54 protein-coding genes and 1 riboswitch (1 of these 55 running past the window's edge) are annotated in these 57,671 nt (G+C 41.0%); of the genes, 49 read left to right on the forward strand and 5 right to left on the reverse strand.

What is annotated here, in order from left to right; genetic code table 11:
* From LI149_RS07440 to LI149_RS07555, 24 genes are all read left to right on the forward strand, one after another.
* Window positions 1–371: RNA-guided endonuclease TnpB family protein (locus LI149_RS07440; protein ID WP_201836459.1), on the forward strand; the 371-nt coding region annotated here is incomplete at its 5' end.
* 176 nt (window positions 372–547) lie between these two features.
* Window positions 548–1,225, forward strand: a complete 678-nt coding sequence (locus LI149_RS07445) for a response regulator transcription factor (RefSeq protein WP_005337005.1) — start codon at window positions 548–550, stop codon at window positions 1,223–1,225.
* 1 nt (window position 1,226) lies between these two features.
* Entirely contained in the window at window positions 1,227–2,720 is a 1,494-nt protein-coding gene (locus LI149_RS07450; protein WP_173789755.1) for a cell wall metabolism sensor histidine kinase WalK, read from the forward strand.
* A gap of 72 nt (window positions 2,721–2,792) precedes the next feature.
* On the forward strand, window positions 2,793–3,398 hold the full coding sequence (hisH, locus tag LI149_RS07455; RefSeq protein WP_040015690.1) for an imidazole glycerol phosphate synthase subunit HisH: 606 nt from the start codon (window positions 2,793–2,795) through the stop codon (window positions 3,396–3,398).
* Between the two features lie 16 nt (window positions 3,399–3,414).
* Window positions 3,415–4,176, forward strand: coding sequence for an imidazole glycerol phosphate synthase subunit HisF (gene hisF, locus LI149_RS07460; protein WP_227143160.1), 762 nt, complete (start codon window positions 3,415–3,417; stop codon window positions 4,174–4,176).
* Between the two features lie 81 nt (window positions 4,177–4,257).
* Complete coding sequence (locus LI149_RS07465) at window positions 4,258–4,926, forward strand: uracil-DNA glycosylase (RefSeq protein WP_005334523.1); 669 nt, start codon at window positions 4,258–4,260, stop codon at window positions 4,924–4,926.
* A gap of 119 nt (window positions 4,927–5,045) precedes the next feature.
* Window positions 5,046–7,409 (forward strand): heavy metal translocating P-type ATPase, encoded by a 2,364-nt coding sequence (locus LI149_RS07470; protein WP_227143161.1) that lies wholly within the window; start codon window positions 5,046–5,048, stop codon window positions 7,407–7,409.
* A gap of 195 nt (window positions 7,410–7,604) precedes the next feature.
* The gene (locus LI149_RS07475; RefSeq protein WP_005337017.1) at window positions 7,605–7,964 is read left to right on the forward strand and encodes a metalloregulator ArsR/SmtB family transcription factor; all 360 of its coding nucleotides are present in this window, start codon (window positions 7,605–7,607) and stop codon (window positions 7,962–7,964) included.
* A 98-nt stretch (window positions 7,965–8,062) separates the two neighbouring features.
* On the forward strand, window positions 8,063–9,925 hold the full coding sequence (locus tag LI149_RS07480) for a heavy metal translocating P-type ATPase (protein WP_173789756.1): 1,863 nt from the start codon (window positions 8,063–8,065) through the stop codon (window positions 9,923–9,925).
* A gap of 24 nt (window positions 9,926–9,949) precedes the next feature.
* Entirely contained in the window at window positions 9,950–10,474 is a 525-nt protein-coding gene (locus tag LI149_RS07485; RefSeq protein ID WP_005334517.1) for a tetratricopeptide repeat protein, read from the forward strand.
* Window positions 10,475–10,485: 11 nt separating this feature from the next.
* Window positions 10,486–11,733, forward strand: a complete 1,248-nt coding sequence (gene hflX, locus LI149_RS07490) for a GTPase HflX (RefSeq protein WP_168933340.1) — start codon at window positions 10,486–10,488, stop codon at window positions 11,731–11,733.
* A gap of 140 nt (window positions 11,734–11,873) precedes the next feature.
* Window positions 11,874–12,731, forward strand: coding sequence for a diaminopimelate epimerase (gene dapF, locus LI149_RS07495; protein WP_005334513.1), 858 nt, complete (start codon window positions 11,874–11,876; stop codon window positions 12,729–12,731).
* A gap of 11 nt (window positions 12,732–12,742) precedes the next feature.
* The gene (addB, locus tag LI149_RS07500) at window positions 12,743–16,147 is read left to right on the forward strand and encodes a helicase-exonuclease AddAB subunit AddB (protein WP_227143162.1); all 3,405 of its coding nucleotides are present in this window, start codon (window positions 12,743–12,745) and stop codon (window positions 16,145–16,147) included.
* Complete coding sequence (gene addA / locus LI149_RS07505) at window positions 16,138–19,719, forward strand: helicase-exonuclease AddAB subunit AddA (protein ID WP_227143163.1); 3,582 nt, start codon at window positions 16,138–16,140, stop codon at window positions 19,717–19,719. Before addB ends, addA begins: the two co-directional genes overlap by 10 nt.
* A 387-nt stretch (window positions 19,720–20,106) precedes the next feature.
* Window positions 20,107–20,427 (forward strand): PadR family transcriptional regulator, encoded by a 321-nt coding sequence (locus LI149_RS07510; RefSeq protein WP_117495082.1) that lies wholly within the window; start codon window positions 20,107–20,109, stop codon window positions 20,425–20,427.
* The gene (locus LI149_RS07515) at window positions 20,427–21,128 is read left to right on the forward strand and encodes a DUF1700 domain-containing protein (protein WP_117682704.1); all 702 of its coding nucleotides are present in this window, start codon (window positions 20,427–20,429) and stop codon (window positions 21,126–21,128) included. The genes LI149_RS07510 and LI149_RS07515 overlap by 1 nt, the downstream gene beginning before the upstream one ends.
* Before the next feature lie 2 nt (window positions 21,129–21,130).
* The gene (locus tag LI149_RS07520; RefSeq protein ID WP_227143164.1) at window positions 21,131–21,937 is read left to right on the forward strand and encodes a DUF4097 family beta strand repeat-containing protein; all 807 of its coding nucleotides are present in this window, start codon (window positions 21,131–21,133) and stop codon (window positions 21,935–21,937) included.
* Window positions 21,938–22,055: 118 nt separating this feature from the next.
* The gene (locus LI149_RS07525) at window positions 22,056–22,250 is read left to right on the forward strand and encodes a small, acid-soluble spore protein, alpha/beta type (protein WP_005337026.1); all 195 of its coding nucleotides are present in this window, start codon (window positions 22,056–22,058) and stop codon (window positions 22,248–22,250) included.
* 126 nt (window positions 22,251–22,376) lie between these two features.
* On the forward strand, window positions 22,377–23,054 hold the full coding sequence (locus tag LI149_RS07530) for a WecB/TagA/CpsF family glycosyltransferase (RefSeq protein ID WP_173786511.1): 678 nt from the start codon (window positions 22,377–22,379) through the stop codon (window positions 23,052–23,054).
* Window positions 23,055–23,188: 134 nt separating this feature from the next.
* Window positions 23,189–24,277: a CdaR family transcriptional regulator gene (locus LI149_RS07535; protein WP_005337030.1), complete on the forward strand. Its 1,089-nt coding sequence runs from the start codon at window positions 23,189–23,191 to the stop codon at window positions 24,275–24,277.
* A 17-nt stretch (window positions 24,278–24,294) separates the two neighbouring features.
* Window positions 24,295–24,981 (forward strand): cell division ATP-binding protein FtsE, encoded by a 687-nt coding sequence (gene ftsE / locus LI149_RS07540; protein WP_005337032.1) that lies wholly within the window; start codon window positions 24,295–24,297, stop codon window positions 24,979–24,981.
* Window positions 24,971–25,879, forward strand: a complete 909-nt coding sequence (gene ftsX / locus LI149_RS07545; RefSeq protein ID WP_173786512.1) for a permease-like cell division protein FtsX — start codon at window positions 24,971–24,973, stop codon at window positions 25,877–25,879. The genes ftsE and ftsX overlap by 11 nt, the downstream gene beginning before the upstream one ends.
* Window positions 25,880–25,912: 33 nt before the next feature.
* Window positions 25,913–27,046, forward strand: a complete 1,134-nt coding sequence (locus tag LI149_RS07550) for a murein hydrolase activator EnvC (protein WP_173786513.1) — start codon at window positions 25,913–25,915, stop codon at window positions 27,044–27,046.
* Window positions 27,047–27,120: 74 nt separating this feature from the next.
* Window positions 27,121–28,317: a S41 family peptidase gene (locus tag LI149_RS07555; RefSeq protein ID WP_227143165.1), complete on the forward strand. Its 1,197-nt coding sequence runs from the start codon at window positions 27,121–27,123 to the stop codon at window positions 28,315–28,317.
* A gap of 75 nt (window positions 28,318–28,392) precedes the next feature.
* Here the strand turns inward: LI149_RS07555 and LI149_RS07560 are convergent, their stop codons facing one another.
* The 3 genes from LI149_RS07560 to LI149_RS07570 form a co-directional block, all read right to left on the reverse strand.
* Entirely contained in the window at window positions 28,393–28,893 is a 501-nt protein-coding gene (locus LI149_RS07560) for a hypothetical protein (RefSeq protein WP_005334477.1), read from the reverse strand.
* On the reverse strand, window positions 28,886–29,812 hold the full coding sequence (locus LI149_RS07565) for a CdaR family transcriptional regulator (RefSeq protein ID WP_173786356.1): 927 nt from the start codon (window positions 29,810–29,812) through the stop codon (window positions 28,886–28,888). Before LI149_RS07565 ends, LI149_RS07560 begins: the two co-directional genes overlap by 8 nt.
* Before the next feature lie 103 nt (window positions 29,813–29,915).
* Window positions 29,916–31,025 carry an ABC transporter ATP-binding protein gene (locus LI149_RS07570; RefSeq protein WP_168933331.1) on the reverse strand — a complete coding sequence of 370 codons (1,110 nt, stop codon included), beginning with the start codon at window positions 31,023–31,025 and terminating at the stop codon, window positions 29,916–29,918.
* Window positions 31,026–31,332: 307 nt separating this feature from the next.
* On the opposite strand from LI149_RS07570, the gene pyrF reads away from it, so the two are divergent.
* From pyrF to LI149_RS07585, 3 genes are read left to right on the forward strand one after another with little or no spacing between them, the layout of a single operon-like run.
* Window positions 31,333–32,259, forward strand: coding sequence for an orotidine-5'-phosphate decarboxylase (gene pyrF, locus LI149_RS07575; protein WP_005334472.1), 927 nt, complete (start codon window positions 31,333–31,335; stop codon window positions 32,257–32,259).
* A gap of 1 nt (window position 32,260) precedes the next feature.
* On the forward strand, window positions 32,261–33,046 hold the full coding sequence (locus LI149_RS07580) for a dihydroorotate dehydrogenase electron transfer subunit (protein ID WP_168933330.1): 786 nt from the start codon (window positions 32,261–32,263) through the stop codon (window positions 33,044–33,046).
* A complete protein-coding gene (locus LI149_RS07585) occupies window positions 33,046–33,948 on the forward strand; it encodes a dihydroorotate dehydrogenase (RefSeq protein WP_168933329.1) in 903 nt (300 codons plus the stop codon). Before LI149_RS07580 ends, LI149_RS07585 begins: the two co-directional genes overlap by 1 nt.
* Before the next feature lie 238 nt (window positions 33,949–34,186).
* Here LI149_RS07585 and LI149_RS07590 read toward each other — a convergent pair whose 3' ends face one another.
* The gene (locus LI149_RS07590; protein ID WP_168933328.1) at window positions 34,187–35,410 is read right to left on the reverse strand and encodes a chloride channel protein; all 1,224 of its coding nucleotides are present in this window, start codon (window positions 35,408–35,410) and stop codon (window positions 34,187–34,189) included.
* A 173-nt stretch (window positions 35,411–35,583) separates the two neighbouring features.
* A riboswitch (Fluoride riboswitch) is annotated at window positions 35,584–35,656 on the reverse strand.
* A gap of 714 nt (window positions 35,657–36,370) precedes the next feature.
* Between LI149_RS07590 and pyrE the strand changes: the two genes are divergently transcribed.
* From pyrE to LI149_RS07640, 10 genes are all read left to right on the forward strand, one after another.
* On the forward strand, window positions 36,371–37,051 hold the full coding sequence (pyrE, locus tag LI149_RS07595; RefSeq protein WP_005337048.1) for an orotate phosphoribosyltransferase: 681 nt from the start codon (window positions 36,371–36,373) through the stop codon (window positions 37,049–37,051).
* A 217-nt stretch (window positions 37,052–37,268) separates the two neighbouring features.
* Window positions 37,269–37,421, forward strand: a complete 153-nt coding sequence (locus LI149_RS07600) for a hypothetical protein (protein ID WP_005334464.1) — start codon at window positions 37,269–37,271, stop codon at window positions 37,419–37,421.
* 56 nt (window positions 37,422–37,477) lie between these two features.
* Window positions 37,478–37,942, forward strand: coding sequence for a VanZ family protein (locus LI149_RS07605; RefSeq protein WP_227143166.1), 465 nt, complete (start codon window positions 37,478–37,480; stop codon window positions 37,940–37,942).
* Window positions 37,926–38,273, forward strand: a complete 348-nt coding sequence (locus tag LI149_RS07610) for a DUF6142 family protein (RefSeq protein ID WP_117495092.1) — start codon at window positions 37,926–37,928, stop codon at window positions 38,271–38,273. The genes LI149_RS07605 and LI149_RS07610 overlap by 17 nt, the downstream gene beginning before the upstream one ends.
* Window positions 38,274–40,322, forward strand: coding sequence for an aminopeptidase (locus LI149_RS07615; RefSeq protein WP_227143167.1), 2,049 nt, complete (start codon window positions 38,274–38,276; stop codon window positions 40,320–40,322). It abuts the gene before it with no gap.
* 42 nt (window positions 40,323–40,364) lie between these two features.
* Window positions 40,365–40,877: a 5-(carboxyamino)imidazole ribonucleotide mutase gene (gene purE / locus LI149_RS07620; RefSeq protein ID WP_005334457.1), complete on the forward strand. Its 513-nt coding sequence runs from the start codon at window positions 40,365–40,367 to the stop codon at window positions 40,875–40,877.
* Between the two features lie 48 nt (window positions 40,878–40,925).
* Window positions 40,926–41,951 (forward strand): phosphoribosylformylglycinamidine cyclo-ligase, encoded by a 1,026-nt coding sequence (purM, locus tag LI149_RS07625; protein WP_005334455.1) that lies wholly within the window; start codon window positions 40,926–40,928, stop codon window positions 41,949–41,951.
* Window positions 41,945–42,568 carry a phosphoribosylglycinamide formyltransferase gene (gene purN / locus LI149_RS07630; RefSeq protein WP_022279138.1) on the forward strand — a complete coding sequence of 208 codons (624 nt, stop codon included), beginning with the start codon at window positions 41,945–41,947 and terminating at the stop codon, window positions 42,566–42,568. Before purM ends, purN begins: the two co-directional genes overlap by 7 nt.
* An 82-nt stretch (window positions 42,569–42,650) precedes the next feature.
* Window positions 42,651–43,925, forward strand: a complete 1,275-nt coding sequence (purD, locus tag LI149_RS07635; RefSeq protein WP_227143168.1) for a phosphoribosylamine--glycine ligase — start codon at window positions 42,651–42,653, stop codon at window positions 43,923–43,925.
* A gap of 156 nt (window positions 43,926–44,081) precedes the next feature.
* A complete protein-coding gene (locus LI149_RS07640; RefSeq protein ID WP_227143169.1) occupies window positions 44,082–45,329 on the forward strand; it encodes a glutamate-5-semialdehyde dehydrogenase in 1,248 nt (415 codons plus the stop codon).
* Window positions 45,330–45,345: 16 nt separating this feature from the next.
* Here LI149_RS07640 and LI149_RS15450 read toward each other — a convergent pair whose 3' ends face one another.
* The gene (locus tag LI149_RS15450; protein WP_255647465.1) at window positions 45,346–45,468 is read right to left on the reverse strand and encodes a hypothetical protein; all 123 of its coding nucleotides are present in this window, start codon (window positions 45,466–45,468) and stop codon (window positions 45,346–45,348) included.
* 256 nt (window positions 45,469–45,724) lie between these two features.
* On the opposite strand from LI149_RS15450, the gene argC reads away from it, so the two are divergent.
* The 12 genes from argC to holA form a co-directional block, all read left to right on the forward strand.
* Entirely contained in the window at window positions 45,725–46,765 is a 1,041-nt protein-coding gene (argC, locus tag LI149_RS07645; protein ID WP_005334447.1) for an N-acetyl-gamma-glutamyl-phosphate reductase, read from the forward strand.
* Window positions 46,766–46,789: 24 nt separating this feature from the next.
* Window positions 46,790–47,233, forward strand: coding sequence for a GNAT family N-acetyltransferase (locus tag LI149_RS07650; protein WP_005337066.1), 444 nt, complete (start codon window positions 46,790–46,792; stop codon window positions 47,231–47,233).
* 130 nt (window positions 47,234–47,363) lie between these two features.
* Window positions 47,364–48,587: a bifunctional glutamate N-acetyltransferase/amino-acid acetyltransferase ArgJ gene (gene argJ, locus LI149_RS07655; RefSeq protein ID WP_117495097.1), complete on the forward strand. Its 1,224-nt coding sequence runs from the start codon at window positions 47,364–47,366 to the stop codon at window positions 48,585–48,587.
* Window positions 48,588–48,643: 56 nt separating this feature from the next.
* Complete coding sequence (argB, locus tag LI149_RS07660; protein WP_022279143.1) at window positions 48,644–49,543, forward strand: acetylglutamate kinase; 900 nt, start codon at window positions 48,644–48,646, stop codon at window positions 49,541–49,543.
* Window positions 49,533–50,723, forward strand: a complete 1,191-nt coding sequence (locus LI149_RS07665) for an aspartate aminotransferase family protein (protein WP_117605687.1) — start codon at window positions 49,533–49,535, stop codon at window positions 50,721–50,723. The genes argB and LI149_RS07665 overlap by 11 nt, the downstream gene beginning before the upstream one ends.
* 125 nt (window positions 50,724–50,848) lie before the next feature.
* Window positions 50,849–51,280, forward strand: coding sequence for a DMT family transporter (locus LI149_RS07670; protein ID WP_005334438.1), 432 nt, complete (start codon window positions 50,849–50,851; stop codon window positions 51,278–51,280).
* 125 nt (window positions 51,281–51,405) lie between these two features.
* Complete coding sequence (locus LI149_RS07675) at window positions 51,406–52,134, forward strand: helix-hairpin-helix domain-containing protein (RefSeq protein ID WP_227143170.1); 729 nt, start codon at window positions 51,406–51,408, stop codon at window positions 52,132–52,134.
* 15 nt (window positions 52,135–52,149) lie between these two features.
* On the forward strand, window positions 52,150–52,839 hold the full coding sequence (locus LI149_RS07680; RefSeq protein ID WP_005337074.1) for a response regulator transcription factor: 690 nt from the start codon (window positions 52,150–52,152) through the stop codon (window positions 52,837–52,839).
* Window positions 52,796–54,262, forward strand: a complete 1,467-nt coding sequence (locus tag LI149_RS07685) for a cell wall metabolism sensor histidine kinase WalK (protein WP_227143171.1) — start codon at window positions 52,796–52,798, stop codon at window positions 54,260–54,262. Before LI149_RS07680 ends, LI149_RS07685 begins: the two co-directional genes overlap by 44 nt.
* 14 nt (window positions 54,263–54,276) lie before the next feature.
* Window positions 54,277–55,194 (forward strand): GerMN domain-containing protein, encoded by a 918-nt coding sequence (locus LI149_RS07690; RefSeq protein ID WP_117682695.1) that lies wholly within the window; start codon window positions 54,277–54,279, stop codon window positions 55,192–55,194.
* Between the two features lie 4 nt (window positions 55,195–55,198).
* Window positions 55,199–57,604 (forward strand): ComEC/Rec2 family competence protein, encoded by a 2,406-nt coding sequence (locus LI149_RS07695; protein ID WP_227143172.1) that lies wholly within the window; start codon window positions 55,199–55,201, stop codon window positions 57,602–57,604.
* Window positions 57,588–57,671, forward strand: the start of a protein-coding gene (gene holA / locus LI149_RS07700) for a DNA polymerase III subunit delta (protein ID WP_005334432.1). 903 nt of this gene lie beyond the right edge of the window; only the first 84 of its 987 coding nucleotides appear in the window; its start codon is at window positions 57,588–57,590; the stop codon falls past the right edge of the window. Before LI149_RS07695 ends, holA begins: the two co-directional genes overlap by 17 nt.

A 57,671-nucleotide genomic window follows, 5' to 3' on the forward strand; every position in this document is an offset into this window, starting at 1 on the left:
CAAACATCCGTAAAAACTATTTGAATCAGACCATATCTGAGATCGTAAATCGAAAGCCAAGATTTATTTGTATTGAAGATCTGAATGTCAGTGGAATGATGAAAAATAGACATTTATCCAAAGCAGTCCAGGAACAAGGATTTTTTGGGTTTAGAAAACAGCTTGAATACAAATGCAATGATAAAGGGATCCTGTTTATTGTGGCTGATCGGTTTTATCCATCATCAAAGCTTTGCAGCTGCTGTGGAAACATCAAAAAAGATTTGAAGTTATCTGACAGGGTTTATAGATGTGAATGTGGGAATATGATTGACAGAGATTTCCAGGCATCTATAAATCTCAAGGCCTATGGAGAACGATTTGCAAGCTAACACTGAAACGTTAATGCAAATATGTACGGATACGTTAGTCCGGAATTTACGCCTATGGAGAGTACAAGAACTTGTGAGTAGATAGATATTTATATCATCAAAAGCATACTCGTTGAAGTAGGAATGAAACATAGAAGTTTGTAACTTTTTATAAGTTTTCAGTAACGGTTTATGATATGGAAAAGATCAAGATATTAGTTGTAGATGATGAGAGCAGAATGCGTAAGCTTGTGAAGGATTTCCTTGGAAGAGAAGGATATCAGGTGCTGGAGGCAGGAGACGGTCTTGAGGCTATGGAGGCGTTTTACGCAGAGAAAGATATTGCGCTGATCATATTAGATGTCATGATGCCGAAGATGGACGGCTGGCAGACTTGCCGTGAGATCCGTCAGTCTTCTAAAGTACCGATTATTATGCTGACGGCACGCGGCGATGAGCGGGATGAACTTCAGGGATTTAATCTTGGCGTGGATGAATACATTTCTAAGCCATTTAGTCCGAAGATTCTTGTTGCGAGAGTGAATGCACTTCTGAGACGTTCGAATGTGTTGGATGCGGATGAGCATGTGGAAGCAGGTGGTATCGTTGTAGATAAGGCAGCTCATCAGGTGCAGGTAGACGGAAAAGATGTGGAACTTAGTTATAAAGAATTTGAATTATTGTCTTATTTCCTTGAGAATCAGGGAATTGCACTTTCCAGGGAGAAGATATTGAATAATGTATGGAATTATGATTATTTTGGAGATGCAAGAACTATCGATACTCATGTTAAGAAGCTTCGCAGCAAGCTTGGAGAAAAGGGTGAATACATTAAGACAATCTGGGGAATGGGCTACAAATTCGAGGTAAATTAAGATGAAGCATTTTAAACAAAAAGAAAAAAGAAAGCATTCTATTAAGAGGCAGATGATTGCAGTTTTTGCAGGCATGGTCATCTGTCTGATTGCTATTTTGCTTGTTGTTAATGTAAAGTTCTTAGAGCCGTATTATATCAGAGACAAGGAAATGCAGTTCATTCATGTATATGAAGAACTACAGAATGCTGTGAAAAAGGGGACGATCAGTAATGATGAAGTACAAGATGAATTACATGTCCTGTGTGAGAAGAGCAACATTTCCTATATTGTATTGGATATGGATAATGAAAAACTGATTACAAATGTGCACGATACGAATATGCTCAAGCAGCAGCTAGCGGGATATCTTCTGAACCAGGCACAAAAAGGTGGGAAGGTGCTGGATAGCACAGACAATTACCAGTTGATGAGAAGTCAGGATCCATGGAATCAGAGCGAATATATTGAGATGTGGGGACAACTTGACGATAATGTGAATTTCCTCATTCGAAGTCCTGTAGAAAGTATCCGTGAAAGTGTTGCATTATCCAATCGTTTCCTAATATATGTAGGTATGGGAACACTGATCATCTGCATGGGACTTGTATGGTATTTCTCCAGAAGGATTACAAAGCCGATCCAGGAACTGGCAGAGCTGTCTGACCGTATGGCAAATCTGGATTTTGAGGCGAAGTATACAAGCGGTGGTAAAAATGAGATTGGTGAACTGGGTGATAACTTTAATCGTATGTCGCAGAAGCTGGAAAAGGCAATTTCTGAATTGAAGCAGGCAAATAACAGTCTGCAGCAGGATATTGAGCAGAAAGAGAAGATGGAGCAGATGCGTACGGAGTTTATGGGAAATGTATCTCACGAGTTGAAAACTCCGATTGCTCTGATCCAGGGATATGCAGAAGGACTGAAAGAAGGAGTTAATGATGACCCGGAGAGCCGCGACTTCTATTGTGATGTTATTATGGACGAAGCAGGTAAGATGAATCGGATGGTCAAGAATCTGATGACACTGAATCAGTTGGAGTTCGGGAATGATAAAGTAGAATTTGAGCGTTTTAATCTGACAGAGCTGATTGGCGGAGTACTTCAGAGTATGGACATTTTGTCACAGCAAAAGGATGTTAAACTTATTTTCAGGGAAGAAAATCCAGTTTACGTCTGGGGGGATGAGTTTAAGATTGAACAGGTCGTGCGTAATTATGTAAGTAATGCCTATAATCATGTCAATGAAGAAAAGATTATTGAAGTGAAGATTTTGCGGGAAGACGGACTTGCAAAAGTGACTGTATTTAATACCGGAAAGCCAATACCGGAGGAAGATGTTCCGCGTATCTGGGATAAATTTTTCAAAGTGGACAAGGCTCATACACGCGAGTATGGAGGCAATGGAATCGGACTTTCTATCGTAAAAGCCATTATGGAATCCATGCATCAGCAATACGGTGTGAAAAATTATGATAATGGTGTTGAATTCTGGTTCACACTTGATGTACGATAGAAGAAACCACAACAAAAGAGAAAGATGTGCGTTAACAGGCATAAAGGAATGAGAAGAAAGGGACACGAGCACATGATAGCAATTATTGATTACGATGCAGGGAATATAAAGAGCGTGGAAAAGGCTATGCACCTTTTAGGACAGGAAGTTGTTGTAACAAGAGATAGAGAGTCGATTTTAAAGGCAGACAAAGTAATTCTTCCGGGAGTCGGAGCATTTGGAGATGCTATGAGCAAGATCAGACAATATAATCTGGAAGAAGTGATTCATGAAGTCGTGGAAAAAGGGACTCCATTTCTTGGAATTTGTCTGGGACTTCAGCTTTTATTTGAACGAAGTGACGAGACACCGGGAGTAGAAGGACTTGGTATTTTAAAAGGAGAGATTCTTCGGATTCCGGATCAGCCGGGACTTAAGATTCCTCATATGGGCTGGAATTCTCTGAAGTATCCGAATGAAGGCAGATTATTCCGTGGAATACCGGAAGATTCTTATGTATATTTTGTACATTCTTATTATCTGAAGGCAGAAGATGAGAGTATTGTAACAGCCACAACAGAATACAGCACATTGATCCATGCATCTGTAGAAAGTGGAAATGTATTTGCATGCCAGTTCCATCCGGAAAAGAGCAGTGATGTTGGAATACAGATTTTGAAGAATTTTGTTGAGTTATAGATAGGAGGAACGGTATATGCATACAAAGAGAATCATCCCATGCCTGGATGTAAATAACGGACGAGTTGTAAAAGGTGTGAACTTTGTAGATTTGAAGGATGCTGGAGATCCGGTAGAAATTGCTAAGGCTTATGATAAAGCAGGAGCGGATGAACTTGTTTTTTTGGATATTACAGCTTCATCCGATCGAAGAAACACAGTTGTAGATATGGTCAGAAAAGTAGCTGAGACAGTATTTATTCCATTTACTGTTGGTGGAGGAATCCGTACGGTAGACGATTTTCGGGCACTGTTGCGAGAAGGAGCAGACAAGATCTCGATTAATTCATCAGCCATTGATACTCCGAATCTGATTTCGGATGCGGCAGACAAGTTTGGAAGCCAATGTGTGGTTGTAGCAATCGATGCAAAGAAACGTGCAGATGGCAGTGGTTGGAACATTTACAAACATGGTGGAAGAATTGATGTAGGAATTGATGCACTGGAGTGGGCTCATAGGGTGGAAAAACTGGGAGCAGGAGAGATACTCTTGACCAGTATGGATTGTGACGGAACAAAGGCAGGGTATGATCTGGAACTGACTCGTGCAGTTGCAGAAGCAGTTAATATTCCGGTCATAGCCTCCGGCGGTGCAGGCAATCTGGAACATTTTTACGATGCGCTGACAGACGGAAAGGCAGATGCAGCATTGGCAGCATCTCTGTTCCATTATAAAGAATTAGAGATTAAGGAAGTAAAAGAATATCTTCGTGGCAGAGGTGTTTCTGTGCGATTATAACTGATAAAAGGTATGGGTAATTGTAACTTAAAGTTGCAATTACCTATATCTCTATCTAGAAAGTAAAAAGGAGAAAAGAAAATGGCAGCAATTAATAATGACTGGCTTGAGGCTTTGCAGGGGGAATTTAAAAAGCCGTATTATAAAAAACTATTTGAGACAGTAAATGAAGAATATCGAACAAGACAGATATTTCCACCGGCGGATGACATTTTCAATGCCTTTCATTTGACACCATTACATAAAGTAAAGGTTGTGATTCTTGGACAGGATCCATATCATAATGTAGGACAGGCTCATGGACTCTGTTTTTCTGTAAAGAAAGGTGTGGATATTCCACCATCACTGGTAAATATCTATAAAGAACTTCACGATGATCTGGGCTGTACCATCCCGAATCATGGCTGTCTGACAAAATGGGCAGAGCAAGGTGTTCTGATGCTCAACACAGTATTGACTGTACGGGCACATCAGGCGAATTCACACAGAGGCATTGGCTGGGAGGAGTTCACGGATGCAGCAATTATGGCACTTAATAGCCAGAATCGTCCGATTGTATTTATTCTTTGGGGAGCTCCGGCACAGAGAAAAGCCAGCATGTTGAATAATCCGAACCATCTGATTCTGAAAGCACCACATCCAAGTCCGCTTTCCGCTTACCGTGGTTTCTTTGGAAGTAAACCATTTAGCAAGACGAATAAATTCCTGGAAGCAGGCGGTGTGGAACCAATCGACTGGCAGATTGATTAGTAATAATTAAGAGAAAATAAAGGAAGACTATTGACAAACAGACATATCAGGAATATATTTAAAACAAACATATGAACAAATGCTCAATTGTTAATGCGACGTGCAGGAGGATAAAATATATGAAAGATATGGAGAAAGAATTACACGAGCACCATCACCATGAGGAAGAGTGTGAATGTGGTTGCGGTTGTGGACATCATCACCACCAAGACGAAGAGCATGAACACCATCATGACCATAAGCAGGAGCACGAGCACCATCACCATGATGAGGAGTGTGAATGCGGCTGTGGCTGTGGACATCATCACCACCAAGACGAAGAGCATGAACATCATCATGAAGCAGTGGAGCATGAGCCTTGTGTTATGCCGGCAGGTGTAGCGCAGAAGACATACATTTTGGAGAATCTTGGATGTGCGAACTGTGCAGCTAAGATGGAGAGAAAGATTCAGGCGTTACCGGAAGTTGAAGGTGCAACATTGACTTATGCAACAAAAAAACTAGTTGTCGCATCAGATCATCAGGAGCATCTCCTTTCCAAGATTCAGGAAATCTGTTCCGCTATCGAGTCAGAAGTACAGGTTGTTGCAATGCCGGATGATCAGCCAATCAAAAGAGAGAAGAAGAACCCGTTTGAAGAGAATAAAAAGGATATAGTACTTGTCGGAGCTGGAGCGATTCTTTTTGCCGTAGGTATTATTGCAGAAAAAACACTTCCGAATTCGATGATCAGTGCATGTATTTTCATTATTGCGTACTTACTTCTTGGACTTGAAATTGTAATGAAAGCGCTGAAGAATATGGCGGGAGGACATTTGTTTGATGAAAACTTTCTGATGGCAGTTGCGACAATTGCAGCGTTTGTGATTGGTGATTTTGCAGAGGCAGTCGGAGTTATGCTGTTCTACCGTATCGGAGAGTTGTTCGAAGATATTGCCGTGGAAAAGAGCCGTGGACAGATTATGGATGCCGTAGATATGCGTCCGGAAGTTGTTAATCTTGTCGTTGGTTCAGAAGTAAAAGAAATTCCATCACAGGATGCAAGGGTAAAAGATATTATTATGATCCGTCCTGGTGACAGAATTCCGCTGGATGCAAAGGTTATCGAGGGTGAGAGCCGGGTAGATACTTCACCGGTCACAGGAGAGCCGGTACCGGTAAGAGTTGTTCCGGGAGACGAACTGATTTCCGGTTGTATCAATGAACAAGGTGTATTAAAGGCTGAGGTTACAAAACCACTGAGCGAATCCATGGTCACAAAGATTCTTGATTCGGTGGAAAATGCAGCGGCAAGTAAGCCGAAGATCGATCGTTTTATCACAAGATTTGCGAGAGTTTATACGCCAGTTGTTGTTGTGGCAGCAGTTCTTACTGCAATTATCCCTTCCATTGTAACGGGAGACTGGAACCACTGGATTTACACAGCGATTACATTTCTTGTAATCAGTTGTCCGTGTGCACTTGTATTGAGTGTACCATTGGCTTTCTTCTCGGGAATTGGAGCAGGATCTAAGAGAGGAATCCTCTTTAAAGGCGGTTTGGCTATTGAGGCATTGAAAGATGTTAAAGCAGTCATTATGGATAAGACAGGAACCATCACAAAGGGGAATTTTGCTGTACAGAAAGTCACGGCAACAAGAAAACTGACAGAAAAACAGGTGCTGACTATGGCGGCGGACTGTGAGCTTGGTTCAACACACCCAATTGCGATCAGCATTGTTCAGGAAGCAAGAAGACAGAATCTGACGCTTACAAGACCGAAAGAAGTGGAAGAGATTTCCGGTAAAGGTATCCGTGCAACATTCCCGGAAGGAACCGTTCTCCTTGGAAATTATACACTGATGGAAATGTATCAGGTAGATACGACAGGATACGAAAAAGGCGGTTATGGCTCAGAAGTCTTACTGGCAGTTGATGGTGTGTTAGAAGGATTTGTAATTGTAGCAGATGAAATTAAGACTGATGCGGCTGCTTCTGTAAGTAAGATGAAAGCTCTTGGAATTGCAACAGTTATGTTAACTGGTGATGAGAAGAACAGCGCGCAGGCAGTTGCAAAAGAGACAGGAATTGATGAAGTTTATGCACAGCTTCTTCCACAGGAAAAACTGGAGCATCTAAAGAACGTTCGTAAGAATCACGGTGCTGTCATGTTCGTTGGAGACGGAATTAATGATGCACCGGTACTGGCTGGTGCAGATGTGGGAGCAGCAATGGGAAGCGGAGCAGATGCCGCAATAGAGGCGGCTGATGTGGTATTTATGAATTCTTCAGTAGAAGCAATCCCACAGTCTATCGCGATTGCGAAGAAGACAGGAAGTATTGCAATTCAGAATGTAGTATTTGCGCTGGTGATCAAAGCAATTGTTATGATTCTTGGTTTTCTTGGATTTGCGAATATGTGGCTTGCAGTATTTGCTGATACAGGTGTAGCAATGCTATGTGTATTGAATTCCATCCGCGCAATGCATGTGAAAACAAAATAACGATAACATTACATTACAAAAGTGTTAAATTATGCCAAATGGTTGAAATAGTTTTCTCCATTTGGCATAATTAATATAAACAGGCATTTGTACAGGCATAGTCTTGCTATGAAAATTGTAATTTTTAAGATTTAAGCCTTACAAAAAACATGACAGTCGGGTCATGATAGTCTGTAGTTTGAAAGGATGAAATATATGGGAAAGACAGAAGTTGAATGCTGCGATGTGACATGTATTCATAATGAGAACGTAAAACTGGCTTTGGAGCAGATGCCGGATGAAGAACTGCTTAATAGTCTGGCTGATTTTTATAAAGCATTTGCAGATGGAACAAGAGTGAAAATTCTGTATGTATTGCAAAAATCAGAGATGTGTGTGTGTGATCTGGCGGAGATACTGGGAGTTACACAGTCAGCAGTCTCCCATCAGCTTCGTATGTTAAAGCAGATGAAACTTGTGAAGAACCGAAGAGACGGGAAGACGGTTTATTATTCGCTTGCAGATGGACATATCCAGTCTATTATCAGTCAGGGTATGGAGCATATTACAGAATAAAAAGATATGTTAAGATGACTGACCAAAGCGTTTTCCTGCATCTGGGCGAAGCAAAGATGCAAGTCTCAAAATAAGAAAGAGAATGTGGGAATAGAGTTATGAAAAAGCAGTTAAAGAGAAAATGTATAGTCTATGGATTGGGGATAATAGTATATGCAGGTGCTGTCTGGGGGGCAGCCCGATTTATGCTGTCCGATCAAGAAAAATTCGCAATATTTCTGGGAACCTATTTACTGACAGGATATGGGGCATTTCAGAAACTGAGTGAAGAGATTATGGAAAAGAGATTCCCGGTAGAATATATATTAGTTATCTTTGCAACAATCGGAGCATTTGGCATAGGGAAATATATGGAAGCTGTGATTGTTATGCTTATGTTTGAACTTGGAATGCTTGCGGAACAGATTGCGACAGACCGGACAAAGAGATCTATTGCAAAGATGATCGATCTGAGACCGACATATGCTATTCGTAAAGTAAAAGGGCAGGAAGTACAGGTAGATCCTTCGGAATTAAAGATGAGTCATATTATTGTGATCAAACCAGGAGAACGAATTCCAGTCGATGCGGTTGTTCTGGCTGGAAGCTCGACTATAGATACAAAGGCAATTACAGGAGAGGCAATGCCGGTGGAAGTGTATAAAGGAGATAAGATTTACAGTGGCTGCATTAATCTGAGCGGTGTGCTGGAAGCGCGAGTGACAAGAATTTACAAGGATTCAATCGTCTCAAGAATTATGGAAACTGTGGAGGAGGCGCAGAACCGTAAATCCCAAAAAGAAGCATTTGTGACGAAATTTTCCAAAGTATATGCACCGATCATGGTATTGCTGTCTGTGTTGATCATGGTTATTCCGCCGTCTACATTTTCTTATGGAAACTGGGAGACATGGATATATAAAGGACTTATTTTTATAATCGTGGCATGTCCATGTGCGCTTGCAGTGGCAGCACCACTTGCATTTTTAGGTGGAATTGCTTCAGCAGCCAGACAGGGAATCGTGGTCAAAGGTGGTAATTTTCTGGAAAGTCTGGTGAAAGCAGATACATTTATCTTTGATAAAACAGGAACTTTGACACAAGGAGAGTTCCGGGTGGCAAGAATAAAAGCAGTGGGTATGACAGAAGAAGAACTTTTAAAGCTGGTCGCTCATGTGGAGAGTTATTCCAATCACCCGCTGGCAAAATCACTGGCAGATGCATATGGAAAAGAGCTGGATACTGACAGTGTCAGAAGCGTAAAAGAAAAGCCTGGATTTGGAATCAGTGCGACCTATGAAGGTCAGAGAGTGCATGTTGGAAGCCGTCGTATGATGGATGCAAAAAAGCTGCTGGTAGATGAAATTAATGAACCGGGAACAGTCGTCTACGTATGTGTGGGCAGAGAGTATGCAGGATATGTACTCGTTCAGGATCAGGTGAAAGAAGAGGCGAAAGCGACGCTTACATGGCTGAAGGAAAAGTATCGGGCAATTTTGGTGATGCTGACGGGAGACACAGAAAAGACGGGACGGGCGGTTGGACGCGAACTTCATATGGACTATGTTTATACGGACTTACTTCCGCAGGATAAACTGGAACAGTTAGAAGATTTCATGTCTATTCAGGGAGAGGCAGAGAAGCTGGTCTGTGTCGGTGATGGAATTAACGATGCTCCGATGCTGGCGAGAGCAGATATAGGAATTGCCATGGGAAATCTCGGGTCAGAAGCGGCAATTGAGGCAGCAGATGTGATTCTTGTAAAAGATGACCTTCATGGAATAGTAGCTTTGATGAAAATTGCAAAAGAGACCCTGCGCAGTGTTTCACAGAATATTACATTTGCAGTATTTATAAAGATACTTGTGTTGTTTATGGCAGTTATTGGATACTTTGGTATGTGGGAAGCAATTTTAGTAGAGATGGTCGTGGTGATACTGGCAGTGATTAATTCAGCAGGAGTTGCAGGATATACTGCTTAGACAGGAGGAAAAAAGACAACAATTATGAAATGCTATAAAAGAATTATACCACTGATACTGGCGTGCATGATGCTTGCCGGATGTGGTCAGAATGTGTATAAAAAGGGTGTGGAAAGTCTGGAAAATAAAGATTATGCAGCAGCACAGGAGAATTTCCAGAAAGCAGTAGAGGATAAGAAAAATGTGGCCGATTCCTATCGTGGACTGGGAATTGCATATTATGAACAGGAAAAATACAAAGATGCGCTTGCTGCATTTGAAAATGCAGTTTCAGCCGGAACGAAGGAGACAGGAACAATCTGTAATATGATGGCAGTGTGTAAGATGCAGACAGAAAACTATGAAGATGCTATTTCTTATTATGAAAAAGCATTGGATCATTCAGATTGTTCTGACGATATGAAGCAGGAAATTCAGTTTAATGTAATAGTCTGCTATGAAAAACTGGAAGACTGGGACAATGCAAAAGCAAAACTGGAAGATTATGTGACTGCATATCCAGATGACGAGAAAGCTGCTAAAGAAGCAGAATTTTTAAAAACCAGATAAGGGAAGTTTAAATGATAGAATTAAAGAAAGAGACAGAACGTGTTATATTGGTAGGGGTATGTCTTCCGGGGCAGGAGGATATTGATGCTTCACTGGAAGAACTAAGTGAGCTTGCGAAGACAGCCGGTGCTGTTACAGTAGGAAAAGTTGTGCAGAGCCGGGATCAGGTACACCCGGGAACTTATGTCGGAAAGGGAAAGATTGATGAGATCAAAAGCCTTTTGTGGGAGTTGGATGCAACAGGAATTATCTGTGATGATGAATTGTCGCCGGCACAGATGAAGAATCTCCAGGATGAACTAGATGCAAAGGTTATGGATCGGACGCTGGTTATTTTGGATATATTTGCTGCAAGAGCATCTACCAGTGAAGGAAAGATTCAGGTTGAGCTGGCGCAGCTTAAGTACCGACAGACGAGACTTGCCGGATTTGGAACTGCCATGTCAAGGCTTGGCGGTGGTATCGGTACGAGAGGTCCGGGAGAAAAGAAGCTGGAGATGGACAGACGTCTTATTAAAAATCGGATCGCACTTCTGAATCGGGAGCTAAAGAGTGTAAAGCAACACCGTGAAGTGACAAGAGAAAAAAGAGCAAAGAGCCGGATTCCGGTCGCAGCAATCGTGGGATATACGAATGCCGGAAAGTCAACACTTCTCAACGCTTTGACTGGTGCAGATATTCTGGCGGAAGATAAGTTGTTTGCAACACTGGACCCGACGACAAGAAGTCTGAAGCTTCCAAGCGGTCAGGAGATACTTCTGACAGATACCGTAGGTTTTATCCGGAAGCTGCCACATCATCTGATCGATGCATTCAAAAGTACACTGGAGGAAGCAAAGTATGCAGATATGATTCTGCATGTGGTTGATGTCTCGAATCCTCAGGCGGATGAGCAGATGTTTACTGTTTATGAGACACTTCAGGGATTAAAAGTCCAAGATAAACCGATTATTACCGTATTTAATAAACAGGACCGACTGGAAGGAATACCAGTTATTCGAGATTTTAAGGCAGACTATACGGTTTCAATATCTGCAAAGACTAAAGCAGGACTCGGGGATATGCTGGAGACGATTGAAGCGCTTCTTCGCCAGCAGAAGGTTTATATAGAGGAAGTATATCCGTACAGTGAAGCCGGGAAGATCCAGCTTATTCGAAAATATGGAGAATTACTGGAAGAGAATTATACAGAAGAAGGTATCCAGGTTACAGCATATGTACCTGCTGATATTTATCCGCAAATTGTTGTCAACAGGTAATTCTTATTATGTTTTATAGTGTATCATTTTTTCATACATTTAAACGACAGAAAAATCATTATATACATTGAAAAAGAAATTGATGCCTGTTATGATAAGAATAGTGAAAATTGTCTGAAGATTTAAAACGGAGGTATGTTATGAAAGTGGTATTAGAGCGTTATCATGGATTAAGCAACGATTATGTAGTATTTGATCCAAATAAAAATGAACTGGAACTGACACCGGGAAATGTTAAGATGATTTGTGACCGTAATGCAGGGCTTGGAGCAGATGGAGTCCTGGAAGGTCCGGTTATAAAAGAAGACGGCATGCATGTCAAAGTATGGAATCCGGATGGAAGTGAATCTGAAACAAGTGGAAATGGTGTCCGTATTTTTGCAAAATATTTAAAAGATGCAGGCTATATCCAAAAGAAGAATTTCAAATTATATACCAGATATGGGGAGGCAGCAGTTACATTTTTAAATGAAGACGGAAGCAGACTCCGCGTTTCTATGGGAAAGATTTCTTTCTGGAGTGATGAAATTCCGGTGACAGGAGAGAAGAGAGAAGTTATCAATGAAGATATGGTATTCGGAAGGACATTGTATCCGGTTACTTGTGTAAGTGTCGGTAATCCGCATTGCGTGATTCCGATGAGAGAAATCTCTAAGAATATTGTATGCAAGATTGGTGATTATTCCGAGTGTGCGAAGTATTTTCCGCACAGAATCAATACACAGATTATGAAAGTCATCGACAAAGAGAATATCGCTATTGAGATTTATGAACGTGGTGCAGGCTATACTCTGGCATCTGGAACAGGTGCATGTGCAGCCGCAGCCGTGGCACATAAGCTTGGTATGACGAATAACAAAGTAATCGTACATATGCCGGGAGGAGATCTTCAGGTGGAAGTAGAAGATGACGGAACGGTCTTTATGACAGGAGATGTATTCTACGTGGCAAAGATTACGCTCAGCAGTGAATTTACGGAGAATTTAAGAAGCCTGTAAGAAGGAGAGATATGTCTTTAAAATTCGTATTTGGGCCGTCTGGCTCAGGAAAATCTTATCAATTATATGATTATGTGATCCGGGAATCTGTAAAGTTCCCGGATCGTCAGTATATTGTCCTTGTACCGGAGCAGTTTACGATGCAGACGCAGAAGGATCTTGTCATGCAACATCCGAATCATGGAATTATGAATATCGACGTACTTAGTTTTGTAAGGCTTGCTTACCGCATCTTTGAGGAGACCGGTGGGCAGGCCCTTCCGGTGTTGGATGATGAGGGAAAGAATCTGATTCTGCGAAAGATTGCCGGTGATTATGAAAAGGATTTAAAAGTTTTAAAGGGAAATATGAAAAAGCTTGGCTATATCAGCGAAGTCAAATCAGTGCTTTCAGAATTTGATCAGTACGATATTGGGGAAGAGGAACTGAGGCAGATGAAAGCAGCAGCAGGGGAGAATTCAAGGCTTTATTATAAACTTCAGGATCTGGAAGTTCTGTATATTGGTTTTAAGAAATATCTGGAAGATAGATTTATTACGAAAGAAGAACTCCTGGATGCACTTTGCCGTGTAGTGAAAGGTTCGGATATTTTAAAAGAAAGTACGATTGTTCTGGACGGATTCACAGGATTTACACCAGTACAGAACCGGCTGCTTGGAGAACTTCTTGAAGTATGCCGGGAAGTGATCGTAACTGTAACGATGGATGATCGGGAAAACCCGTACGTTTATAAGCACCCATATCAGTTATTTGCACTCGGCAAGCATACCGTGACATCGTTAATACAGATTGCGGCAGAGAGAAAAGTGAGTGTGGAAGACCCATTGTGTCTGTACGAACGTCCACTCTATCGATTCTGTGACAATTCGGCTATGGAGTTTCTGGAGAGAAATATATTCCGCTATAGCAAAGAATGTTATAAGGAAAAACAGGGAGCAGTCCGGGTACATGTGGCCAGGAATCCAAGAGAAGAAGCGATGAAAGCTGCAGGAAGAGTTCGGAACCTGGTTCGGACAAAAGGATATCGTTACCGGGATATCGGAGTTATTGTAAGCAATATGGAGGTGTATGGTGATGACCTGGGACAGGCATTTGACCTCTACGAAATTCCGGTGTTTATGGATCATAAGCGGAGTATTCTTTTGAATTCTTTTGTAGAATATATCCGGAGTCTTCTGAATATGGTGAAAGATAATTTCAGTTATGAGAGTGTATTTCGTTTCTTAAGAACAAATCTTAGTGGTTTTACTTATGGTGAAGTCGATGAACTGGAAAATTACGTAATTGCACTTGGAATCCGTGGATATAAGAAATGGCAGGAGAGCTGGATCCGCCGCCCGAAATATATGGAAGAAGAAAATCTGGAAATTCTGAATCATAACCGGGTTCGTCTTGTGGAAAAGGTGGACACGCTTGTGTATGTATTAAGACAAAGGAGCAAGACAGTCAAAGATGTGACGATGGCGCTTTATGAGTTTATGGTGAGAGAAGAACTTCAGTTAAAATTGCAGCGTCAGTCTGAAGCATTTCAAGAGGCAGGAGAACTTGCGCTTGCCAAGGAATACAGTCAGGTTTATCGTATTTTGATTGAACTATTTGATAAATTCGTAGAACTTCTTGGTGATGAGAAGGTGACCATGGATGAATATCTGAAGCTTTTAGACGCGGGTCTTGAAGAAGCAAGAGTCGGAGTCATTCCACCTGGAATTGATCAGGTTGTTGTTGGAGACATGCAACGTACAAGATTAAAAGATATGAAAGCACTTATTTTTGTCGGGGCAAATGATACATTTCTTCCGGGAGCATTAATAAGGAGTGGTCTTCTTACAGAGCGCGACAGGGATAAGTTTGCAACAGGAAAGATCCATCTGTCACCGGGAGGTAAAGAGAAAGCGTACGAGCAGAAATTTTATCTTTACATGAATCTGACAAAACCTTCTGAGACATTGGATATTTATTACAGCAAGGTTTCCGCGGACGGAAAAAGTATCCGCCCATCATATCTGATCCAGGAGATGCAGAGATTATTTTCGGGTCTGGAAATAGAAGACGAAGAAAAACAGGCATTTTCTGCCCAGGAGTGGACCCCCAAGCTTGGTATGCAAAAAGTTATCAGAGGATTTCAGGACGGGAACGCTATGGATCAGGAATGGCAGGAATTATATTCCTGGTACAAGAGACAGCCACAGTGGCAGTATCGTGTAGAAGAACTTATGAAATCAGGATTTTATACCCGGCCGGCAGATGGACTGACAAAAGAGGTGGCTAAGCAGCTTTATGGAGAACATTTTCAGGACAGTATCACGAGAATTGAACGGTTTTCAGCCTGCGCATTTGCTCATTTTCTCACTTATGGATTGCGCCTTCGGGAGCGGCAGATATACGAATTTCAACCAATTGATCTGGGAAATGTGTGTCACAGTGCCCTGGAGTATTATTCCAGAAAGCTAAAAGAAGAGAATTTGTCCTGGACAGAGATCGAGGAAGAAAAAAGACAAGAATACATTGATGATAGTGTGGAACATGCCATTTCCGACTATGGGAATTCGGTGCTTTACAGTTCGGCGCGCAACGAGTATATGATTGAGCGCATGAAGCGTCTTTTGACGAGAACTATATGGGCGCTTACAAAGCAGCTGGAAGCAGGAGATTTTGTGCCGGTGGCTTATGAAATGCGTTTTGAGAATGGTAAGATTGACCGTGTGGATCTGTGCAAAGACAAAGACAAGGTCTATGTCAAGGTTCTGGATTATAAGACCGGGAGCAAGGCCTTTGATGTGGTGGCTTTATATCACGGGCTCCAGCTTCAGCTTATGGTCTATATGGACGCAGCAGTAAAAATGACTCAAAAACATTACCCGGACAGTGAGGTGATTCCGGCAGGTGTCTTTTATTACCGTTTAAATGATCCTCTTGTGGAGAAGAAAGTGGTTGGAGAGGAAGAAGAAATCTGGCAGAAAGTACTAAAAGAGCTGAAAGTGGATGGCGTGATGAATTTGAAAGATGAGACACTGGAGCATTTGGATCATTGTCAGGCTGGAGAATCTGCTGTCATTCCTGTGAAATATAATAAAAATGGTAGTCTGTCAAAAAATTCAAAAGTTGCATCGGAGCAGGAATTTGAAGTGATGATGCGCCATGCCCTGGGGAAAGTTTTTAAGGTACATCGAAAAATATTAAGTGGAGAAGTTGCAGCATTTCCATACCGGAGGAAACAGGAGAGTGGATGTGATTATTGTGCATACCGGCATATCTGTGGTTTTGACCAGAAAATACCGGGATACAAATATCGGGATATTTTTGAGATGACACAGTCAGAGGTGATAGCAGCCATGGAAGCAGATGCAGTCAAAGAGAACATGAATCGGGACGATCATGAAAAGGAGCAGGAGAAAGGAACGGGCTCATGGGAGTAAAGTGGACAAAACAGCAGCAACAGGTCATTGATCTTCGGGACCGCAATATTCTTGTGTCTGCAGCAGCAGGTTCGGGAAAGACAGCAGTGTTGGTAGAGCGTATTATTACAATGCTGACTGATGAGGAACACCCGGTCAATGTGGACGAACTTCTGATTGTAACATTTACAGAAGCAGCGGCAGGTGAGATGAAAGAACGAATCCGGGGTGCCATTGAAAAGGCATTAGAAGAGAATCCGGAAAATGAACATCTGAAAAGACAGGCAACTTTGATCCACAATGCGCAGATTACAACAATTCACAGTTTCTGTCTTTCCGTAATCCGTGATCATTTTCATGTAATCGCCATTGATCCAGGTTTCCGTACTGCAGAAGAAGGAGAACTGAAACTTTTGCGGCATGATGTATTAGATGAACTGCTGGAAGAAAAGTACGCGCAAAAAGAAGAGCGGTTCTTGCGGTTTTCTAATGCCTATGGTGGAAGAAGAAATGATAAAAAGCTAGAAGAAATGATTGAAAAGGCTTACGATTACAGTCGGAGCTATCCAGACGGAGAGGGCTGGCTTGATTCTTGTGTTGATGCATATAGAGTCGACTGTGCAGAGGATCTGGAAAAAAGTGATTATGGAAACAAAATTGTAACCTGGGCGAAAGCCTACCTGGAAGAAGCAAAACTATTGAATGAACAGGCAATGCAAATTAGTCTGGAAATAGATGGCCCGGCTGTGTATGAAGAGGCTTTGAAGCTGGATGCTCAGACAATAAGAGAGCTCTTAAGTGCAAAAAATTATAATGAGCTGTCTGGGCGCATCCAGAATGTAGAGTGGAGCAGATTTGCATCATGCAGAGATAAGACTGTATCGAAAGAAAAAATAGAAGCAGTTAAGGATCTTCGTGAGCAGGTGAAGGGAATTGTCAGTGGTCTGAAGAAAGATTATTTTTATCAGAAACCGGAAGAAATGGCAGCAGATATGCAGATATGTCTTCCTTATATGGAAGAATTGGTGGGCCTGGTAAAATGTTTTTCGCAAAGATTTGACGCAAAGAAGCGCCAGGAAAATGTTATTGATTTTTCAGATATGGAGCAGTTTGCACTTCAGATCCTGGCAAAAAAAACAGAAGAAGGGTTTGAACCTTCTGAGGTTGCAAAGGAATATCAGGATCAGTTCCGGGAGATTATGATTGACGAATATCAAGATAGTAATCTGATTCAGGAGACGATTCTGACCAGTATTTCCGGTGTTTCGAAAGGAAAATATAATATTTTTATGGTGGGAGATGTCAAGCAGAGTATTTATAGCTTCCGGCTGTCCAGACCAGAGCTTTTTATGGAAAAATTTGACACGTATGATTTGGAAAAAGGACCAAAACAAAGGATTGATCTTCATAAAAACTTCCGGAGTCGAAAAGAAGTACTGGACAGTGTGAATTACATTTTTCGGCAGATCATGATGCGAAATCTCGGAGAGATTGATTATGATGACAAGGCGGCATTGTATGTGGGTGCAGAATATCCTGAAAATCCGGGGTGTGAAACAGAAGTACTTGTATTAAATACAGAATTGAAAAAATATGACCGTTCCATAAAAGCCTCCAAACAGGAGATGGAAGCCCGGATGATCGCAAGCCGGATCCGCAGGCTAATTGCAGAGCAGAAGGTTCTGGATAAGAAGACAGGGAAGCTGCGTCCGGCAAGATATTCCGATATAGTCATTCTCACAAGAAGTGTGAAAGGGATTGCTGACATATTCGTACAGGAACTGAATCGGGAAGGGATTCCGGCATTTTCAGGTACAAAAGAAGGATATTTTGCAACGCAGGAAATCGGTGTGCTTCTGGATTATCTGAGAGTGCTGGATAATCGGAAACAGGATATTCCACTGGCGGCGGTTCTTATGTCGGCATTTTGTGGACTGAACGAACAAGAAATGGCAGTGATCCGAAGTTCTGAAGCTTTTGAAATTCCATTTTACCAGGCGGTAGAAAATTATCTGGAAAACGGAGAAGATACGGTAATATGTGAGAAACTCAAACATTGCTATGGAAAAATGAATGATTTCCGGGAAATTGTTCCGTATACACCAATCCATGAACTTCTACGTAGAATTCTGACACAAACCGGGTATGGTCAGTTTATCTCAGCAATGCCGGGAGGAGCGCAACGTGCGGCAAATGTAGAAATGCTGATTACAAAAGCGCAGGCATTTCAGTCTTCCAGCTATAAAGGACTCTTTCATTTTGTGCGTTATATTGAGCAGCTTCAGAAATTTGAAGTGGATTATGGTGAGGCAAGTCTGGAAGATGAGCAGTCAGACACAGTCCGTGTCATGACGATCCATAAAAGTAAGGGACTGGAGTTTCCAATCGTGTTTGTAGCAGGAACTGGTAAAAAATTCAATGTGACGGATCTTGCCGGACAAGTGATCATTCATGCCAGACTGGGAGTCGGTATGGACGTGGTAGATTTAGATAGAAGAACGAAAATTCCAAGTCTGGTAAAAAAAGTGATTCAAAAAGAAGCGAAGCTTGATAATTTAGGAGAAGAACTTCGTGTGCTTTATGTTGCACTGACAAGAGCAAAGGAAAAGCTGATTATTACAGGAACCTGTGATAATCTAGAGACAAAAATGGCAAAGACACTGACCTTTGCACAGAGAAGTAGTGCTATTCAATATCTGGACTGGATCATACCGGCACTTGCATATATACCAGAAGAGATACCGGTCACTTTCGAAGAAGTGTTGCCAGAAGAGATTGTCCGTGATGAGGTGGAGACGGAAGTATCCGGAAAAATACAGGAAGAAATATTACGAAGATGGGACACTTCAGCAGAATATGATGCAAATGTAAGACAGACATTAGAAGAACAGTTCGCATATCAGTATCCTTATCCAAAAAGTCATGCGAGAAAGATGAAATTTACAGTATCCGAGCTAAAAAAAATGGCTTATCAGGCAGAACTTGACGATGAGGAAAATGCATTAGGAGAAGTAGTTTTTGAAGAACCGGAAGTTGTACCGCTTCTTCCTAAATTTATGACAGAAGAAGAAACACTGACCGGAGCTCCGCGAGGAACTGCTTATCACCGCGTCATGGAACTTCTTGATTTTGAAAAAATGTATGATAGGCAGACGCTGGAGACAGAGATAAATACATTTGTAGAACAAGGGCGAATGACGCGAGAAATGGCAGATTCCGTCCGGACAGCCGATGTGTTGGGATTTCTTGATAGCTCTGTGGGAAAACGAATGAGAACAAGTGCAGATTGTGGAAAACTGTGGAAAGAACAGCCGTTTGTACTTGGGATACCGGAGCAGGAATTATATAAAGATGAGCCAGAAGGAGACTTTGCTCTTGTACAGGGAATCATAGACGTGTACTTTGAGGAAGAAGACGGACTGGTCGTACTGGATTACAAGACAGACAAAGTATATAAGATAGAAGAACTGGTGGAAAAATACCATGCTCAGCTAGATTACTATGGCAGGGCACTGGAACAGATCACCGGGAAGAAAGTGAAAGAAAAGGTGCTGTACTCTTTTACACTGGGGGAAGCCTGCATTTTACCTTAACATAACAAATATTGATTACTAAAAAGAACGCATCAAGTGCATATTCTAAGCGCCCCACACAGAGAATTACGATGAACCTCTAAAAACAAACATCATATTCGGCAGAGGCCTCAATGATGTTAAGAGTTTCATCTCTATTGTGTGGAAGTCGCGTAGAATATGCACTTGATGCTGTTTTTATTGAAAATACCTGTTAAGACAAACTGCAGGTTGTTCAATTTTTGCAACTGTTTTCTCTTGACTTATAATATTATATGCCATATAATATACAAAAGCATATATTATACAGCGTATAATATATGAAACAAAATAATATAGCGAATCTGTAAAGATAATTGCATGACAATTTTGGGTTAAATCCAGATTTTGCAGAAAGGGTGTGGTGAAATGGTCTTTAATACAGGTGCAGCTCTTTTGGATGCGATTGTTCTGGCAGTTGTGTCACGGACAGAGGAAGGCACTTATGGTTATAAGATTACACAGGATGTGCGTGAGACGATAGAAGTGTCTGAATCAACCCTCTATCCAGTTCTTCGAAGACTCCAAAAAGATGGGTGTCTTGAAGTGTACGACAGACAATATGATGGGCGCAATCGAAGATATTATAAGGTGACTTTGGCAGGAAGGGAAAAGCTTGATATGTATCGGACAGAATGGACACAATATATGAACAAGATCAATCAGTTATTTGCAGGGGGTGAGAAGTAATGAACCGAATTGAATATATGACAAAACTAGCATCGCTTTTACAGGACATCCCTGAAGTAGAACGAAGAGATGCTATGAAGTATTATAACGATTATTTTGATGAGGCCGGCGAAGAGAATGAAGAACAGGTTATCCGGGAATTTGGCGCTCCGGAGGAAGTGGCAGAGAATATAAAAGCAGATTTAAAAGGCAAGACGGAAAATACAACGCATGGTCAGCAGGAAGAATATCAGTCAGCAGGACAGCAATATCAGATGAATCATCAGGAGAATAAGCAGTCATCGGAATATCAGTATGGGACATCAGATAATCAGAAAAAGAAAAATGACCGTATTGGAAAAATTGTTTTAATTGTGGCTCTTGCAATAATTATAGGACCGGTCTTGATTCCAATTATCGGTGGTATTCTGGCTGCAGGACTGGCAATGGTGTTAACTATCATTGTTGGAGTATTTGCATTGGTTATTGCCGGGGCTGCCATTGCAATTGTAGGAATTTCGCTAGTAATATCCGGTTCCGTTATACTTCTGCCACAGACAGCCGCAGGATTGGCATTGATTGGCAGCGGTCTGATCATAATGGTTCTTGGTGTGGTTGTAACAGTAGGATTTGGAAAACTCTGTGAAGTAGTACTCCGTGGACTGGCAAAGGGAATGAAGTACCTCTGGGAAAAGATTTCTCATAGAAAGGTGGTAGCGTGAAGATGAAAAAAGGATGGAAAATATTCTGGCTGACCTGTGGTATTACGTTGGTAGTCGGTATTGCACTTTTAGGCATTGGACTGGGAATGGGCGCAACGATGGAAATATTGAAAGAACGTGTGCCAATAAAAGAGACTTATAGTCCGAATATTCAGGAAAGCTATCAGGGCATCCGAGAACTGGATCTTGACATAGCAACAGGCGAGATAAAAATATTAAAAGCACCAAAAGAACAGCAGGAGATTACTGTAGAAACACAAAAAATATCCAAAAGTCTTAAGTTTAAGTGTTATGAAGAAGAGGGAGTATTAAATATTACAACAAATAAAAAAGTCTGGAACTGGATTTACGCGCGAAATCATGCACAAGATGCAAAAATATATATTTATATTCCAGAAGGCTATAAGCTGGAAGAAGTAGAGATGAATCTGAGTGCAGGCAGCATTTATATAGAAGATATCCATACAGAAGATTTAGATATAGATGTAGATGCCGGTGAGGTTCAAGTGGATTCTTTCCTGACAAATGATCTGACAATGAATTGTGATATGGGGCTGATCGAAGCGCTCGGAAAGACGCTGGGAGATGCAGATCTTGAAAGTGGCGTCGGAGAGATTATCTTTACTGCCATCGGTAATGAGACAGATTATAATTATGATCTGAATTGCGACATAGGAAGTATTGTGTGTGGCGAAAGAGAATTTACGGAGATTGGAAGTGAATATCAGATTGAAAATCAGTCCGATAAGACAATGTCAATTGAATGTGGAGTTGGGGAGGTAAATGTTCAATTTCAGGCAGAACAATAATAGGAAATGTGAAAAAATAAGCCGAAGGTAAATGTTTTGGCGAATAAGAAATACAGATGTGTTAACAATACTGGTGTAGAAAAATATGTTTCGGCCATATGAAGGAAAGGAGTTTGCTATGGCAAAAAAGAAGGATACACCAGTTCGTCTGGATCAGCTTACAGAAGAAGAGAAGATGAAATATGAGATAGCCGATGAGTTAGGACTTTTAGATAGGGTTATGAAAGATGGTTGGAAATCGTTGTCATCAAAAGAAACCGGGAGAATTGGTGGAATACTTGCCAGAAAAAGGAAAAATCGAAGTAAGAAGTAACAAAAATATTACAAAAAATATTACGAATATTAACAAATGTGAACATTTTACAAGAAACCTTGAAAAACATAGAATCGTTTGCTATAATCGAACAGCTACAAGATGTTGACAAATATGAGTGAGATTATGAGCAAAAAGATAAGTGTTTTAGATATATCCATTGATAATTTTACAGCAAAAGAAGCTATGCGGGAAGCGCTTGTTTATATGGAATCGGATCTGGTGAGTGTGATCGAACTTGTGACGATAGAAAGTCTTATGGAACTGGGAACAGAGGCTGAGTTAAAAGAAGAGATCGAGAATTTCGACCTTATACTGGCTGGTAACAAGACAATTCTGGAAGCAGCAGAGATTACAGATCACAAGTGTCTGCGAGAGACGGAAGATAAGACATTTTTAAAGATGTTTTTAAGATATCTGGCAAGAAAGCATAAGCGGGTATATCTTTTGGTGGAATCGGAAGAAGAAGGACAGAAGATGTTCGGACATTTTGAAGAGTATTACAGAGGAACCCAGATTGTAGGTATGGCGAAGGTATCTGCAAAGAATCGGGCAGATGATATGCTGATTAATGCGATTAATGGCGAGGAAGTAGATTGTGTCTTGTCGGCACTTTCTTCACCGCTGCAGGAAGAACTGATTTCCAAGAATCGTAATGTGATGAATGCAAGAGTATGGCTTGGACTTGGAAAAGATGGAATTCCAGTGGCAGCGAAAGGCATTGGTGGGGGCAGAATCGGTCAGTTTTTTATGAAACAGATTTTTAAGAAGGAAATTGAAAAGAGTAAAAAAAGAGGAAACTAACAAAAAAACTGTAGTTTTCTCTTTATTTTTTTGTCAAAATATATTAATATAGAATTTGAGAATATGCTCTTTTACTAAAAAACAGGGCACTTTGTTGTGAAAAATGCATATTGATATGAGTGGAGGAGATGGATATGATATCTAATCAGATACTTCAAAACACAATTGAAGGATTGAAAGGAATTACAAGAATTGACTTCTGTGTGATGGACACAGATGGAAAACCGCTTGCAAGTACGATGACAGAACAGGAGAATTATGAAGAAGAAGTGCTGGCCTTTGTGGATTCTCCGGCAGATAGCCAGGTTGTGCGTGGATATCAGTTTTTTAAGATCTTTGAAGAACATCAGTTGGAATATGTGCTGTTGGCGAATGGTGGCAGTGATGATGTGTACATGGTTGGAAAGATTGCAGCATTTCAGATCCAGAATCTGTTAGTTGCATATAAGGAGCGTTTTGACAAGGATAATTTCATTAAGAATCTGCTTTTGGATAACCTGCTTCTTGTAGATATTTACAATCGTGCCAAAAAATTACATATTGACACAGAAGTGCGTCGTGTTGTATTTATAATTGAGACGGATCATGAGAAGGACAGCAATGCTCTTGATAATGTACGTAATCTTCTGGGAAACAAATCAAAAGATTTTGTGACAGCAGTAGATGAGAAGAATATTATCATTGTGAAGGAACTTGAGCTTGAAGACGGGCACAAGGAACTTGAAAAGATGGCGAACGGTTATCTGACACTGTTGAAAGATAATGGGGAAGAAGACGCCCTGATCGCATATGGTACCGTCGTACATGATATCAAAGAGGTATCTAAGTCTTATAAAGAGGCGAAACTGGCGCTTGATGTAGGTAAGATATTCTTCAGTGAGAGAAATGTTATTGCTTACAGTGCGCTTGGAATCGGAAGATTGATTTATCAGTTGCCGATTCCACTCTGTAAGATGTTCATCCGTGAGATTTTTGAGGGGAAATCGCCAGATGACTTCGACGAAGAGACATTAGCAACTATTAATAAGTTCTTTGAGAACAACCTGAATGTATCAGAAACATCCAGACAACTGTATATTCATCGTAATACGCTTGTATACAGACTGGATAAACTTCAGAAGAGCACAGGACTTGATCTTCGTGTGTTTGAGGATGCCATTACTTTTAAAATCGCTCTTATGGTAGTGAAATATATGAAGTATATGGAATCGATGGAGTATTAAATAATTAGGAGGAAACTATGATCGAATTAAAGGACGTAACCAAAGAGTACTCGAAGGGAATCTCTGCGCTAAATGGTATCAACCTTAAGATCGAGCAGGGCGAATTCGTATTTATCGTAGGTGACAGTGGATCAGGTAAGTCAACACTTATCAAATTGATCATGAAGGAGCTGGAGCCTACATCAGGTACTATTATTGTGAACGGACATAATCTGGGCCGCATGCGCCATAGAAAAGTCCCGATGTACCGAAGAAATATTGGAGTAGTGTTCCAGGATTTCAGACTTTTAAAGGATCGTAATATCTATGAGAATATTGCTTTTGCACAGAGAGTTACAGAGACCTCTGCAAGAGTGATCAAGAAAAAAGTACCGGCAGCATTGTCACTGGTGGGACTTGCACAGAAGTACAAAGCATTTCCAAAGGAGTTATCCGGTGGAGAGCAGCAAAGAGTAGCGATTGCAAGAGCAATCGTGAATGAACCGGCGATTCTTCTCGCTGACGAGCCTACAGGAAATCTGGACCCGACAAATTCATGGGAGATCATGAAGCTTTTGGAGGAGGCGAATGACAGAGGGACTACCGTTTTGGTCGTAACTCATAATCAGGAAATTGTAAACGAGATGAAGAAGCGAGTTGTTACGATGAAAAAGGGAGTCATTGTAAGCGACGAGAAAAAAGGTGGGTATAATAATGAAAATTAGTACTTTTGGATATTCTATGAAGCAGGGTGTCAAGAACATAGGGAGAAATAAGATGTTTTCCATTGCATCTATTGCGACTATGGCAGCTTGTATTTTCCTGTTTGGCCTGTTTTATTCTATTGTTATGAATTTTAATTATATCGTACAGAAGGCAGAAGAGGGAGTTGCCATTACGGTATTTTTTGATGAAGAAGCAACACAGGAACAAAAAGATAACATTGGAGCTCAGCTTAAGAATGAAGACGGAGTATTAAGCGTCACTTATGTGAGTGCTGATGAGGCATGGGCAAAGTTCCAGGAGGAATATTTCCAGGGATCAGAAGAAGCAGCAGAAGGATTTAAAGATGATAATCCGCTTGCAAATTCTGATAACTATGAAGTATATATGTCTGATGTTTCCAAACAGAAAGATGTAGTAAGTTTTGCAGAAAGCCTGGATGGAGTCCGTAAAGTCAATAAATCAGATGTCGTTGCGAAGACGCTGACCAGTGTAAATAAACTGGTAGGTTATGTATCAGTTGCCATTATTGGAATTCTGTTAGCGGTATCTATTTTCCTGATCAGTAATACAGTTACCATGGGTATTACTGTCAGAAGAGAAGAGATAGCTATTATGAAATATATCGGAGCGAAGGATGGATTTGTCCGAGCACCGTTCGTGTTTGAAGGATTGCTCATCGGAGCAATCGGAGCTGTGATTCCACTTGGAATTCTGTACTTGGTATATGAGAAGGCAATTCACTATATTCTTGAGAGGTTCCATCTTCTTCAGAATATCATTAATTTCCTTCCGGTCACACAAGTATATAGAACACTTTTGCCAGTAGGAATTCTTTTGGGAGTGGGAATCGGTTTTGTAGGAAGTTTCTTTACAATCAGAAAACATCTGAAAGTATAATAACATACGTACTGAATTGACAAGGGGGTACATATGATAAAGGGGAAGAAAATTATCAGTGCTTTACTGATCGGTACATTATGCCTGGGAATGTCGACACAAGTAAGAGCTACCGAGATTGATGACACGAAGCAAAAGGCTGAAGAACTTCAAAAACAGAAGGAAGCGGCGGAATCGGAACAGAAGTCACTGGAAACGCAGCTTATGGCAATTGTTTCGGAGATGGAAGATACGAAAAATCAGATTTCTCAGAAGGAAGAAGAGCTGGGGCAGAAAGAAGAGGAGCTTTTTGAGGCTCAGGCTCAGGAAAATGATCAATATGAGAGTATGAAAAAGCGTATCAAATATATGTATGAGAATGGAAATACTAAATTTGTTGATATTTTATGTCAGTCAAAAGATATTAGCGAATTTTTAAATAATGCAGAATATATTTCCACTATATCATCATATGACAGAGAACAATTGGTGGAATATCAGCAGATTCGCAAGAAAGTTCAGGAACAGCAGACTGCACTGGAAGAGGAGTATGCAAAACTTGAAGACCTGCAGAATGATCTGATTGCAAAACAAACGAATGTCGAGAGCTTGAAAGCAAGCAAGGAAAGCGAGATTTCAAGTATCAGCGGAGAGCTGGAGCAGACGAATCAAAAGCTTGCAGAACTTCAGGCGGCCGCAGAAGAGGCGGCAAGAAAACAGAAAGAAAAAGAAGCCGCAGCTGCAGCAGCAAAGAAGAACAATAATAGTGGAAGTGCGGGAGGAGCTGTAGTCAGCGGAAATGGAATGTTTACGCATCCTTGTCCGGGATATAGTCGTATTTCCAGCACATTTGGATATCGTAATGCGCCACTTGCCGGAGCCAGTACAAATCACAAAGGAGTTGATTTTGCAGCATCAACTGGAACACCGATTTATGCGGCAGCAGCCGGAACTGTAACTTCAGCAGGTTACAGTGGTAAGGCTGGAAATTTGATTATTATTAACCATGGAAATGGACTTCTGACTTATTATATGCACTGCAATACAATTTTTGTGTCAGCAGGACAGAAGGTCAGTAAAGGACAGAATATCGGGCAAGTAGGAACAACAGGAAACTCTACGGGACCGCATCTGCATTTTCAGGTGATGAACAATGGAACACCGGTAAATCCGATGAATTACTTGTAGAAAAATAAGCCTCTGGCAGGATTGCAGAGGCGTTCTTGAATCAAATTGAATTTAAGACAGACGGGACTAAAAATATGAAAAATAAAAAAGGATTTTTACAGGGGGCGCTTTGTGGCGCCCTTGCCATGTTATTGGCAGCAGGACTGGTATCATGTGGATTAAAAGTAAAAAACAGCAACAGTGGAGAGAAAGATACAACAGAAGCAATCAGTTCAGAGACCGATAAAAAGCTGGAAAAACTGGAATCTTTGATTAACCAGTATTATCTGAAAGATGTAGATCAAGATGAACTTCAGCAGGGAATTTACGAAGGATACATTGCCGGATTGAATGATTCGTATTCTGTATATTATGATGAAGAAGCTACGAAGAGTTTTCAGGAATCTACAGATGGAGAATATGACGGTATTGGTGCGGTGATGTCGCAGAATAAGGAGACTGGAATCATTACCATCAGTCAGGTATATGAAGGTTCACCTGCAGAACAGGCTGGAATGAAGGATAATGATATTCTCTATAAAGTAGAAGATGAGGAAGTGACAGGAAAAGATCTGACAGAAGTCGTCAGTAAGATAAAAGGAGAAAAGGGAACGGATGTTAATTTGACAGTTCTTAGAGGTGACGACAGAGAAGAGGTTGCAGTAACAGCAACCCGCGATACGATTGAGTATCCTACAGTAAGCTCTAAGATGCTGGATAATGGAATTGGGTATCTTAGAATTACAGAATTTGATTCCGTGACATATGACCAATATAAGAATGCCTATAATGACCTGAAAAACCAGGGAATGAAAGGAATGGTCGTAGATTTGAGAAGTAATCCAGGCGGAAGTCTGAGTATTGTGTGTAAAATATTAGATGAGATTCTTCCAGAAGGAAAGATTGTATATACTCAAGACAAAAACGGAAAAGAAGAAGACTTCACATCAGATGAAGAGCATCAAATCGACATTCCAATGACTGTTCTTGTAAATCAATATAGCGCCAGTGCTTCTGAGATTTTTGCAGGTGCGATCCAGGATTATGATCTGGGTGCAATTGTGGGAACGCAAACTTATGGAAAAGGTGTTGTACAGCAGATCTTTGATTTGAAAGACGGAACTTGTGTGAAACTTACAATTGCCAAATACTTTACGGCAAAAGGTCAGGATATTGATGGAAAAGGAATTACACCGGATGTAGCAATTGATTATCAGGCAGATGAAAACAATCCGGAAGCAGATAATCAGTTGAATAAAGCAATTGAAACCCTACAGGGAGAGATGCAGTAAGCAGCTCAATTGGGGACACCGTTAATCGAAGATGGGGACGTAGCAAACTTTTAAAATGCTACGTCCCCAATTAAGTTAAAACTGTGAAAATTTTGATCCCATCCACGGCCGGATTCCGGCAATCATTTTTTCGTCAGGCTCAATCAGAATATTATACATCTGCTGATTTAGAAAAATAATGATGGAATAAATTGCCGCATTTCCCTCTCCGGAAGTATAATCACAGGTTTTTACTGGCTTAAAAGAAGCAAGCTTACTGGATCCTTTTGGGGCGATCATCTCAGCTTCTTTGATATCAAAAGAGCAGAGTTCTTTTCTTTTTGACTTGCTGTAAATTGCGGTGATGTCTAGTTCATGGTTGACCAGTGAATACTCATACTCAACACTAAGATTTGGAAAAATGTAAAAATAAGCAGTGACACCAAGTACTACAGCGATGATAATAGACAGAAATCCTAGAAACAGAGCACCGATCGTTAAAAATAAAATTATGAAAACTACAACGATGATGCGAATAACTAACGGATTTCCTTTTTGTTTTTTTGTTATAAGTTGTTCATGAAAATTATCATTCATGTGAAACATTCCTTTCTGATTGTAAGTAATTCAGTATCATGATCGCAATTTTAAAGGTCATAGCGTCCTCGAACTGACGAAGGTCAAGACCTGTTCTTTTTTCGACCTGTTCCAGTCGGTAAATAAGTGTATTGCGATGCATATGAAGCTGTCGTGCAGTTTCTGCAATGTTCAGGTTGTTCTGGAAGAATTTGTCGATGGCAGCTAAAGTGTCCTTATCTAAATGTTCGGAAGTTATATCACCGAATATCTCAAAAAGAAAATCTTCGCAAAGTTTTTCGGGCAACTCGTGAATCAATCGTCCAATCCCTAACTTGTTAAAAGGAAATACAGATTGTTCTGAATAAAAAAGTTTACCAACTCTCAATGCAAGCGCAGTCTGTTTATAAGCAGAAGGAAGGGCGTGCAGATCGGGAATAAGAGCGCTGTAGGCAATCTGTACATGAGTCAGCGCTTCCATACTCAGAGTATCGATTATGGTATGTGCCAGATTGTGAATATCTTCTGATGTGCAGCCATCTTTTACCGGATAAAGCATTGCAAGTTGAAATTCATTTACAGGAACGAGATATATTTTTTCTTGAAGTGGAAACAACTGTTTCAATACCTCTGTAACTGTTTCGTCCATTTTTTTTGAGGATTCGAGCAAAAAAAGATAACGAGGTTTTACAGCGCGAATATGTAATCTGGCGGCACGTTCACTAATCTCGCAATCCTGTGCAGTACCTGTCATGAGATTTAACAAAAAATAATTCTTGTTATACTTCTCTTTATAAGCAGCACAAAGAGAACGAATCTGCCGGATTGACTCGTCTATCTTCTCTTTGGAAGCTTCCGGTTGTATGTGAATATCCAAAGCGATGCCGGTTGCCCGTGTAAGTTCTTCTAATGCTTTGGAAAGTTCCTGAGATTGCTCCATAAAAATAACCCTCTTTTGCATAAATTAGAAAGAGCTGCACCTTCGTACAGCTCTTTCATTGTATCTTCCATAACAGTAGAACCGTTATTGTTATTTTATACGATTAGTTTGAAATCGTCAACTCTGTCTCTTTGTCGAAGATATGGATCTTGCTCATGTCAAATGTGAAGGAAGCTTTATCTCCGCTTCTGAGCTCTGTTCCGGAACCAACTCTTGCAGTTACCTGAGTTCCTGCAACATCGAAGTATAAGAATACTTCAGCTCCAAGAAGCTCATATACGTTAATTGTAGAGTGAACAGTACCTGCATTCTCACCTGTAAATGTAGATGCAACATGTACATCCTCCGGACGGATTCCGAGGATAACTGTCTTTCCGGCATATCCTTTATCGATGAGAGCCTGTTTTTTATCAGCTGGCACTGGAAGCTCATGTCCACCAACAGAAAGTGTAACATCAGATCCATTAACCTTAACTTCAGCATCTAAGAAGTTCATCTGAGGTGATCCGATGAATCCAGCTACGAACAGGTTGCATGGTTTTGTATAGAGGTTCTGAGGTGTATCTACCTGCTGAACAACTCCATCTTTCATAACAACAATTCTTGTACCAAGAGTCATAGCCTCTGTCTGGTCATGTGTTACATAGATAATTGTAGCACCTAAATTCTCATGCAGTTTTGCAATCTCAATACGCATCTGAACACGAAGTTTTGCATCCAGGTTTGAAAGAGGCTCGTCCATAAGGAATACCTTTGGTTTACGAACGATTGCACGTCCCATAGCAACACGCTGTCTCTGTCCACCGGAAAGAGCTTTTGGCTTACGGTCAAGAAGTTTCTCAAGGTCGAGGATTCTTGCTGCCTCGCGAACTTTTTTGTCGATTTCGTCTTTTGGTACTTTACGAAGTTTCAGTCCGAATGCCATGTTGTCATATACTGTCATATGTGGATAAAGAGCGTAGTTCTGGAATACCATAGCGATATCTCTGTCTTTTGGCTCTACATTATTCATTACTTTTCCGTCAATCTTCAGTGTACCGCCGGAAATATCCTCAAGACCTGCGATCATACGAAGTGTTGTTGATTTTCCACATCCGGAAGGTCCAACGAAGATGATGAACTCTTTGTCAGCAATTTCAAGATTGAAGTCTTTAACTGCCTGGAATCCATTAGAATATACTTTCTGGATTCCCTCTAATGATAAACTTGCCATTTTGTGTAATCCTCCTTAAAGAAAATAAATAGTTCTCTTGTAATCTGATATCAGTATAGAACAAACGGGAGGGAGGTACAATGTAAGCAGTGACTAAAAAATTGGTGAAATGATGTACATTTTGACTAGTTGAATCTGATATTTTGTTTTATAAAGATTATTTGATAAAATATTAGATTAACTGTTTAACTGTTTAAAATGCAAAGAGGGATTGATTTCTTGTCAAGTGAGCTACTAGTGTGGTAAAATAAATTAAATATGTAATTTCTAACAAAAGTAATAAAGATAGAAGCAGGAGGATGAGATTGTGATTAATCAGTTAATTGCGAATATTAAGAAGACGGGCGCACCGATCGTGGTTGGTCTGGATCCAATGTTAAAATATATTCCGGAGCATATCCAGAAGAAGGCGTTTGCTGAGTTTGGTGAGACACTTGAGGGAGCTGCAGAGGCTATATGGCAGTTCAATAAGGAAATTGTGGACAAGACTTATGATCTGATTCCAGCTGTGAAACCTCAGATCGCTATGTATGAGCAGTTCGGTATTCCGGGACTTGTTGCATTTAAGAAAACAGTAGATTACTGTAAATCAAAAGGATTGGTTGTAATCGGAGATATCAAACGTGGAGATATCGGATCAACCTCTTCTGCTTATGCGGTTGGACATATTGGTAAAGTGCAGGTAGGAAGCAAGACTTACGCACCATTTGATGAGGACTTTGTGACAGTCAATCCATATCTTGGATCTGACGGTGTGAATCCGTTTATAGATGTATGCAAAGAGGAAAAGAAAGGTCTTTTTATCCTTGTTAAGACTTCTAACCCGTCAAGTGGAGAGTTCCAGGATCAGATGATCGACGGACGTCCACTCTATGAGCTGGTCGGTGAAAAAGTTGCACAGTGGGGAGAAGACTGCATGGGTGACGAGTACAGCTACATTGGAGCAGTTGTCGGAGCTACTTATCCGGAGATGGGAAAAGTACTTCGTAAAGTGATGCCGAAATCTTACATCCTTGTGCCGGGATATGGTGCGCAGGGAGGAAAAGGAAAAGACCTGGTACATTTCTTTAATGAAGATGGACTTGGAGCAATCGTAAACTCTTCTCGTGGAATCATTGCGGCATACAAGCAGGAAAAATACGCAAACTATGGTGAAGAAGCATTTGCAGATGCATCCAGAGCAGCAGTAGAAGACATGGTTGCTGATATTAGAGGCGCATTGGAGGCAAGATAAGATGGCGGATAAGAAAAAAGAACAGGCAATGGTTGTTTCTCAGGAGCAGATTGCTGATGGGATTTTCAGTATGTGGATTCATACAGAGGCAGCGCAGAGCGCCAGACCTGGACAGTTTATTTCTATGTATACAAAGGATGCAACAAAGTTATTGCCTCGTCCAATCAGTATCTGTGAGATTAACAAAGAAGACAGTCGCCTTCGTGTTGTATACAGAGTGACTGGAGAGAATACAGGAACAGAAGAATTTTCAAAGTTAAAAACAGGAGATGCAATCCCGATCATCGGACCTCTTGGAAATGGATTTCCGTTTGAAGCGGCTGAAGGAAAGAAAGTATTTCTTATGGGTGGAGGAATTGGTGTACCACCGATTCTGGAACTTGCAAAACAGATGAAATGCGACAAAAAACAGATTGTCGTAGGCTATCGTGATGCACAGACATTTTTAAAGGAAGAGTTCGAGCAGAACGGTGAGTTATACATTTCCACAGAGAATGGAAGTGTCGGAACAACGGGAAATGTTATGGACGCAATCCGTGAAAAGGGACTGGAAGCGGATATGATCTATGCCTGTGGACCGACTCCTATGCTTCGTGCGATCAAGCAGTATGCCGAGGAACATAAGATTGTATGCTATATATCTCTGGAAGAGCGTATGGCATGTGGAATTGGTGCCTGTCTTGGCTGTGTGTGCAAGACAAAAGAGAAAGATGCCCACAGCAATGTGTGCAACAAGCGAATCTGTAAAGATGGTCCGGTATTCCTTGCTACGGAGGTGGAAATCTAATGAATATGAATGTAAACATCGCCGGAGTAGAATGGAAGAACCCGGTTACAGTAGCATCTGGAACATTTGGTTCCGGAGAAGAATTTTCTGAATTTGTGGATCTGAATAAACTGGGAGCTATCACGACAAAAGGTGTAGCTGATGTGCCATGGGCTGGTAATCCGACCCCGCGTGTGGCAGAAGTTTACGGCGGTATGATGAATGCAATCGGACTTCAGAATCCTGGAATTGATCTGTTCTGCGAAAGAGATATTCCTTATCTTCAGAAGTATGACACGAAGATTATTGTAAATGTATGCGGTCATGCACCGGAAGAATATTTCAGAGTTGTAGAACGTCTGGCAGATGAGCCGATTGATATGATGGAAATCAATATTTCATGTCCAAATGTTAACGCCGGATTTCTGGCATTTGGGCAGGATGCAAAGAATGTAGAGAAGCTTACCGCAGATATTAAGAAAATCGCAAAACAGCCGATCATTATGAAACTGACACCGAACGTAACAGATATTACTGAGATAGCAAAAGCGGCAGAAGCAGGTGGAGCAGATGCAATTTCTTTAATTAATACATTGACAGGTATGAAGATTGACATCAACCGCAAGACATTTGCGCTGGCAAATAAGACAGGAGGAGTGTCAGGTCCAATCGTGAAACCGGTAGCTGTGCGCATGGTATATCAGGCAGCACATGCAGTCAACATTCCAATCATCGGAATGGGCGGAATCGCAAGTGCAGAAGATGCAATTGAGTTTATTTTAGCAGGAGCGAGCGCAGTATCTGTCGGAACAGCAAACTTCCATAATCCTGCAGCGACTATGGAAGTCATTGACGGAATCGAAGCTTATATGAAGAAAAACGGCTTTGAGAACGTGGCTGATATGGTTGGCATTGTGGAGTAGTTTGAAGTCGGACACAAGCGAGATTTGTGGATGATGTTAATTACATCAGATATCAAATGATGGGATATAAAATATAAAAAATGGTACAGTCCTTTCAAGCATTACATTTCTGGAAAGTTGAAGGTTTGTACCATTTTTGTTTTCAAAGAGTTTAATCAATATCCTGATTGTTATCTTGACCATTATCTAAAATGGTCAGGACGGTTCTTTTTTGAATTTGTCACGGATATGCATGCCTTTATTCCTCAAACCGGCATAATGCTTTCTGCTGTGCCCCGTAAATAGAACGATTTCCGTTGACCAGATAGGCAATGATGCATACCAGCACCAGAGGAATGATGTTCTGACTGCCGAAGACCTCAAGGCCAATCAGAATCGGGGCAAACAGGGTATTGGTTGCACTTCCGAAAACTGCGGCATACCCCAGGGCGGCACAGATTACAGGTGGAATACCAAGAAGTGATCCGAGGATAATTCCGAGGGAAGCACCGATGGAAAATAAAGGTGTGACTTCACCGCCCTGGAAACCAATTGCCAGTGTGAAAATCGTAAAAAGTAATTTTAAAATCCAGTCATATCCGTAGATCGTTTCTCCGGCAAATGAAGCGGAGATCAGATTGGTTCCCAGTCCGGTATAGCGTCCGCTGTGGATTGCAAAAAGGAGGATTGCAAGCGGAACTGCCAGGGTAGCGATCCGGATAAAGGGATTGGAAATCTTTTCGCCGAACAATTTCTTGGCTTTCTGTAAAAGAGCAGAAAAGAATCTTCCTGTAAGACCGAAAACTACTCCAAGAATAATCAAGATTAAAACATCTCTGCTGCCGGAAATGTTCCAGTTTTCCGTAATATTTACTGCAAATTTTTCAAGCCCAAGCATATGTGAGGTCGTAGAGGCGGTATATGCTGCAATCAGAGCCGGGAGAAGTGCGTCATACTCCATATATCCGGCAACAATCACTTCCATAGCAAAAAATACAGCTGCCAGCGGGGTCTGGAATAAGCCGCCGAATCCTGCTGCCATACCGGTGATGAGCATGACCGGTGTTTTTTCTTTTATATGAAGTCTGCGTCCTGCTTCGTGTGAAATCGTAGCACCAATCTGTACGGCAACACCTTCGCGACCGGCACTGCCGCCAAAAAGATGTGTGATCCATGTGCAGATCATAACTAATGGAACAAGCGCCAGTGGAATTTCTTCTCTTTTTTTCTGTCCGGTTTCGAAAATCAATGTCATGCCCTTCAGACTCAAACTACTGAAATGCTGATATAACCAGATAATCAGAAGTCCTGCCAGTGGAAGGAATGGAAGCAGATATTGATAATGAGCAGTGCGAAAGGCAGAAATTGCCAGTAGTCCACGACCGAATATAGTGTCAACAATTCCTACACATATACCTACAATTAATGCGAGAAATGCATATTTAATCTGTAAAATCAAATGTTCTTGTTTTTCCTTTGTCATTGTAAACTCCTTTTTTAATAAGAATAAAGAATGTGCCTTGGCACATTCTAGCGCCTGCGGTGGTTGCTTGCAACATCATCATTGTACGCCGCAGTGCGCATCTTGCCGGAGGCTTTTATATAATCAGGAAATGAAATTTCCTGATTATATAAAAAAAGCTGGTAACCCCTGTGCGATTCACAGAAGTCATCAGCCATTTGGCGGTTTCAATCGTAATTGAGGGAGAACCTCATTCCCTGTCTGAGAGTATAGCATTTAGAAAAGTAAGTTGTCAATGTGAGTTTCAGTTACAAATTGAAAACTCAAATAAATCTAAAATGAATTTTTAAGTTTATAGTGAGATTGAAAAAGTATTAGTGTACATGATATGATGCAAATTATTGACACGAGCGGTAGGTATTGTTGGGAAAATAAAAAGTGGAGCCCACGCATGGAACTCCACCGGCCACGCGCCTCGCAAGCTACGTAGCACAACCACTATAGATACTATACCATTGATATCCTGTGATGTCAAACAGTATTTTTTTCTAGTGGTATTAATAGTTTATGCGTTTCTGTGTGTAATATTCTTACTTTGTTTAATTCTGGCATTCAGTTGCTATTTGTATTAAAAAAATATAATATTTAAAATTAATATAATCATCATAACATAAAACAAACATATATTCTATAATTTTTTGCTGCTTTTTGAAAAACAAAGGAGTGTTATTGAATGCCAGTAGAATCTGCGAAGATGTTTCTAGTAGGAAACGGAGAGAGGTTGGTAATGCGAATATGTTGTTATGTGAGTTCATCAATGTGAGTTTCAGTTACAAATTGAAAATGTTTTGGTGTTATGGTAAGATAAAGAGAAGTAAAGGACAACTGCCGGTTGTAGTACATTTGTAATAATATAAAGCAGTTTACTGAAAAAGAACGTATCAGGTATATGCACCTGTAGAATATGGAGGAAGAATAACAATGGAAGCTTACAAACAGGAATTTATTGACTTTATGGTAGAGAGCGATGTGCTCAAATTTGGAGAATTCACATTAAAGAGTGGAAGAAAGTCCCCATTCTTCATGAATGCGGGAGCATATGTGACTGGTTCACAGCTTAAGAAGCTTGGAGAGTATTATGCAAAAGCAATTCATGAGACATATGGAGATGACTTTGATGTACTGTTCGGACCTGCATACAAGGGAATACCGCTTGGAGTTGTAACAGCAATCGCTTACAGTGAATTATATGGAAAAGAGGTTCGTTATTGTTCTGATCGTAAGGAAGAGAAAGATCACGGTGCAGATAAGGGAAGCTTTCTTGGAAGCAAGTTAAAAGATGGTGACCGTGTGATTATGATCGAGGACGTAACAACTTCCGGAAAATCTATGGAAGAGACTGTTCCGAAGGTAAAGGGAGCTGCTGATGTTACAATTGTAGGACTTATGGTGTCTTTGAACCGTATGGAAGTTGGAAAAGGCGGAGAAAAATGTGCCCTTGATGAGATCAAAGACCTGTATGGATTTGAAACAGCAGCAATTGTAAGTATGGCAGATGTAGTAGAGCATCTGTATAACAAAGAGTGTCAGGGAAAAGTTGTCATCGACGATACATTGAAGGCAGCAATCGACGCATACTATGAGCAGTACGGTGCAAAATAAATGATGCCAGAGTCAAAAGGTCTAAATCCACATGAGCTTGCTCATAAGTGGATGAAAGACCTTGGGACTCGCCCCTGATATGAGCCTAAAAGTGGGATGTCAATCCCACGATATGCGAATATCAGAGAGGATTGCGGGAGTGTGAAGCACGTAGCAATCCGTAGGCATCACAAAGCCCTGACAGGGTTTGAATGATAAGAAATAGAAAGAGGATAATATGAACGAGAAGGCATATAAGACAATGAGCCTTGCAGGTGCGGCCGGAATCACAGTCGGGATCATTGTGATGGTCACAGGCGTGGCTGCAGGAATTATCTCCATTGTCAGCGGAGCAAAGTTATTAAAAGACAAAAAAGGACTTACGTTTTAAAATCTGATAAGATCAGAGGATAAGACATTTGACTGGACGGAAAGGAAGCAATATTTTTGAATTCCAGAAAAAGAAAGGCACTTAGAGGACTTGGGAAAGTATTATTTGTCCTTTACATCGGGTTCCTGATATATTTTCTTATATTTTCCGACTGGTATGGCAGAACGGGCGAGATGCAAGAATACCATTATAATCTCGTCCTGTTCAAAGAAATCAGGAGATTTTGGCAGTACCGGCATCAGTTGGGATTTTTTGCCATGTTCACGAACCTGTTTGGAAATGTAATTATATTTATACCATTCGGGTTCTTTTTACCTATGGCAAGCAAATATCGTAGCTGTTTTGCTACACTGTTCTGGAGCTTTGGATTAAGCTTGTGTGTAGAAACATTTCAGCTTCTTACGAAAGTCGGAAGTTTCGACGTAGATGATATTCTACTCAACACGATCGGAGGAGTTGCAGGTCATATTATATTTGTGATCTGTGTAGCAATAAGGAGGAGACATGTTCGGAAAAGATAAGAAAAAACGAAGCAGACGTGTAAATACAAAATATGGCCAGAAGACTTTGAAACATGCGAAAAAGGGAATCCAATCCTGCATGATGGCTGTGCTTTGTGCAGTGATTTTAATTGTGATGATTCTTGTGTCATTTCTGATGAAGGGAAATGTAAATATAATCGTAGGATTTCTTTGTTTTGCACTGCTTGCACTGGCAGTTTATGGATTCAGGCTCGGACTTCGGGGTCTGAATGAACGAGATAAGAAATACATAACCTGCAAAGTCGGAATCGGGGTAAATGGATTGGTTCTTGCAGGAGTTGCAGCAATATTTATCAGGGGGCTTGTGTAGATGACAGAGATGAGATATGAATTAGCAATCGAGAGAATTGAGAATATAAAGGGTGAAAATACAGTCAGTGAAAAATACCGGGATTATTTCCGGACACTGGCTGATTTTGCACTTTTAGTTGATAAATTAAAAGAAAAAATTGAAAATGGTGAGTATTATAAGTTTTCAATTGAAGAATTAGAGTGTTGGAATACACATTTGTATGATGACGTGCTTGGAGAGCATTATAAGACAAGTTATGCCAATCCGGCATTTGCAACAGAAAAATTCGGCATAGAATACGGCCGGCTTTTGAGTTTTCTATATACAGAACTTCGTGGTGTGATTCCATATGCATTTGAAAAGAAAACAGAATATCTAGATATTTTGTTTGAATTATTCATTGAAGTTTATAATCAGTTTGAGGAAGAAAACGAGCCGGAATATGAGCATGTGAGACAGACGATTTATTGGTATGCCAGCGATTATTGTGACGTATTTTTGGCAGACCGCATCAAAGAACAGATTGACCCGGAAGATAATTTTGCTGCGGATCTGATTATGAATAGTGATTTTAATGATGTGCGTTATCTCTATTATTATGGAGAGTATGTCAGTGAAAACGAGAAGCGCACTGCCATGCACCTGAATGAGCTGCCACTTGAGACAATACAGAAAATGGCAGATGTGTATACAGAAGGTTACCGGATTGGATTTGTAAATACAGGCAAGAATCTGTCAAAGAAAGCAACAGTCAATATTCGCTATACGCTTGGGTTCGAGCGGGTGATTCGGATTGCTATTGAGAATTTTCGGGAAATGGGACTAAAGCCGACGATTTACCGCGCCGGTGTCAGTGTCCTTACAAAGAGGCAACATTTGAAAATCGGATATTACGGAGGTATTGCAAATAAGCAGTACGAGTATGACCATAAGGACGATCAGGCACTGATCTTAGATCGTCAGTTCATGGAACGGAAGCTGGAAGTCATGCGCACAACTTACGAACAGTATAAAGACCTGGCAAGACGTCATGCAGGTCCGGCATGCATGGAGACATTTGGTGAGGAGCCATTTACACCAGTGTCAAAATCAGAGGCGGTAAAACTTAATGATAAGCAGAAGGAAATCTCGCTTGAATATGACAGTAAATCCAGTCAGATTGTAAATAGCTATATTCCGGGAGACGAGAGAAGTTTCACAATCGTAGCGTATCCTGTTCCGGAGATTGGAGATCAGTACGAAGAGATTTTTGATGAGATTATCAAGATCAATACATTAGATGCAAAAGTTTATGAGAAGGTTCAACAGACCATTATTGATGCATTAGATCAGGGAACAAGTGTGCACATTCTTGGAAACAACGGTAACCATACAGATCTTCGGGTGCAGCTTTATAAATTGAAAGATCCAAAGAAGGAGACGATTTTTGAAAACTGCGTGGCAGATGTTAACATCCCAGTGGGAGAAGTTTTTACATCACCGGTTCTGGAAGGAACGAACGGGGTTCTTCATGTAAGTCAGGTTTACCTGAATGAACTATTATACAAAGATCTGGAAGTAACGTTTTCAAATGGAATGGTGGCAGATTACAGCTGCAAGAACTTTGAATATGAACTGGAGAATAAAGAATACTTTTTAGATAATGTTCTTTATCGTCACCCGACATTGCCGCTTGGCGAATTTGCAATCGGTACGAACACGACTGCGTATGTAGCAGCGAAGAAATACAATATTGCCGATAAGATGCCAATTCTGATCGCCGAGAAAATGGGACCGCATTTTGCAGTTGGTGACACATGCTATAGCTGGGCAGAGGACATAAAAGTTTACAATCCAAATGGCAAAGAAATTGTGGCAAGAGATAATTCGGTATCCATTCAGAGAAAAGAAGACGTCTCAGCAGCATATTTCCATTGTCATACAGATATTACGATTCCTTATGAAGAATTGAAGAGTATTACCGTAGAATGCGCGGATGGAAAAGAGATAGAAATTATCCGTGACGGAATATTTGTGCTTCCAGGTACAGAGATTTTAAATGAACCATTGAAAAATTCTAATAAATAGGGTATGATTTATTTGTTGAACTTATAAGAAAGGGTGAATGCTATGCCAAGAGTAGGAATTATAATGGGAAGTGACTCAGACCTTAAGGTCATGAGCAAAGCAGCAGTCATGCTGGAAGAATTAGGAATTGATTATGAGATGACAATCATCTCCGCACACCGTGAGCCGGATGAACTGATCGAGTGGACACGCAGTGCAGAAGGACGCGGAATGAAAGTTATGATCGCGGGAGCTGGAATGGCAGCAGCCCTTCCGGGAATGTGTGCAGCATTGTTTGCCCTTCCGGTTATCGGGGTTCCGCTTTCGGGAAAGAATCTGGACGGAATGGACGCAGTCTTTTCTATTATGCAGATGCCACCGGGAGTTCCGGTAGCAACAGTAGCAATTGACGGAGCAAAGAATGCAGCGATTCTTGCTGCAAAGATCCTTGCAGCTTCCGATGACGCATTACTTCAGAAGTTAAAAGATTATACAACCGGACAGAAAGAGGCAGTGAAAGCAAAAGCAGCAAAATTAGATGAAGTTGGGTATGAGGCATATCTGGCATCTAAGTAAAAAAATCAGTAAATAAAAATACAATAAACGTACATAAGGAGACGAGTTATGGATTATAAGAATGCAGGTGTGGATATCGAGGCTGGTTACAAATCAGTAGAACTTATGAAAGAGCATGTAAAGAAAACTATGCGCGAAGAAGTACTTGGCGGTCTTGGTGGATTTTCCGGTGCATTTTCTCTTGCAAAGATTAAAGAAATGGAAGAGCCGGTTCTTCTTTCAGGAACAGACGGATGTGGAACAAAAGTAAAACTGGCTATGATCATGGACAAGCATGATACTATCGGAATTGATGCAGTTGCAATGTGTGTAAATGATATCGCTTGTGCAGGTGGAGAACCATTATTCTTCCTGGATTATATTGCATGTGGAAAGAATTACCCAGAGAAAATTGCTTCTATCGTAAGTGGTGTGGCAGAAGGATGTATCCAGTCAGAAGCAGCACTGATCGGTGGCGAGACTGCGGAACATCCGGGACTGATGCCGGAGGATGAGTATGATCTTGCAGGATTTGCAGTTGGTGTATGTGATAAGAAGGATATGATCACAGGTGAGAATTTAAAAGACGGAGATGTTCTGATCGGTATGGCATCTACAGGAGTGCACAGCAATGGATTTTCTCTTGTAAGAAAAGTATTTGACATGACAAAAGAGTCTCTGGACACATATTATGATGATCTTGGAACAACACTTGGCGAGGCACTTCTTGCTCCGACCAGAATTTATGTGAAAGCATTAAAGAGCATTAAAAATGCAGGTGTGACTGTAAAAGCATGCAGCCATATTACAGGTGGCGGTTTCTATGAAAATGTGCCAAGAATGCTGATTGATGGAGTGAAAGCGGTTGTTAAAAAAGACAGCTATCCAATCCCGCCAATTTTCACAAAACTTGCAAAAGATGGAAATGTTGATGAGCATGCGATGTATAATACATACAACATGGGTATCGGAATGATTGTTGCAGTTGATCCGGCTGATGTAGATAAGACTATGGAAGCAATTAAAGCAACAGGAGACAAACCGTATGTGATTGGTCATATTGAGGCTGGAGAAAAGGGAGTTACATTATGTTAAATGTAGTAGTTCTTGTATCTGGTGGCGGAACGAATCTTCAGGCTATTATTGATGCGGTGGAAAATGGGACAATTACGAATACGAAGATTGCAGGCGTGATCAGCAATAATAAAAATGCATATGCACTTGAGCGGGCTAAAAAACATGGAATTGCAAATTGCTGCATTTCCCCAAAAGATTATGCCAACAGAGCAACATTCAATCAGAAATTTCTGGAGAAGATGGATGAACTGAATCCAGATCTGATTGTGCTGGCAGGATTCCTTGTAGTGATTCCGCCAGAAATGATTGCAAAATACCGCAATCGCATCATTAATATCCATCCGTCTCTCATTCCGTCATTTTGCGGAACAGGCTATTATGGATTGAAAGTTCATGAGGCAGCACTCGCAAGAGGAGTCAAAGTTGTGGGCGCGACGGTTCATTTTGTAGATGAAGGAACAGACACTGGTCCGATTATTTTACAGAAGGCAGTGGAAGTTGAAGAAGGAGATACACCGGAAGTATTGCAGAGACGTGTCATGGAGCAGGCAGAGTGGAAGATACTTCCGAAAGCAATTGACTTGATCGCAAATGGAAAAGTAAAAGTAGAGGATGGAAGAACTCATATTATATAGTAAGAATACGAACTGTAGGGAAACTTGCAGTTCGTTTTGATACATGAAAACCTATATCATAAAAGCAGCAGGAGGGAATAAAATGAAAGTATTAATCGTAGGTGGCGGCGGAAGAGAGCATGCAATTGCACAAAGTGTTGCAAAGAGTGAGAAGGTCGATAAGATTTACTGTACACCGGGAAATGCCGGAATTGCAGCACTGGCAGAATGTGCACCTATCGGAGCGATGGAGTTCGATAAGATTGTAGCCTTTGCTAAGGAAAAAGAAGTAGATCTTGTAATTGTAGGAATGGACGATCCGCTTGTAGGTGGCCTTGTAGATGAACTGGAAAAAGCAGGGATTCGTGCATTCGGTCCAAAGAAAAATGCAGCAATTCTGGAAGGCTCCAAAGCATTTTCAAAAGATTTAATGAAAAAATACAATATCCCAACTGCAGCATATGAGAATTTTACAGATCCGGATGCGGCAATTAAGTATCTGGAGACAGAGGCAAAATTTCCAATTGTATTAAAAGCAGATGGACTGGCTCTTGGAAAAGGAGTTTTGATCTGCAATACACTGGAGGAAGCAAAAGATGGTGTCAAAGAGATTATGCTGGATAAGAAATTCGGTTCTGCAGGAAATGAGATGGTCATTGAAGAATTTATGACAGGTCGTGAAGTTTCCGTACTTTCTTTTGTAGATGGCAACACAATTAAGACCATGACAAGTGCTCAGGATCACAAGCGTGCCGGAGATGGAGATACTGGACTCAACACTGGAGGAATGGGAACATTTTCACCAAGTCCATTTTATACAAAGGAAGTTGAAGATTTCTGCAACAAATATGTATATCAGGCAACAGTCGATGCCATGAAAGCAGAAGGCCGCCCATTCAAAGGAATTATTTTCTTCGGACTCATGCTGACACCAGACGGACCGAAAGTACTGGAGTATAATGCCAGATTTGGAGATCCGGAGGCTCAGGTCGTACTTCCAAGAATGAAGAATGATATTATTGAAGTCATGGAAGCCTGCATTAATGGGACATTGGATCAGATCGACCTTCAGTTCGAAGACAATGCAGCAGTGTGTGTCGTGCTTGCAAGTGACGGATATCCGGTAAAATATGACAAAGGTCTGCCAATCACAGGATTGGAGGAATTTGATAAACACGATGGTTACTATTGCTTCCATGCCGGAACAAAATTTGACGGAGACCAGATCGTTACAAACGGAGGTCGTGTTCTTGGTGTGACAGCAAAAGGAAAGGATTTGAAAGAAGCGAGAGCTAATGCTTATGCAGCAACAGAATGGGTAAAATTTGACAATAAGTATATGAGACATGATATTGGAAAAGCTATTGATGAAGCTTAGTTTACTATTATCGGAAGTTTGACTGGAAGTAAAAACTTGACAAATCATTTCAAAAGGATAAGATAAAATAGACAAGATGTAAGTCTTGTCTATTTTCGTATAGGAAAAGGCATTTTGTTAAAAAGAACAAGTACAATAGAAGCAGGAGGGCGTCATATGGATTACATACACGAGATTGGGAAGCGTGCAAAATCAGTTTCAGCACAGGTTCAGCATCTTTCCCAAAATCAGAAAAATGAAGGACTTCGAAGAGTAGCGGAAGAACTGGAAAATCAGAAAAGCTATCTTATGGCAGAAAATGAAAAGGATATTGAAAAAGCTGAGAAAGACGGTATGAAAGCATCTCTGATTGACCGTCTTCGCCTGACGGAAGAAAGAATTGCCGGAATGGCTGAAGGTCTCAGACAGATTGCTGATCTGGAAGATCCAATTGGTGCAACATTGTGGGAAAAGGTCAGACCGAATGGCCTTCGTATTGGAAAAAGAGTGGTTCCACTTGGGGTGGTCGGAATCATTTATGAATCGCGCCCGAACGTAACGGCAGATGCTTTTGGACTTTGCTTTAAGACAGGAAATGTTGTAATCCTACGTGGAGGTTCTGATGCAATCCATTCCAATCTTGCCGTGACAAAGGTGATTCGGGAAGGTTTGAAAAAATGTAATCTTCCAGAGGATGCGCTTCTTCTTGTTGAAAATACAGATCGTGCAGTTGTCAATCAAATGATGAAGCTAAATAAATATATTGATGTTCTGATACCAAGAGGCGGAGCAGGACTCATTGCAAATGTAGTGCAGAACAGTACGGTCCCGGTTATTGAGACAGGAACCGGAAACTGTCATATTTTTGTGGACGAGACTGCAGACCTTGACATGGCAGTCCCGATTGTTGTCAATGCAAAGACACAGCGTCTCGGCGTATGCAATGCATGTGAATCACTTGTGGTTCATGAAAAAATCGCAGAACAGGCCATTCCGGTTATTTATAAAGCGCTTTGTGAAAAAGGCGTAGAAGTCCGGGGGGATGAGTGTGCTCGCGAGATTGTACCGGAGATTGTGACGGCAACAGAAGAAGACTGGGGCACAGAATATCTGGATGCAATCATTTCCGTGAAGACAGTTTCTTCCATAGAAGAAGCGATTGCACATATTAATAAGTATAACACCGGACATTCCGAGTCCATCATTACAAAAGATTATACAAATGCGCTGAAATTCCAGGATGAAATCGACGCGGCAGCAGTGTATGTCAACGCATCGACCAGATTTACAGATGGATTCGAATTCGGATTCGGAGCAGAGATAGGAATCAGCACACAGAAATTACACGCAAGAGGACCGATGGGATTAGAAGCACTCACTACGACAAAGTATGTGATTTTTGGAGATGGACAGATTCGCCCGTAAAAGTGGAAGGGAATACTTAAACGTAGAATTTTCTCGTATCCAGTTCCGTTGTGCTGAGCATTCCAATGAGCCTGATAGAACAGAAAATCATGTCAGCAAAGGCTGCCATGATTTCTCCAGTCTCATTTCCATAGCCCAAAGTCACAGGAACTGAGAAAATTCTACTGCAGTAGTTATTAGCTGTTGCACTTTTACAGGCAGAAGGATAAAGAGTAAAGATTAAAATATGCTGTGAAATTGTGCAAAAGTATTCATGAGATTGGATAATATGCATAATATTAAAAAGTTATGCATAAACACTTGAATATTATACATATAAGCTGTATAATCATGCACATGGATTGAAGTGTATACAATGATAGTTTTAGATTTTACAATATAAGGAAGGTACAAAAATGATAAAAGTAGGAATCATCGGAGCCACAGGCTATGCAGGTGGAGAACTCGTTCGTATTTTAATGGGACATAAGGAGGCAGAAATTGTGTGGTATGGCTCAAGAAGCTATATTGATCAGAAGTATGCAGATGTATATCGCAATATGTTTCAGATTGTAGATGCAAAATGCATGGATGATAATATCGAAGCATTGGCAGATCAGGTAGATGTGATTTTTACAGCGACTCCTCAGGGATTTCTGGCTTCTGTCATTAACGAGAATATTTTAGGCAAGACAAAAATTGTAGATTTAAGTGCAGATTTCCGTATCAAAGATGTTAAGGTATATGAAAAATGGTATGGTATCGAGCACAAGAGTCCGCAATTTATTGAAGAAGCTGTTTATGGACTTTGCGAAGTGAACCGTGATAAAGTAAAAGGCGCAAGACTGATCGCTAATCCGGGCTGCTATACAACTTGCTCTATTCTGACAGCATATCCGCTGGCAAAAGAAGGGATCATTGATATGAGGACACTCATTGTAGATGCGAAATCCGGTACTTCCGGAGCAGGAAGAGGAGCAAAGGTTCCGAATCTTTTCTGTGAAGTCAATGAGAACATGAAAGCTTACGGTGTAGCATCTCACAGACATACACCGGAGATTGAAGAACAGCTTGGATATGCGTCAGGTGAAAATGTGACCATCAGTTTCACACCACATCTTGTCCCGATGAATCGTGGAATACTGGCAACAGAGTATGCTACATTGAAAAAAGATGTAACAGGTGAAGAAGTAAAAGCAATTTATGATAAATATTATGCAGACGAGAAGTTTGTGCGTGTGCTTGGTGAAGGCGTATGTCCGGAGACAAAATGGGTAGAAGGCAGCAATTATGTAGATATCGGATTCAAATTGGATCCAAGAACGAACCGTATTGTTATGATGGGAGCCATCGATAACCTTGTAAAAGGTGCAGCTGGACAGGCGGTTCAGAATATGAACCTTCTTTTCGGACTTCCAGAAAGCGAAGGACTGGAACTTGTTCCGATGTTCCCATAGAACAAATCTGAGGGGAGAAATAAAATGATACGAACAATGACAATTGAAGATTATGAACAGGTGCATGATCTTTGGATGAAAATACATGGTTTTGGAATTCGAAGTGTGGATGATTCAAAAGAAGGTGTGGAGCGCTTTTTAAAGAGAAATCCAACAACGAGTGTGGTAGCAGTTGAAGATGATAAGATTGTTGGTGCTATTTTATGTGGACATGACGGAAGACGGGGGTGTCTCTATCATGTCTGTGTGGATGAAGCATACCGCATGCGCGGAATCGGAAAAGCAATGGTTGTATTTGCAATGGAAGCACTAAAAACAGAAGGAATCAACAACGTTTCTTTAATTGCATTTACAAAGAATGATATAGGAAATGCATTCTGGAAAGAGATTGGCTGGAAGAAGCGGGAAGATTTGAATTATTACGACTTTATATTAAATGAGGCGAATATCACTGCATTTATTCAGTAACTGAGAATGAGGCAAGTGCGAAGTGCAGAGAAATCTGCAGGCATCATAAGAATGCCGAGGCATTCTTGAATATGAAGAAAAAGCTTTGTAAAATAAGTGAATAAATAGAAGGAAACTTCAGGAGGAATATATGAAACAGATAAAAGGCGGCGTAACAGCTGCGAAGGGATATGAGGCTGCAAGTACAGCCGCAGGGATTAAATATCAGGGACGTACCGACATGGCATTGATCTATAGCCAGGTGCCTTGTGTATCTGCAGGAACATTTACAACAAATGTTGTAAAGGCAGCTCCGGTTAAATGGGATCGCCAGATAGTAGACAGTGGCGCAGGCGTGCAGGCAGTTGTTGTAAACTCAGGAATTGCCAATGCATGTACCGGTGAAGAAGGCATGGGATATTGCAAAGAGACAGCCGAGGCAGCAGCGAAAGCGCTTAATATTGACGCAGCAGGTGTCCTGGTTGGTTCTACAGGAGTCATCGGAATGCAGCTTCCGATGCAGAAGCTGGTGGACGGAATCCAGGTGCTGGCAGGAAAGAAAGCAGAAGGTCTACAGAGCGGACACGATGCAGCTCTTGCAATCATGACTACTGATACAGTAGAAAAAGAGATGGCAGTTGAGATAGAGATTGGCGGCAAGACAGTCACAATCGGAGGGATGTCCAAAGGTTCCGGTATGATCCACCCGAATATGTGCACGATGCTTGCATTTATCACAACAGATGCCGCAATTACAAAAGAGGCACTGCAGAAGGCGCTGAGTGAAGACGTAGAAGATACTTATAACATGATTTCTGTAGATGGAGATACATCTACTAATGATACAGCAATTCTTCTTGCAAATGGTCTGGCAGGCAATCAGGAGATCACTTACGCAAGTCCGGAGTATGAGACATTTAAAGAGGCACTTCACATGGTCAACGAGACACTTGCCAAGAAAATGGCAGGAGATGGAGAAGGAGCGACTGCTTTATTTGAGGTGAAAGTCGTAGGAGCAGAGAGTATAAAGCAGGCAAAGACACTTGCAAAATCAGTTGTATGCTCCAATCTTACAAAGGCTGCAATTGCCGGACATGATGCAAACTGGGGAAGAATTCTCTGTGCAATGGGATATTCCGGTGTACAGTTTGATCCGGAAAAGGTGGATCTGTTCTTTGAAAGTAAAGCTGGAAAGCTTCAGATTATTGAAAATGGTGTGGCAACAGATTATAGTGAAGAAGTAGCCACAAAGATTTTATCTGAGCCTGAGATCACAGCAACGGCAGATATCAAAATGGGCGATTACAGTGCGACCGCATGGGGCTGTGATCTGACACATGAATATATCAATATTAACGCAGATTACAGAAGTTAAAGTACAGATAATTGTTAGAAACTAGTAGTTGGACGACAGAAGGGAAGTTTTTGGACATGAATAAAGATATGCAGCAATATTTGGATAAAGCAGAAGTACTGATTGAAGCGCTTCCATATATCCAGCGTTTTAACCGTAAGATTATCGTAGTAAAATATGGTGGAAGTGCCATGGTTGACGAGGAACTCAAAGCAAGAGTCATTCAGGACGTCACACTTTTGAAACTGGTAGGCTTCAAACCGATCATTGTTCATGGCGGCGGTAAGGAAATCAGCCGTTGGGTTGGAAAAGTTGGTATGAAACCGGAATTTAAGAATGGACTTCGTGTGACCGATGAGGCAACTATGGAGCTGGCTGAGATGGTTCTGGGCAAGGTAAATAAAAGTCTTGTTCAGCTTGTAGAGAGCCTGGGAGTCCGCGCAATCGGCATCAGTGGAAAAGACGGAAGACTTCTCTCTGTAAAGAAAAAATATGCAAATGGTGAAGATATCGGATTTGTCGGTGATGTGACAAATGTAAATGCGGATATTCTTTACGATCTTCTGGAAAAAGATTTCCTTCCGATCATTTGCCCGGTAGGACTGGACGATGACAACAATACATACAATATTAATGCAGATGATGCAGCATGTGCGATTGCAAAAGCCATGAAAGCAGAGAAGCTTGCATTTCTGACAGATATTGAAGGAGTTTATAAGGATCCACAGGATTCATCCACACTGATTTCTGAACTGACAGTATCAGAGGCTCATAAGCTGGTGGGAGATGGATATATCGGTGGCGGAATGCTTCCGAAGATCAACAACTGTATCGAGGCTATTGAGAGTGGGGTATCCAGGGTTCATATTCTGGATGGAAGAATTCCACACTGCCTGCTGCTTGAAATCTTTACAAACAAAGGAATTGGTACAGCTATTTTAAATGACAGTGAGAGAAGGTATTATGATGGAGAATAATCAGACAAATACATATATGGAAGAGACAAACTCAGAACTGGTCCATACATATAACCGTTTTCCGGTTGTCTTAGATCATGGTGAGGGTGTTTATCTTTATGATACAGAAGGAAAGAAGTATCTGGATTTTGCGGCAGGAATTGCGGTATGTGGACTTGGATACAGTAATGAAGAGTATAAGACTGCATTAAAAAATCAGATCGATCTTCTGACACATACTTCGAATTTATACTATAATACAACGTGCGGAAAAGCAGCAAAAGCACTTTTGAAAGCATGTGAGATGGATAAAGTATTTTTTACTAACAGTGGTACAGAGGCAATTGAAGGTGCATTAAAAGCTGCCAGAAAATATGCTTACAAAAAAGGTACCGGACGTTATGAGTTCATTGCTATGGAAGATTCTTTCCATGGAAGAAGTATGGGAGCATTGTCTGTTACCGGAACAGAGCATTACAGAACGCCATTTGAGCCACTGATACCGGGCGTGAAATTTGCAAAATACAATGACCTTGACAGTGTAAAAGCACTGGTAAGTGATAAGACATGCGCAATTATTCTGGAAGCTCTTCAGGGGGAAGGCGGAATCACTCCGGCTACTGATGAATTTATGAAAGGACTCCGCCAGATTTGTGATGAAGAAGGAATTCTTCTGATTTGTGACGAGATTCAGTGTGGTATGGGACGTACAGGTTCTATGTTTGCATGGCAGGGATATGGTGTAAAACCGGACATCATGACGATGGCAAAAGCAATTGGAAATGGAGTTCCGGTAGGAGCATTTGCCATGACAAAAGAAGTGGCAGAATATTCTCTTGAGCCGGGAGATCACGGAACAACTTATGGTGGAAATCCGCTGGCGTGTGCAGCAGTTGCCAAGACGCTGGAGTTATTTGAAAAATATGATCTCACAGCTCATGTGCGTGAGATTGGCGCGTATCTGACAGAAAAGCTGGATGAACTTGTTGCAGCAAATGACGCAGTTCTGGAGAGACGAGGAATTGGACTTATCCAGGGGATTAAGGTTAAGAAGCCGGTAGGAGAGATTAGCTCGGAGGCACTGAAAGAAGGACTTCTTATTATCAGTGCAAAGGGGAATGTACTTCGCCTGGTTCCGCCACTTGTGATTGAAAAAGAGCATGTAGATGAGATGCTGGAGATTTTGAAAAAGGTTCTGTAATAATAGCAGAGTGAAAAAATGTGGAGCAATCCGCAGGCATCATGAAATGTATCTGGCATTTATAAAAAGGAATATAAAAACCGACGCACGGATATACTAATTACGACAGGTAAGGAGGTATCACAATGGTCGGTTTTTTTATTGCTCTTTTATCAGGGGCATTGATGAGTATACAAGGTGTTTTTAATACAGAAGTTACCAAGACGACAGGTATGTGGGTTGGCAATGCATGGGTGCAGCTTACTGCATTTGCCGTCTGTCTGATTGCCTGGCTGATTGCAGGTAGAGATAATCCGATGGTACTTATGAAAGTAGAGCCCAGATATCTGCTTTTGGGAGGAGTGATCGGAGCTGGAATTACACTTACAGTAATTCGGGCAATGAACCAGCTTGGCCCGGCAAAAGCAGCATTACTGATTGTTATCGCACAGTTGATCGTAGCTTATGGGATTGAACTTCTCGGATTGTTTGGGGTTGATAAAGAACCTCTGGAATGGAGAAAAGTAATCGGCATGGGGATAGCACTGATTGGAATTGCAATTTTTCAGTGGAAATAATAGAAGTGATTTTACGTCTCTTTGGCGGATCGCAGTTGCAATTTTGGAATGGAGATAGTAAAATAAAACTGTCTTACATTTTGAGGGTACAAGCCACTTTGTATGAGAATTACAAAGGAGGACATATGAGTAGGACAAGGTGGAAATACAGGTATTTTATCAGAAGCGTGGTTGTAATTATGTGCGTGGTATTTTGTGTGGGCTGCCAGAAAAAGTCACAGGAGACAGATCTTAAGACAGTGTCTGTCAGGGAAGAAGAACCGGAAAGTACACCGGAAGACTCAAGAGAAGATGCCACAGAAGATGTCGGAAAAGTGAAGGAAGAAGACATTGCTAAGAAGAAAGATGATGCGGTGCCTGACACAGAAGATAGACCAGAGAAGCTGTATGTACATGTGTGCGGCTATGTAAATCAGCCAGGAGTCTATGAATTACAACAGGATAGCAGAGTTTTTGAAGCGATAGAGGCAGCAGGAGGTATGACTACAACTGCCGCTTTTTCTTATCTGAATCAGGCTGAGCTTCTAAAGGACGGGCAGCAGATTTATGTTCCGTCACAGGAAGAGGTAGATTCCGGAAAAGTTACGTCAACCAGAAATGCATCTGAGAATGATGAGACATTCAGTGTGCAGGCTGCGGAAAATGTATCCGGGCAGGATGACGGAAAAGTTAATTTGAATACAGCTTCAAAAGAAGAATTGCTGACATTAAATGGAATTGGTGATGTGCGTGCACAGGCAATTTTAAAATACCGGGAAGAACATGGCGAATTCCGCTCGATAGAAGAGCTTATGGAAGTAGAAGGAATCAAAAAGGGGACCTTTCAGAAATTAAAAGATCAGATTAAGATTTGACAGGGGAGACTGGCAATGAGCAGAAAAGTATTAGTAGTAGACGATGAAAAACTGATTGTGAAGGGAATAAGGTTCAGTCTGGAACAAGATGGTATGGATGTGGACTGTGCCTATGACGGTGAGGAAGCATTGAAACTGATCCGTGAGAATAAGTATAACATTATTCTTTTGGATGTGATGCTGCCTAAACTGGATGGATTTCAGGTGTGTCAGCAGGTACGTGAATTTTCTGATGTGCCAATTGTGATGCTGACAGCAAAAGGCGAGGATATGGACAAGATCCTCGGACTGGAATATGGTGCAGATGATTATATCACGAAGCCATTTAACATTCTGGAAGTGAAGGCAAGAATCAAGGCAATCATGAGAAGGACCGAAAGACAGACAGAGGAACGGCCGGAAGGAAGACAGATTGTCAAAGGCGATATGAAGATCGACTGCGAAGGAAGAAGAGTTGTGATCGGAGAACGGGAAGTGAATCTGACAGCAAAGGAATTTGATCTTCTGGAGCTTCTTGCAATGAATCAGGATAAAGTCTATAGCAGAGAGAATCTTCTGAATATCGTATGGGGATATGAGTATCCCGGTGACGCAAGAACTGTCGATGTACATATCCGGAGACTTCGGGAGAAGATAGAAAAGAATCCGAGTGATCCGAAGTATGTACATACGAAGTGGGGAGTTGGTTATTATTTTAGGGGTTAAGAAGTATTTGAAAAGAAGCAGACTAGGGAGTCTCAGGTTTCAGATTGGATCCCTGATCATTCTGGCAGGGATCATTCCGGTGCTGATCATTGAAGGGGTACTCCTTAGTACTTATGAAAAAAGGGCAGTGAATGTACGCACTGCCGAGATTCAGAGTCAATGTACAATTCTATGCAATCAATTGGGTGACAGCAGTGACCTGAAGGGAAAAAATTCAGAATTTATAAAGACAGAACTCGACCAGTTGACAAATATTTACAATGGTCGGGTGATGTTGATCGATGATAATTTTCAGATTATGGAAGATACATATGGAATGGACGATGGAAAGACCATTGTTTCAGGTGATGTGATTCAGTGTTTAAAAGGGCAGGGAACCAGCCATTATGATTCAGGGAACCGCTATATTGAAGTGACTTCACCGATTACTGATTCACAGACCAATGAAGTAAAGGGCGTTATGTTAGTCAGTGTGTCCACAGATACGATCGTAGATACACTTCATGAACTACGGTCAAGTGTCAGAACAGTAGGAGGCGTAATCCTGATCATCTGGGTGCTTATAGCACTGGTATTCAGTAAGCTTATGGTCCGGCCATTCATCAGAATTACCAGATCACTGGAAAATGCAACGGCAGGCTATGATGAAAGTATGCTCCATGAAAATGCATATACAGAGACGAGACAGATGACAGAAGCATTTAATAAAATGCTGGGAAGACTCCGGGTGTTGGATGATTCAAGGACAGAATTTGTGTCAAATGTGTCTCATGAATTGAAAACACCACTTACGTCTATGAAGGTATTATCAGATTCATTGCTGACACAGGAAGATGTTCCGGTGGAGTTGTACAAGGAGTTTATGGGGGATCTGTCAGAAGAAATAGAGCGTGAGAACAAGATTATTAATGATCTTCTATCTCTTGTTAAAATGGACAAAACAGCGGATACGATGAATATTTCTTCCGTGAACATTAATACTCTTGTGGAAAGAATATTAAAACAGCTTCGTCCAATTGCGGCAAAAAATAATATAGAGGTGGTGTTTGAAAGTTTCCGACCGGTGACTGCGGAGGTAGATGAAGTAAAATTATCGCTTGCAATCACAAACCTGGTGGAAAATGCGATTAAATATAATCAGGAAAATGGCTGGGTGCATGTGGCGTTAAATGCAGATCACAAGTTGTTTTATATTGAAGTGGCTGATTCCGGCATTGGAATCGCACCGGAGGAGACAGATCATATTTTTGAGAGATTCTACCGGGTAGATAAGTCTCACTCCAGAGAAATCGGAGGAACCGGACTTGGACTTGCGATTGCAAGAAGTGCAATTGTTATGCACAGAGGTGCGATTAAGGTTTACAGTCAGCCGGGAAAAGGAACAACATTTACAGTGAAAATTCCATTGACTTACGTGTCATAGAAAGGAGAGGCAGTATGAATAAACGAAGGAAATTTACCGCTTTGTTAGGGATTCTTATATGTGTGGCTCTCCTTATGTCCTGTAAGAAAAATGATACGGGTGAGGAAACTTATGAACTGTATTATGTAAATGTACAGACCCAGGCACTGGAACAGGAAAAAGTTCAAATAGAAGGGGATACTACGGAAGAGAAGATTGAATCTATGCTAAAAGAACTGAAGAAAAATCCAGAAGATGTAGAAGTAAAGAGTACATTTCCCAAAAAGATAAAAGTGGAAAAATGGGAACTTACAAATGGACGACTGGGGATATCTTTTAATCAGGAATATAAAAATGTGAAAAAAGTGCCGGAACTTCTTTTTCGTGCGTCACTGGTTCAGTCACTGATACAGATTGATGGGGTTGATTCTGTAAAATTATATATTGGTGGGGATCCATTGTGTGATGCGAATGGTAACGAAATCGGAGCTATGAATGACGAATATTTTGTTCAGAATATAGGTTCCACACTTCATACATATCAAAGTGTAGATCTTGAATTGTATTTTGCAAACAGTGAGGGAGATAAGCTTGTGACTGAGACAGAACATGTCCGGTACAACAGCAATACATTGAAAGAGAAGTTGATTGTAGAAGAACTGATGAAAGGACCTTTTGCAGAAACTTATAAAAAGGTCATTCCTATGGATACGGTACTTTTGGGTGTGTCTGTGAAAGATGATGTATGTTATGTGAATTTTGATAATGGATTTTTGAATATGACAGATATACAGCCGGAAGTTACTATTTATTCTATCGTAAATTCTATAATTCGAGGAGGAAGTGCATCAAAAGTACAGATTCTGGTTAATGGAGATTCAAATCTTAAGTATCAGGATCAGGTGGATCTTAGCCAGCCGCTTACAGAGCGGGAAGATATTGTGGAGGACTAATCATTTGAAAAACAGACCACTATGCAGTTTATGCCTGGTGATCGCAATTTTAATCGGAATCCTGACAGCCGGGGCAGGTGCGAAGTTCGTGTCAGAGCTTCGCCCTTCTCCTGTTGAACAATATGGAGAAAAAGATGATTGGCTGATTGTCAGGGGCCAGGTATATAAAAAAGAAGAAAAAGAAAAGTATCAGATATTATATCTGAAAAAATGTTCTGTCTATTTTCAGAAAGATCAACAGAGTCAACAAAATCAACAAAGTCAGCAATCGTTAATAAAAGAACCCAGAATGCTCATTTATGATGAGAAGAAAAATAAGATACAGATAGGAAATGAGGTGGAGGCGGAAGGGAAGCTTAGTTTTTTTGAAACTGCGCGTAATCCGGGGAATTTTAATCAGAAAGCCTATTATCAAAGGCAGAATATTCACGGAAAAGTATGGAGTGAAACTTTAAGAATAACAGACCACACAGTAAAACGGATACAAAATGTATTGGAGAATATACGAGTACATTGTAGAAATACATTACTGAGTGAAGCGGGAGAGAAAAACGGCAGTATTTTAAGCACTATACTTCTTGGAGAAAAATCCCAGATGGACACAGAGATAAAAAAACTATATCAGGTGAACGGAATCGGACATATATTGGCAATTTCCGGTTTGCACCTGTCGGTAATCGGGATCGGAATTTATCAGTTACTTAGAAAACTGACAGGAAGTTATACGATAGGAGGAATCGGAGGCATATTCTTTTTCTTTCTTTATGTATTGATGATTGGGGTTACAGTATCTGTGATCCGTGCCGGTATTATGTATTTGTTCCGGGTAGGTGCAGAAATCGCGGGGAGACATTATGACAGTGTGACGGCACTTTCTGTGGCAGCGGCAGTAGTACTCATCTGGCGGCCGCTCAGTATTTACGACGGGGCGTTCTGGCTGTCATTTTTGGCAGTATTTGCAGTGGTGGTTATAATGCCAGCCGGACAGATGGAGAAAGCAAAAACAAGAACAGAGATAGACATTCAGAAAAACAGAGAAAATAAGGCTTGGATAATACAAATAAAAAGCATGATAATAAGCAACATAGAAATGCAATTATTTCTTTTACCTGTTGTTCTGTATTTTTTTTATGAATTTCCACTCTATGCAACATTTTTAAATCTGCTTGTAATTCCGCTCATGACAATTTTGCTGAGCCTGGGAATTACTGGAAGTTTTATATGTATGTTGTGCTCTGGTATGTTCAAGATTCCAGGAAAGTGTATGCTGGGAATCTGTGGCTTTATTCTGACGATTTATGAAAGATGCTGTGAGTTTTTTTTGGAACTTCCTGGGGCAAGAGTCGTTATTGGAAGAATTAAGATCTGGCAGATATTGTTCTACTACGGCTGCGTAGTGGGCATATATGTTATATACTACTATGAAAAGAAACATACTCAGAAAAAAGAGTATGCGAAAGGGCAGGAACGCAATGAAGAACAGGAATTTGAAAAACAAAGAAAACGTGGAAATATATTGACAGGAATGTTATGTGCTTTGGGATTATTTGTTCTGCTTCACCGTTTTGATAGTTTGTCGCAGATGCAAGTGACGGTGTTGGATGTGGGTCAAGGTGATGGAATATTTTTAAAGAGTCCCAGAGGTATGACCTGTATGATTGACGGAGGGAGCAGTGATGTGAAGAATGTCGGGCAGTACAGGATCGAGCCATATCTGTTATCGAAAGGAGTCGGAACACTGGATTATGTGTTCATTTCCCATGGTGACAGTGACCATACGAACGGAATTGAAGAAATGATATCGAGGCAGAAAATCGGTGTGAAGATTAAAACGCTTGTATTTCCAAAAGAAAGTGTTTGGGACGAAAGCCTGAAAAAATTAGCAATATATGCAATAGAAAATGGAGTGCAGGTAGCGGTTATGGAGCAAGGACAGGAGATTGAAAAACAGGGAATGAAAATCCTCTGTCTTTGTCCGGGGAGTGATTATTCCGGAGAAACTGGTAATGGAGCTTCCATGGTTTTATCTGTCAGTTACCGGGAATTTGATTTTTTATTTACCGGGGATGTGGAAGGTATAGGGGAAGAAAAACTTTGTGAATCTATAGAAAAATATTGTCCTGAAAAAGCATTTGAGGTATTGAAGGCGGCACATCATGGTTCCAGAAATTCCTCTTCTGAAACATTTCTTCAGAAAGTCAGACCAAAGTACACCATCATATCGGCTGGGATAGAGAATTCATATGGGCATCCGCACAGAGAAACTATCGAAAGATTAGAAAAAACCGGCAGCCGGATCTTAGCTACGGCAAATTGTGGAGGAATTGAAATCACGGTTGAATTCGGTGGGAAAATTCAGTATACTCTTAAGGAAGGGAGCGAAACGACAGCTTATGAAGAATCTGAATGAAGATTTGAAAACAGGGAATATCAAGCAGGCATATCTTTTGTATGGAGAAGAGGCCTATCTGAAAAAG

Source organism: Dorea sp. 210702-DFI.3.17 (assembly GCF_020560825.1).
Taxonomy (GTDB): Bacteria; Bacillota; Clostridia; order Lachnospirales; family Lachnospiraceae; genus Dorea; species Dorea formicigenerans.

Bases quoted from the DNA above. Each gene is read 5' to 3' on its own strand.
- LI149_RS07445 (WP_005337005.1), top strand. From the start codon at position 548: ATGGAAAAGATCAAGATATTAGTTGTAGATGATGAGAGCAGAATGCGT.
- LI149_RS07450 (WP_173789755.1), top strand. From the start codon at position 1,227: ATGAAGCATTTTAAACAAAAAGAAAAAAGAAAGCATTCTATTAAGAGG.
- hisH (WP_040015690.1), top strand. From the start codon at position 2,793: ATGATAGCAATTATTGATTACGATGCAGGGAATATAAAGAGCGTGGAA.
- hisF (WP_227143160.1), top strand. From the start codon at position 3,415: ATGCATACAAAGAGAATCATCCCATGCCTGGATGTAAATAACGGACGA.
- LI149_RS07465 (WP_005334523.1), top strand. From the start codon at position 4,258: ATGGCAGCAATTAATAATGACTGGCTTGAGGCTTTGCAGGGGGAATTT.
- LI149_RS07470 (WP_227143161.1), top strand. From the start codon at position 5,046: ATGAAAGATATGGAGAAAGAATTACACGAGCACCATCACCATGAGGAA.
- LI149_RS07475 (WP_005337017.1), top strand. From the start codon at position 7,605: ATGGGAAAGACAGAAGTTGAATGCTGCGATGTGACATGTATTCATAAT.
- LI149_RS07480 (WP_173789756.1), top strand. From the start codon at position 8,063: ATGAAAAAGCAGTTAAAGAGAAAATGTATAGTCTATGGATTGGGGATA.
- LI149_RS07485 (WP_005334517.1), top strand. From the start codon at position 9,950: ATGAAATGCTATAAAAGAATTATACCACTGATACTGGCGTGCATGATG.
- hflX (WP_168933340.1), top strand. From the start codon at position 10,486: ATGATAGAATTAAAGAAAGAGACAGAACGTGTTATATTGGTAGGGGTA.
- dapF (WP_005334513.1), top strand. From the start codon at position 11,874: ATGAAAGTGGTATTAGAGCGTTATCATGGATTAAGCAACGATTATGTA.
- addB (WP_227143162.1), top strand. From the start codon at position 12,743: ATGTCTTTAAAATTCGTATTTGGGCCGTCTGGCTCAGGAAAATCTTAT.
- addA (WP_227143163.1), top strand. From the start codon at position 16,138: ATGGGAGTAAAGTGGACAAAACAGCAGCAACAGGTCATTGATCTTCGG.
- LI149_RS07510 (WP_117495082.1), top strand. From the start codon at position 20,107: ATGGTCTTTAATACAGGTGCAGCTCTTTTGGATGCGATTGTTCTGGCA.
- LI149_RS07515 (WP_117682704.1), top strand. From the start codon at position 20,427: ATGAACCGAATTGAATATATGACAAAACTAGCATCGCTTTTACAGGAC.
- LI149_RS07520 (WP_227143164.1), top strand. From the start codon at position 21,131: ATGAAAAAAGGATGGAAAATATTCTGGCTGACCTGTGGTATTACGTTG.
- LI149_RS07525 (WP_005337026.1), top strand. From the start codon at position 22,056: ATGGCAAAAAAGAAGGATACACCAGTTCGTCTGGATCAGCTTACAGAA.
- LI149_RS07530 (WP_173786511.1), top strand. From the start codon at position 22,377: ATGAGCAAAAAGATAAGTGTTTTAGATATATCCATTGATAATTTTACA.
- LI149_RS07535 (WP_005337030.1), top strand. From the start codon at position 23,189: ATGATATCTAATCAGATACTTCAAAACACAATTGAAGGATTGAAAGGA.
- ftsE (WP_005337032.1), top strand. From the start codon at position 24,295: ATGATCGAATTAAAGGACGTAACCAAAGAGTACTCGAAGGGAATCTCT.
- ftsX (WP_173786512.1), top strand. From the start codon at position 24,971: ATGAAAATTAGTACTTTTGGATATTCTATGAAGCAGGGTGTCAAGAAC.
- LI149_RS07550 (WP_173786513.1), top strand. From the start codon at position 25,913: ATGATAAAGGGGAAGAAAATTATCAGTGCTTTACTGATCGGTACATTA.
- LI149_RS07555 (WP_227143165.1), top strand. From the start codon at position 27,121: ATGAAAAATAAAAAAGGATTTTTACAGGGGGCGCTTTGTGGCGCCCTT.
- LI149_RS07560 (WP_005334477.1), bottom strand. From the start codon at position 28,893: ATGAATGATAATTTTCATGAACAACTTATAACAAAAAAACAAAAAGGA.
- LI149_RS07565 (WP_173786356.1), bottom strand. From the start codon at position 29,812: ATGGAGCAATCTCAGGAACTTTCCAAAGCATTAGAAGAACTTACACGG.
- LI149_RS07570 (WP_168933331.1), bottom strand. From the start codon at position 31,025: ATGGCAAGTTTATCATTAGAGGGAATCCAGAAAGTATATTCTAATGGA.
- LI149_RS07580 (WP_168933330.1), top strand. From the start codon at position 32,261: ATGGCGGATAAGAAAAAAGAACAGGCAATGGTTGTTTCTCAGGAGCAG.
- LI149_RS07585 (WP_168933329.1), top strand. From the start codon at position 33,046: ATGAATATGAATGTAAACATCGCCGGAGTAGAATGGAAGAACCCGGTT.
- LI149_RS07590 (WP_168933328.1), bottom strand. From the start codon at position 35,410: ATGACAAAGGAAAAACAAGAACATTTGATTTTACAGATTAAATATGCA.
- pyrE (WP_005337048.1), top strand. From the start codon at position 36,371: ATGGAAGCTTACAAACAGGAATTTATTGACTTTATGGTAGAGAGCGAT.
- LI149_RS07600 (WP_005334464.1), top strand. From the start codon at position 37,269: ATGAACGAGAAGGCATATAAGACAATGAGCCTTGCAGGTGCGGCCGGA.
- LI149_RS07610 (WP_117495092.1), top strand. From the start codon at position 37,926: ATGTTCGGAAAAGATAAGAAAAAACGAAGCAGACGTGTAAATACAAAA.
- LI149_RS07615 (WP_227143167.1), top strand. From the start codon at position 38,274: ATGACAGAGATGAGATATGAATTAGCAATCGAGAGAATTGAGAATATA.
- purE (WP_005334457.1), top strand. From the start codon at position 40,365: ATGCCAAGAGTAGGAATTATAATGGGAAGTGACTCAGACCTTAAGGTC.
- purM (WP_005334455.1), top strand. From the start codon at position 40,926: ATGGATTATAAGAATGCAGGTGTGGATATCGAGGCTGGTTACAAATCA.
- purN (WP_022279138.1), top strand. From the start codon at position 41,945: ATGTTAAATGTAGTAGTTCTTGTATCTGGTGGCGGAACGAATCTTCAG.
- purD (WP_227143168.1), top strand. From the start codon at position 42,651: ATGAAAGTATTAATCGTAGGTGGCGGCGGAAGAGAGCATGCAATTGCA.
- LI149_RS07640 (WP_227143169.1), top strand. From the start codon at position 44,082: ATGGATTACATACACGAGATTGGGAAGCGTGCAAAATCAGTTTCAGCA.
- argC (WP_005334447.1), top strand. From the start codon at position 45,725: ATGATAAAAGTAGGAATCATCGGAGCCACAGGCTATGCAGGTGGAGAA.
- LI149_RS07650 (WP_005337066.1), top strand. From the start codon at position 46,790: ATGATACGAACAATGACAATTGAAGATTATGAACAGGTGCATGATCTT.
- argJ (WP_117495097.1), top strand. From the start codon at position 47,364: ATGAAACAGATAAAAGGCGGCGTAACAGCTGCGAAGGGATATGAGGCT.
- argB (WP_022279143.1), top strand. From the start codon at position 48,644: ATGAATAAAGATATGCAGCAATATTTGGATAAAGCAGAAGTACTGATT.
- LI149_RS07665 (WP_117605687.1), top strand. From the start codon at position 49,533: ATGGAGAATAATCAGACAAATACATATATGGAAGAGACAAACTCAGAA.
- LI149_RS07670 (WP_005334438.1), top strand. From the start codon at position 50,849: ATGGTCGGTTTTTTTATTGCTCTTTTATCAGGGGCATTGATGAGTATA.
- LI149_RS07675 (WP_227143170.1), top strand. From the start codon at position 51,406: ATGAGTAGGACAAGGTGGAAATACAGGTATTTTATCAGAAGCGTGGTT.
- LI149_RS07680 (WP_005337074.1), top strand. From the start codon at position 52,150: ATGAGCAGAAAAGTATTAGTAGTAGACGATGAAAAACTGATTGTGAAG.
- LI149_RS07685 (WP_227143171.1), top strand. From the start codon at position 52,796: ATGTACATACGAAGTGGGGAGTTGGTTATTATTTTAGGGGTTAAGAAG.
- LI149_RS07690 (WP_117682695.1), top strand. From the start codon at position 54,277: ATGAATAAACGAAGGAAATTTACCGCTTTGTTAGGGATTCTTATATGT.